Origin of the sequence: Streptosporangium sp. NPDC023615, assembly GCF_040640155.1 — a bacterium.
Classification (GTDB): domain Bacteria; phylum Actinomycetota; class Actinomycetes; order Streptosporangiales; family Streptosporangiaceae; genus Streptosporangium.
Genome location: NZ_JBFABE010000036.1, coordinates 20958 through 76811, shown reverse-complemented (window position 1 = coordinate 76811; position 55854 = coordinate 20958). Strand labels below are relative to the sequence as shown.

The following is a 55854-nucleotide window of genomic DNA, read 5'->3' as shown; positions in this document are numbered from 1 at the left end:
CAGCCCGCGGCACCTACCTCGTCGAGCCTTTTACACCGCTCCGAGGACGCGACCCCGCGTACCACCTTGGACGCCTTGCCCAAAGCGTCCGCGATGGCCTTTTCCCGGTCCTGGCCGGCGTGCCGGTAGATCACGCCGTCCGCGTGGAGGAGTTCCCCATGCGGGCGTCAGCTCTTTGAGACTAGCCCCGTTGGAAGCCGACATGAGATGTGCGTGGCATTCTCCATCCTTTTGTCGGCCTCACACTGATGGGATGCTCAGCCCATGACGGAACAAGAAGATCCCGCCGCACGTCAGGGAAAGGCGACTGACGGCACCCAACCAGTGGACGGGTGGGGGAACGCAGCTCTTGCCCTGAGCGCAGCGGTTCCCGTCTTCGGCTTCATCATCGAAGAAGAACTCACCACCAACGCCCTCCTTGGAGCACTCATCTTCGCGACCGTCGGAATTGGGCTGCGTATTGAGGCAGCGATCAAGAGCCGTAGGTGACGTGCCACTCGTGTGCCGGTACGGCCGGGGAATCACGAGGAATCGCGGGCAGGTGAAGACCACCTCTCACCTGTACCGCAGCAGTTCGGGAGGTCGTGTGCCGAGATCGTGGAGATTGTCTCCTCGATCTAGCCGTCGGAGTACAGGCAGAAGGGGTGCCCTGCCGGATCGAGGAGGACCCTGACGTTCTCCTGAGGCTGGTGGCCGGCCTCCTGCGCACCCATCTCCAGCGCGTGAGCGACCGCGGCGCGCAGATCGGTCACCTCGAAGTCAAGGTGCATCGTGATGCGTTGCGCTCCCTCGGTGGCGGGCCATACCGGGCGCACGTATCCCGCCGACGACTGGAAGGCTATGTACGCGACCCCTTCCGGCGGTGTGATGGTGGTCACACCGGGCTCGTGTCCGACCACATCCCATCCCAGGAGACTCGCGTAGAACTCCGCCAGCGAACGGGGGTCGGGAGCCTCAAGCACGACGCCCCACCAGTCGGACCTTGACCGACGTGGCGTGGACGGGGCATGGGTGGTTCGTCCGCGCACCGTCACAGTGTGCCAGAGACGGTACGACGCCGTTGCGCATCGGACCTCGCACCAGGCCCGTCGTCGGGGGAAAGCGCCTCCGGCGGGGGCTCGCGGGGAATCACGGATACCCGAAGAGCTCCCCCGAAGGCCGGCGTCACCCCAGCTCAGACACCAGGTGCGTCAGGGACTTCCCAAGCTGACAGCGCGGGTTCGATCCCCGTCTCCGCTCGATCGCAAGGCTCCAGGTGTGAGAGAAAACCCGATGGGCTTCGATCGTTTCCCATTCTCGCTCGCCTGCCGGAAGAACTGATCTCGCCGGTGCTCTCTTTGCGCTTCGAGGGCGGAGGAAAGCATCGTCCCGGTCGTCTGTGGCACCCTCTGACTCATGGCGATCAAGGCTTTGCTGTTCGACGTCGACGGTGTGTTGCTGGACTCCGGGGCGACGCATCGGCGCATCTGGAACGCCTGGTCCGACATGCGTGGACTGGACAGAGACCGGGTGTGGAGCCTCACCCACGGCCGCCGGCCCGAAGACACCGTCCGCGATGTCGCACCTGCCCTCGATCCCACCGCCGAGCGCAAGGTGTTGAACGATCTGATGGCCAAGGAAGGCGACGCCTTCCCGGCAGCGGAGGGGGCCGTGACCCTGCTGGGCAGGCTGGCTCGACGCCCTTGGGCATTGGTCACGTCAGGCAGCAGAAGCCCGGTCCACAGGCGCTTCAGGTCTGCCTCGCTCCCGTTACCCTCGGTGCAGATCTATGGCGAGGACGTCGAGTACTCAAAGCCTCATCCTGAGGGCTATATCAAGGCGGCCGAACTTCTCGCGGTTGATCCCGCCGACTGCATCGTGATCGAAGACGCACCTCATGGGATAACCGCGGGGAAGGCGGCGGGATGCACCGTGGTAGGTGTAACCACCACCCATATCTCCGATGATCTGGACAAGGCGGATATCTGCTTTTCCTCGCTTGACGGGGCGGCGCCCTATCTCCTCACGATGATCGGTGATCGCTGAGTACCGGCACGAGTGCAGCAAAGGCACGCGAGGGCTCGCATCAACACTCGTCCGGCATTGCTCGGAGCCGGACTTCGAACTCCCGATCATGGCTGAAACGGTCCTGCCGAAGAAGTGGTCTCACGCCCCTGATGAGAGGAGTGACGTGGCCGAAGCCCATGACGCCCTGCGAGGACACCTGGAGGGCTTCTTCCGGGGGCATCGGGTCGATTGCCTGCCTGGTGTCGTGGGCCCCGTCGGGGAGCGGCTCCCGGGGTTCCGGATCTTCCGTATCGGACCGGGGCCGCGGTTCGGCGGCTGGACCTACGTGAGTTCGGGCTGCGCCACCGTCGCCTCGGCCGAAGGGCACGGCCTGGAGTTCGTTCTCACCGCGCGCACCGATGACTGGCAGCACCTCGAGTCGATGACCATGAGCGCCTACTATCACGCGGGCCCGTCCGAGCAGCGGCTCGACCACGGTCATGTCGTCCCGATCGGCCGGCCGTGGTTCACCGGTTCGTCGTGCGACCGGTATCTGGTCAGCCTGCCTTACCCCTTCGGACCCGATTTCGAGGTCTGGGCGTGGGACGGCGGCCACGCCCGCATCCTCTGGCTCTTACCGATCACCCCGGCAGAACGCGACCTCGTCATGGACGTCGGCCTCGAAGCCCTCGAGTCGCTCTTCGAGGAGAGGCAGGTCGACTACATCGACCCTCATCGGCCGTCGGTCGCCTGACAACGGGGACCGGCATCCCCTCGTGGCCTCCGGTCACCGCGCCCGCCCAAGGGGCGGCTGCCGTACGGTCGCCTGCCTGAAGTGCCCCTCCACGGTGCACGTCCGTGCCCGCCCAGGCGGGTGCTCCCCTGTGCGGCACCTGGATACCGATGCCGGAGGAGAGGTGTCCGGTGGCGTGGAGTTCGGCACTCGCCGCTCCTTTCTCAGCCTCCGTCCAGGCGATGAAGGGGGTCGGAACGGTGGTCCGGCATAGGATTTCCGGCATGAACGGGGGCACTCCAGGGCGATTGATCTTGCTGTGCGGGCTGCCGGGGGCAGGCAAGACGACTCTGGCGAAGCGGCTGGCCGACCGGATTCCGGCCGTTCGCCTCTGTCCGGACGAATGGTTGGCCCACCTGGGCATCGACCTCCACGAGGCAGAGCCACGCGATCGGCTGGAAGGGCTGTTCCGGCGGCAGTCGGAAGACCTCGTCCGGCTCGGAGCGAGTGTGATCCTGGAGTTCGGTTTCTGGGTTCGTGCCGAACGCGATGAGATGCGGCTCCGTGCTCGCGCGCTCGGGGCCACTGTCGAGCTGCACTACCTGGCGGTTCCCGTCGACGAGTTGTGGCGTCGGCTGGAAACGCGCAACAGGTGGGAAGCGCCGGGCACGGCGGTTGTCAGCCGCGACATGATCGAGCAGTGGGCCGAGGCCTTCGAGGCTCCCGATCGTGGTGAGCTCGCCCTCTTCGATCGCCCCTGGGGGCGGCACGACGGGAGAGTCGGTTCCCGCGCCTCCGGCGGGGGGCTCGACTCGGGGTGATCAGCGCGGGCGGCGCGCGTGTACGTCACGCGCCTCATGGCGGGGACGGGGACCGGTGCGCTCCTCGGGGCCCGGTCGCCGATCACCGGAATCGGTAAGGGAGTCTTCGTGCGTGTCGTCATACCGCTGTTCGAACGGTTCACCGCCCTTGACGCGGTAGGTCCCTACGAGGTGCTCAAATTCCTGCCGGGTGCCGAGATCGTGTTCGCGGCCACCGAGTCCGGACCGGTGCGGGACGTCCCCAGGTCGCTGGCCATCACCGCCGACGCGGCGTTCGCCGACATCGACTCGTGTGACGTGTTGCTGGTTCCCGGGGGTCCGGGAGCGCGGGGGCTGTTGCAGGACGCCGGACTTCTCGACTGGATCCGGCGCATGCACCGGGGAAGCGTCTGGACGACCTCCGTGTGCACGGGGTCGTTGCTGCTGGGAGCCGCCGGACTGCTGACGGGACTCTCGGCGACGACCCATTGGGCGGCGGTCGACGTGCTGGAGTCGTTCGGGGCCGCCTATACGGCCGAGCGGGTGGTGTTCCAGGGAAAGATCGTGACCGCTGCCGGGGTTTCCTCCGGCATCGACATGGCGCTCGCACTGGCGGCACAGATCGCCGATCAGACCACCGCCGAGGCGATCCAGCTTGCGATCGAGTACGACCCGCGACCGCCGTTCGACGCCGGGTCCCCCGCGAAGGCGTCCCAGGCCGCCAAGGATCTTCTCGCCCGGGGGATCCGCTGACGGCACGAGCCCCTGGGTGACCCCGGTGGCACCGCGACGCGTGACGTTCGCGTGCCGGTACGGCCGGGAACAGGGGAGTTCACGGGACCTGCGACCGTCCCGGCCTGGGCCGCGGTGGTTCGAAGGGCCGCTCACCGGGATCACGTACCGGTGCGGGCGGACGGGGAGGGCGAACCGGCCGGCCCCGGTGGTCGCCGACGCGGTGAGCGGCTACTTCAGGGTGGCGAGCTGGATCAGGTTGCCGCACGTGTCGTCGAAGACGGCGGTGACCACCGGGCCGAGGTCGGTCGCGTCCTGGGTGAACTCGACGCCCAGGCCCTTGAGCCGTTCGACCTCGGCGTACACGTCGTCGACGGCGAACTGGGTGAACGGGATGCCGTCGGTGACCAGGGCCTTCTTGAACGGGCCCGCCGCCGGGTGGCCGTCCGGCTCCAGCAGCAGCTCCACACCGTCCGGGTTCGCGGGCGAGACCACGGTGAGCCATCGGGCCTCGCCGGCGGGCACGTCGGTCTTCTTGATGAATCCCAGCTTCTCGGTGTAGAAGGCCAGCGCCTTGGCCTGGTCGTCGACGAACACGCTGGTGATGTGGATACGGATCATGGGTTCGGTGCCTCTCGGTCGATGGGCCACCGCTCGATGATCGAGCGCAGCGGGCTCGTGTCGATGTGGTGGAACTTGTAGCGGCTCTGCCGCCGGGTGTGCACCAGGCCGGCCTGTTCGAGCACCGCGAGGTGCTGCGAGATGGCCTGGCGCGAGGAGGCCAGGCCGTGCTTCATGGTCAGTCGGTTGCAGATCTCGAACAGCGTCTGACCGTCCTTGTCGGTCAGCTCGTCCAGGATGATCCGTCGTGTCGCGTCGCCGATGGCCTTGAACAGGTCGGGATCTGCGTCCATGGGCACAGTTATAGGCAAGTAGTCGCTTGCCTGTCAAGGGAGGGAGGTCCGTTCGGGGCCGCGGCGCGGGTGCCGGCTCTCCGGACGGTGACGGCCCGGGTCGGGGCGCTGCCGAGCCGTCGCCTCCAGGTGGCCCGGTCGGGATGAAGGCCGGGCTCGTGGTGCGACAGGCACGCGTGGCGCAGGGCCCATTCGAACCCCTCGCGGGTGATCTCGACGGCCAGCACGGTCCGCTGTCCTCCTTGGTGCCCCAGCCGCAGCGGTACATCATCCACAGGAACGAGGGCTTGATCCACGTCATCCGTTCCCGTCTCCAGGTGTCGGGAAAGCGGCCGTGACGAGCGGCGGGGAGGCCGATCTCCGGGGCGTAGGCCTGGTAGACGGTGATCGTGTACGTGGTGCGGACCGCCCGGATCCTGTGTCTCGGTTCTTCCGTGGTAGACAGGATGAGGCGTGCGGCCGGGAAGGGCGATCGGTTTAGCGGCGGCCTTCTCCGCTGTGGAATGACGTCGCCGTGAATGAGCCGGAGGGCGACGTCCCGCGCGCGACGAACGACGATGTGAAGCGTGTGAGGGCCCGGGGAAATACGGCCCTAATGCTGGGGCGGTCCTGGTCTCCCGCTCTTCGTCGCGGGCGGCCTCGAGGCGCCGTCCCAGGTCCGGCCGGCGCGCCGGTTTTTTGCCGTGACGAATGCCGGTTTACGGATCGAGGCGCCGATTCGGGAGAACGGGTATTGGCCGCGACGGCGTCGTCCCCGGCCGGCCACCGCCGTTGATCGGCGAGAAATCCGCTGGTCGTCGATGTAGTGAGCGTGGCCGACGACCCGCGTCCGCTCCCCTCCCGAGTCGTTCTCCGACCGCCCGGCGGGGCGGCGATCGGCCGCCGCCTTTCCTTTTCATCGCGGCGTCATAGGGTGTCCGCGCAGGCGTCACGGCGTCTTTACTTCTGACGGAGTGCTCGTTCCTCCGGGGGCCTCGACGAGAGAAAGCGTACCGGTGAGTATTCTTGCGGCAGGCGCGCTTGCATTCTTTCATAGGTATAAGATGCCTTTCTCTATTTCATGGACGGAGGTACCCGTTGGAAGCGTTCCCGGAAGAGAGCCAGTGGAGGCTGCTGACCTCCGCGGGATTGCGGGAGGATTTTCAGGCCGCGTGGATCGAGGGCGGCGACATCGGCGAGATCGCCGCCGGGTTGGGGGTCGATCCCGCCACGACGCTCGAATGCGACCTGGCCACCGCGCTGCGGTGGAGCGGGGCGGACGCGTGCACCCCGGTCATCTGGATGGGCCGGCACTCGCCGGGCTGGACGTTCGCCCTGGTGGTCGCCGGTTCGGTGCTCGACCTGAGCCTGCCGGACCGGCGGGTCCTCGACCTCTGCTACCTGCGGGAGATCGACGAGTTCTACGGTGTCGGCGGCCTCCACGACCGGACGGGCCTCGGCGACCTCCGCCTGAAGGACCAGGGTGACGAGGACGACCTCGATCCCCACCTGGTCGCCGTCGGGCGGGTCACCGGCCGGTTCATCGACCGCGACTGGCTCGCCGAGCGACGGACCCTGTGCCGGGTCCCGGTGGGGGTGATGGCCTCATGAGATGCGACGGGGAACGGGGTGACGGCCTCATGACATACGACGGGGAACGGGGTGACGGCCTCGCGACGTACTACGGGGAACAGTGGGCGCCGCTCGGGGCGCGCGGGTTCCGCGACATGTTCGCCGGGACCTGGATCGAGGGCGACGACCCCGACGAGATCGCCCGCGACCTCGGTTCCGATCCGGCGACGGCGGTGCGCTGCGGGCTCGGGGAGGCGATGCGGGACTACGAGCCGTACGCGTTCAGGGAGCTCGTCTGGCTCGGCGGGCACGCCCCCGGCTGGAGCCACGCCATCACCGTCGCCGGGCCGCCCCTGCGCACCGACCTGCTGGCCGCCGCCGGGCGCAGGTTCGTCCAGGTGGTGTGGGACGCCGGTGACCTGGGCGTGCACGATCTGTACTACTCGGACGGGGTCACCGCCGGGCGGCGCAGCCCGGTCGACATCGCCGCACCCGGCTGGCCCTTCCACGAGTACGCCGAAGGCCTCGAACCGAGCCGCCCCGGCCTGGTGGACGTGTTCTCCGGAGGCCCGGCCAGGCCGGTGGGCAGCCTGGGGCTGTGGCTGGACAACTGGCTGATCCTGGCGGGCCGCCTCTCCGGGCGGTTCATCGACGAGCGGTACCTCGACTCCCCCCGGTCGCTGTACAGCATCCCGATCTGACCGGCCGTCCCCGGCCTCCGAGGGTTCGCGACGCCCCGGCCCTCCCGCCGGGCAGGCCCGTGGTCCCGGATCACGACCGCCCCGCCCGCCCGTCCGCGCCCCTCGCCGTCGTGCCCCCGGCCCGTGGTCGTTCACGGGCTCCCGGCGCCGGCCGATCCCGGGTCGAGGTCACGACGCCATGTGAGCAGGGTGACGCGGTCGCCCCTGCGGTCGAGGGTCTCCGGTTCGGCGTCGGTCAGGTGAAAGCCGGTGGCGCGCGCCACCGCGACGCTCGCCTCGTTCGCCGGATCGACGCGCAGGGCCAGGCCGCGCATCCCCAGCGAGGTGGCGGCGTACCGCGCCATCACCTCGACGGCGCGCGCCGCCAGCCGCCGCCCCCGGTGCCGGGCGCCGATCGCGTACGCGAGCTCGGCCACCTGGGCCTCACCGGGTCTGAGGAAGAGCAGCACCTCTCCCAGCGCCTCGCGGCCGTCCTCGGTGACGGCGAGCTGCACGCCGCGGCCGGCGGCACGCGCCGCGCGGGCCCGGGCCAGATACTCCCGGGCGGCGCCGGCGTCGAACGGTGAGCGCAGCGGGGTCCAGCGGGCGACCTGCGGCTCGTCGAAGAGGCCGACCATGGCGGGCAGGTCGTCATCGGTCCACTCGCGCAGGTGCAGCCCGAGCCCGGACAGCCGCAGGTGGGAGGGGAAGGGGTTCTCGGTCTCGTCCGGCGCCGTCATGGAACCGATTCTGCCCCCGGGCGCAAAACATGATCAAGGTCACGGCCGGCCTCCCGCGACGTCCGGGCCGGGCGTCGCGGGGGCGGAGCGCGCACGGGCCCGGCGGCCGCCGGTACGAGCCGGGACGACGCGGGGACGCGGGAGCCGGGAGGCGTGTCCCCGGACGGCGCGCCCGGCACGCGCGGTCCGGGTCGTGCGGTGATCGCGCGGTTACCATGCGTCAAAACGATGTTCGACGACGGTCGTGCCGAGGGCACCCCTGTTCGCGGGCGCGTCGGAGCCGTCGTCCCCGGCGCGCTCCCCGCCGTGACGCGGGCCCGCCGTCGCTCCTGCCGCCGCTCCTGCCGTCGGGAGGGCTCCGCGAACGGCACGGGCGGGCCGCCGCGGCGGCGTGGAACCGCCGGGGAGTCCTCGACCCGATCACGACGACGGGGGTGCGCGGTGACCGGGATGCTTCAGCGTGCGACCGTCGCGCTCCTGGTGGCGGGTGGCGCGACGTGGGCGACGGCGGCGAGTTCGGCACGTCCGGCTCCGGATCCCGATTTCTCGCTGACGGTGAGTCCGGCGCGCCTGGTCGTCGGCCCGGAGGAGATCGACGCCGGGCATTCGTTCCACGTGATCAACAGGGGCCGATCGCCGGTCGAGGTGAGGGTCGGCGGCACGGATCTCACGACGGACGAGTCCGGTGGGGCGGCCCTCCGGCGCGACGCCCCCCGTTCGGCCGCCGGTTGGCTCACGGTCAGGCCGTCGCGATTCCGCCTGGCCCCCGGCGCGGAGCGGAGCGTCACCGTGCTGATCGATCCTCCGGCGCGGGCGGAGAGCGGCGGGCACCAGGCGGCCCTGCTCTTCGTCGTCCCCACGCGTGACACCGAAGGCGATGTCCTGTTGAACCGGGCGATCGGAACCCCCCTGTACATCACGGTCCCGGGACCGGCCGACACGTCGGTGCGCATCGCCGGCCTCACCACTCCTCGCGCCTTCACGACGGGTGGTCCCGTCGACTTCACCGTCGCCCTCGACAACCTCGGGACCGCGCACCGCGACCTCTCCGGCCCCGACCGCCTGAGGCTGCGGGTGAACGGGGAGGACGTGCCGTTCCCCGACCTCGTCCTGCCGCGCGGGACGAGCGCGACCGCCACCGTCAGATGGGCCGACCCGCCGCCGGCGTGCGTCTGCCGCGCGACGGTGTCTATCGCCGGGACGCCCGGGACGTCCCGGGCGAGCGTCATGCTGCTCGTCCTCCCGCTCCGGCCGCTCGCGGCGCTGTCGGCGTCGGCGCCGATCCTGTACGTCGTCGTGCGGCGGCTACGCCGGCGCTACCGGACGCGGGCGGGCGCGCCCCCCGGCCGGGCCGGTGGCGGCGGTCAGGATCACGGCGCAAGTCGTACGAACCGGTGATTTTCTCGCGCCGCGACGTCCCGGTGCGGCAGATGGGGGAGGCGACCATCGGAATTCGTCCCGCAGACCGTGGCCGTCCGTCACATACTGAGACACCACATACGCGGAAAGTGACCGACGAGGGGCGCGGCGGTGACGGTAACGATCCTTCAGAGAGCCCGTACGGGGCGGGACGGCTCTGGAATCACGGACGGCTCTGGAACCACGGACGGGTCCGGGTTCACGGACGAGTCCGACATCACGAACGGCTGTGACATCACCAGGGAGGAGACGATCCGGTCCGACGTCGACGTCACCGTGATCGTCCCCCTGCACAACTGCCGTTCCTATCTGGACAGGTGCCTGACCTCGCTGCTGATCCAGCGGGTGGCCCTGGAGGTGGTGGTCGTCGACGACGGCTCCACCGACGGCGGCGGGGCGCTGGCCGACCTGTACGCCTCCTGCCACCGCGGCGTGGTCCGCGTCGTCCGGCAGGAGGCCTCCGGCGGCGCCGGGCGGCCGCGCAACGTCGGGCTCTCCCACGCGCGCGGCAGGTACGTCTTCTTCTGCGACGCAGACGACTACCTCGGCCCCCAGGCGCTGGAGCGGATGCTCGCCATGGCCGACCGCAACGGGTCGGACATCGTGCTCGGGAAGATCGTGGGGCACGACCGCAAGGTGCCGGTGTCGATGTTCAAGGAGAACGCCGAGCGGGTGCCGCTCGGCCACAGCGCGGTCTACAACAGCCTGAGCTGCTTCAAGCTGTTCCGCAGGGAGATGCTGGACCGGCACGCCATCCGCTTCGACGAGACGCTCCTGGTGGGCGAGGACGTGGTCTTCACCACCCACGCCTACTGCCACGCCGACGTGATCTCGGTGGTCGCCGACTACGACTGCTACCACCTGGTCGACCGGCCGGACGGGACCAGCATCATGCAGCGGCGGGGCAGCCGGGACCCGGTCTCCTGGCTGCGGATGATCAAGAAGCCGATCGGGCTCATGCTCGCCCACGTGCGTCCGGGCGAGCTGCGCGACCACCTGCTGCGCCGGCACTTCCGGATGGACGCCTTCGGCAACCTGGGCAGGCCCTTCCTGGAGGCCGGGGAGGTCCAGCGCAAGGAGATCGTCGCCGAGGTGGCCGACATGTGCGAGCGGTGGCTGACCGACGGCGTCCGTGACCGGCTTCCCGCGATCGACCGGAGCAGGATCGCCGCGCTGGAGGACATCGACCGGCTGGTGCGGCTGGCGCACATCGAGTCGGCCGCGGTCCGCCGGGAGCTGACCGCGCTGCGCTGGGAGGGGGAGGGGCGCCTGGCCGTCTCGGGGAAGGTGGCGCTGAGCACGCTGGAGCGGTACGACCGGCCGGAGATCGCCGGCGGGGACCCCGTCCTGGTGCTGCGCCGCCGCAACCCGGGCATCGGCCCGGTGGACGAGGTCACGATCCCGGTGACCGGCGGCTGTGCCGGGTTCACCGGGATCGTGGACGTCACCACCCTGGCGACGGGCGTCTGGGACGTGCACGTCAGCGTCACCTTCGAGGGGGTGCCCAGGACCGCCCGGCTCGGCGCCGACCGGGACGGGGTCGTCGCCCCGCCCGCGCCACGGGTGGCGGGCGACGTGGTCGCCCTGCCGTACTTCACCCGTCCCTACGGCAACCTCAGCCTGGACATCGGCGGGTACGTGGTCCCGGTGCCGGGGGGCGCGCGGCTGGTGCGCGCCCGGTGGACGGCCGGGCACCGGCTGGTGCTCGACGGGGAGGCCGTCGTGGGCGCCGCCTCGCCGGCACCGAGGGCGGTGCGCCACCTCGTCTGGCGGGAGCGCGAGTCGGGGCGGGAGCGGCGCGAGCCGGTCGCGGTCGGCGGGGACGGCACGTTCACGGCCTGCCAGGCGATGGGCAGGCTCGGCCCGGGCACCTGGGACGCCTACCTGGAGCTGGACCTGGGCGGGCCGCCCGCCCGGTTCAGGATCGAGGCGGTGCCCGAGGTGATCGAGCATCCGCGTACCTGGTGGCGGGGCACGACCCGGTGGAGCGTCCGGCCCTACGCCACCGCGGGCAAGGGCCGGCTCAGCACGGTGGTGCGCACCCTCGGCCCGCGCACCTTCATCAAGCGCATCGTTCGTTAATGCCACTATGTTGCACCTACAAGCCATGGCCTAAAGTGGGGTCACATCCGCATCCCGGAGGCTTGTCGTGCACGTACCCGATGGCTTTTTCAACGCGGCCGTGTCGCTGTCGGCGGGAGTCGTGGCCGCCGCGGGCGTCACCGTCTGCCTGCGCGGCGCCCGCCGCGAGCTCGACGACCGCACCGCTCCGATGGCGGGCCTGGTCGCCGCCTTCATCTTCGCGGTCCAGATGCTCAACTTCCCGGTCGCGGCCGGGACCAGCGGTCACCTCCTCGGAGGGGCGCTCGCGGCGATACTCGTCGGTCCCTACACGGCGGTGCTCTGCGTGGCCGTCGTCCTGCTCGTCCAGGCGTTCTTCTTCGCCGACGGCGGGCTGACCGCGCTGGGCGTCAACATCACGCTGATGGGCGTCGTGGCGGTGCTGGTCGCGTGGGGCGTCTTCCGCCTGATCACCCGGAGCGTGCGGGGCAGGGGGGCCGTGGTGGCCGCCTCGTTCGTCGCGGCGCTGCTCTCGGTGCCCGCCACGGCGCTGGTGTTCACGCTGCTGTTCTGGATCGGCGGCACCGCGCCGATCGAGATCGGCACGGTGGCCGCGGCCATGGGGGGCGTCCACCTGCTGATCGGCGTCGGGGAGGGCCTGATCACCGCCGTCACGGTCAGCACGGTCCTGGCCGTCCGGCCCGACCTGGTGTACGGCGCCAGGGAGATCGTCGCGCCGCTGGTGCTGCGCGGCACGGACGGGGACGTGACCGTCGTCCCCGGTGCCCCCGGCGCCCCGGTCCCGGCCGCGACCTCCCGCCGCCGGAACTGGTTCCTGCCGGCCGGGGTGGCGGCGACCGCGCTGCTCGCGGGCGCGGTCAGCTTCTACGCCTCCTCCTCGCCGGACGGCCTGGAGCGGGTCGCCGAGGACAAGGGCTTCATCGGCCAGGCGGCCGACCACCCGCTGGGCGAGCAGCCACTGGCCGACTACGGGGACGTGGGCGGCATCCCGGTGGGGGTGGCCGGTCTGGTCGGCGCCGGGGCGACCCTCGTCGCCGGCGGCGGGCTCTTCCTCGCCGTGCGCCGGCGCGGCGGGGACTCCGGACCGGCCGACGACCGCCGCGAGGAGGCCTCCGTCTAGTGGGAGCCGGCCACGCGAGCCGCCTGTTCCGGCCGGGGGACACGCTCGTTCACCGGCTTCCGCCCCAGTGCAAGCTGGTGGCGGTGGCCGGTTTCGCGCTGGTCGTGGTCGCCACCCCCCGCGAGTGGTTCTGGGCCTTCGGGCTGTACGCGGTCCTGCTGGCCGTCGTGGCGGCCCTGGCTCGCGTGCCGGCCGGGTTCGTGCTGCGGAGGATGGTGGTGGAGGTCCCGTTCGTGGCCTTCGCCCTGGCCGTCCCGTTCATCGGGTCCGGCGAGCGGACGACCTTCATGGGGCTCTCGCTCAGCGTCGCGGGCCTGTGGGCCGCGTGGAACATCCTGGCCAAGGCGACCCTGGGCGTCGCCGCGAGCGTGCTGCTCGCGGCCACCACCGAACCCCGGCTGATGCTGCTGGGCGCCCAGCGCCTGCGGCTGCCGCCGCTGCTGGTGCAGATCGCCATGTTCATGCTCCGCTACCTGGACGTCATCCTGGACGAGATGCGCCGGATGCGGGTGGCCAGGGAGTCACGCGGGTTCACGGCCAGGGACGTGCGGCACATCCCGGTGATCGCCAGGTCGGCGGGCGCGCTGTTCATCCGCTCCTACGAGCGGGGCGAGCGGGTGCACCTGGCGATGCTGAGCCGCGGGTACACGGGCACGATGCCGGTGATCCAGGACGTGTCCGCGGCGTCGCGGCAGTGGCTGGCCGCCGGTATGTTGCCGGGTGCGGCGCTCGCCGTGCTGCTCGGAAGCTGGGGGTTCACATGAGCTCGCCCTCGTCCTCGCCGTCCTCGCCGCCCGGGACGGCACCCCGGCGGGGGTCCGTGCCGCCGTCGCTGGAGGTGAGCCGCCTGGCGTACGCCTATCCGGACGGCACTCAGGCGCTGTTCGGCGTGGACCTGCGGGTGGAGCGGGGCGAGCGGGTCGCGCTGCTCGGCCCGAACGGCGCGGGCAAGACCACGCTGGTGATGCACCTGAACGGCATCCTCGCCGCCGGGCACGGCACGGTCTCGGTGGCCGGGCTGCCGGTCGGGAAGGCGACGCTCGCGGAGGTCCGCAGACGGGTCGGGCTGGTCTTCCAGGATCCCGACGACCAGCTCTTCATGCCGACCGTCCGCGACGACGTGGCCTTCGGCCCGGTCAACGCCGGGGTGACGGGACAGGAGCTGGAGCGCCGGGTCAGGGGCGCGCTGGAGCGCGTGGGCATGCTGGAGACGATCGACCGGCCGCCGCACCACCTGTCGTTCGGCCAGCGCCGCCGGGTCGCGGTGGCGACGGTGCTGGCCATGGAGCCGGAGATCCTGGTGCTGGACGAGCCGTCCTCCAACCTGGACCCGGCCTCCCGGCGCGAGCTCGCCGAGATCCTCCGCGGGCTCGACGTGACCGTGTTCATGGTCACCCACGACCTGCCGTACGCGCTGGAGCTCTGCGAGCGCTCGCTGATCCTCTCGGGGGGCGTCATCGCCGCGGACGGGCCGACCCGCGAGATCCTCTCCGACGCCGGACTCCTGGCGGCGCACCGGCTGGAGCTGCCCTACGGGTTCGCGCCGCCCTGAGCGGTCGCGCCGCCCGTTCCCGGGGCGTGTCCCCACGTCCCCGGTGGCGCCGTCGCCGGGACGCGGGCGGGGTGCCGGCGGGACACGGGAGGGATCATGACGGGATGCCGCCGGATCACACGGTCGCGGACAGTGAGGGGACGCGCGGGCACCGAAGGGGCCTTCGACGCCCCGGAGGGGACGAACGGGCGTGTGGGAGCGGGGCGGGGGGTGAACTTTCCCCCGAAGAGTCGCACGGGACCTCGCGCGGAGTGACGGCGAAGTAAAGTGGGTCTGCCCTTCGGGCCGAGGAGGACTGATGAAGCTACGGCTGGCGCGCCGTGCCGTCGGTGACGCCGTGGTGGTGGCGGTCGAGGGTGAACTCGACCTCTTCACCGCACCCTTCCTGCGGGACGAGGTCCGCGAGGCGATCAAGCTGGACGGCGCGCGGCTGGTCCTCGACCTCACCGCGCTGTCCTTCATGGACTCCAGCGGCCTGTCGGTGCTGATCGAGGCGTGGCGGCTGGCCACCGGCCAGGGCGGCGGCGTCTGCCTGGCGGCCCCGCAGGCGCCGGTCGCCCGCATCCTCCGCACCACCGGGATGGACCGGCGGATCAAGGTGTATCCGGACGTGGGCAGTGCCGTCGGGGAGATCTGACGCCACGGAGATTTACCCCACCCCCAGTAGAACTTCATTCGGTCCGCGCGTTAAAGTCCGCTCATGGACCTGAACGGAGCAGCAGCAATCATCTCGGGCGGTGCCAGCGGCCTCGGCGAGGCCACGGCCCGCGACCTCGCCGCGCACGGTGCCACCGTCGTCATCGCCGACCTCAACGAGGAGCGCGGCAAGTCCCTGGCGGACGAGCTCGGCGGCGTCTTCGTCAAGACCGACGTGTCGGACGAGGGACAGGTGCAGGCGGCCGTGGACGCGGCGGTGGCGGTCGGCAGCCCGTTGCGCGTGGTGGTGAACAGCGCGGGCATCGGCTGGGCCAGCCGGACCGTGGGCCGCGACGGCTCGCCGCACGACCTGGCCTCGTACCGCAAGGTCATCGAGGTCAACCTGATCGGCACCTTCAACCTCATGCGCATCGGCGCCGCGGCGATCGCCAGGAACGAGCCGGTCGACGCGGACGGCCAGCGCGGCGTGGTGATCAACACCGCCTCGATCGCGGCGCTGGAGGGGCAGACCGGGCAGGTGGCCTACTCCGCGTCCAAGGGCGGCATCGTCGGCATGACCCTCCCGGCCGCGCGTGACCTCGCCGCCATCGGCGTGCGCGTCAACACCATCTGCCCGGGCATCATCGACACCCCGATCTACGGCACGTCGCCGGAGTCGGAGGGGTTCAAGGCCAAGCTCATCGCCCCGGTGGCCTTCCCCAAGCGCCTCGGCCTGGCGTCGGAGTTCGCGCACCTGGTCCGCGCGCTGATCGAGAACGACTACATGAACGCCGAGACGATCCGTTTCGACGGCGGTATCCGCTTCCAGCCCAAGTAGGAGTCATCCGGTGTCTGACGAGGTTCTGGTCGACGTGGACGGCGGCGTCGCCGTCATCACGATCAACCGCCCCAAGGCCAGGAACGCCATCAACGGCGCCGTCGCCCGGGGGGTCGCCGCGGCCCTGGACGAGCTGGAGGAGCGCAAGGACGTCTCCGCCTACGTCCTGACCGGCGCGGGGGGCACGTTCTCCTCCGGCATGGACCTCAAGGGGTTCCTGACCGGGGACTTCCCGGTCATGGAGGGGAGGGGCTTCGGCGGTTTCGTCGAGGCGCCGCCGAAGAAGCCGCTCATCGCCGCCGTCGAGGGCTACGCCCTGGCCGGAGGGTGTGAGCTGGCGCTGGCCTGCGACATCATCATCGCCTCCGAGGAGGCCAAGTTCGGGCTGCCCGAGCCCAAGCGCGGCCTGGTCGCGGGGGCGGGCGGCGTGATGCGCCTGCCGCGGCGCATCCCGTACCACGTGGCCATGGAGATCGCCCTGACCGGCGACCACTTCAGTGCCGCCCGGCTGTACGAGCTCGGCCTGGTCAACCACGTCACGCCCGCGGGCGAGGCGCTGGCCGGGGCCGTCGAGCTGGCCAAGAGGATCGCCGCCAACGCCCCGCTGGCGCTCGCCGCCACCAAGCGCGTGATCGTCGAGTCCGCGGACTGGAGCCGGGAGGAGATGTTCGCCAAGCAGAGCGAGATCATCAACCCGGTGTTCGGTTCCAAGGACGCCATGGAGGGCGCGGCGGCCTTCGCCGAGAAGCGCGCCCCCCAATGGAGGGGCGAGTAACACCATCAGGATGATTTTCCGCCGGGCGCGATCCAAAAGGGTCGCGCCCGGCGCGTTCACGGCCAAGAGTGCGTACGGTAAAGGTGTGGACGAGTGCGGCGCGGGCACTTGACGTCCACCCACCGCTCCAAGGCCGGGAGAGTGCATGAACGACCACGCCCACGGAACGACCCCCACCGGACGATCCACCGGCGCCGTCCTGAAGCGCAGGGCGGGAGATCTGGCGGCGGGCGCCCTGGGCGCGGCGATCGTCAGTGTCCTCATGGTCGGCTCCATGTGGGCGGCCGAGATCGCCGACTACGTCCTCCCGGCGGAGTTCGACGTCTACGGCATCTGGGCCTGGGATCCCGACGCCCTCGGGGGCATCTTCCTCGCGCCCTTCCTGCACGCCGGATTCGGCCACCTGATGGCCAACTCGCTCCCCCTGCTGGTCCTGGGCTTCTTCGCCGCGCTGCGCGGGATCGGCCGCTTCCTGGCCGCCAGCCTGATCATCGTGCTGGTCAGCGGTCTGGGCGTCTGGTTCACCAGTCCGCCGCAGAGCCTCACGGTCGGCGCCAGCGGGCTGGTCTTCGGGTACTTCGGCTTCGTCGTCGCCCGCGGGCTGTTCGACCGCCGCGCCCTGGACATCATGGTCGGCGTGGGCGTGGCGATCGCCTACTACTCGATCATCTGGGGCGTCCTGCCCAGCCAGCCGGGCATCTCCTGGCAGGGACACCTGTTCGGGCTGCTGGGCGGTGTCCTCGCGGCCTGGGTGGTGCGCCGCAGGCGCCGCGCGCTCTCCACCGCCCACTGAGGTCCGAGGTTCGCCGGCATCCGCGCCGGGGTCCCGCCGAGGGCACCCGGACCCGCCGAGCCCGTCGCGCCGCAGGGCCCGTCCTCCGGGGCCGTCCGGATCGATGGGATACGCGGCATGTGACTCGTCCGTCCTTGACGGGTGCTGTGCGGGCCTGTGAAGGCCGTGGAGGGCTCCCCGGGTGCGGGGTGTCGCCGTAAGGGCGGCCTGCGGTCCGCGGTCGTCAGGATCGAATAGGGTCGGTCGGGAACATCGCGTGCAGGAGGGCCGACCCGTGGGGGACGAGATCGCGACCGGCGCGCCGGTCGCAGGAGGGCAGGGGGGACGGGCGGCGCCGCGGGCCCGCGCCGTGCCCCGGGTGCTGGTCCGGCGCGCGATCCCCACCGAGCCCGCCGTACGGGGCTCCGAGTCGCTGTTCGTGACCGAGGCCGCCCGCCAGGGCGTGCGGCCCACCCGCCGGATGCTCCACGTCGGCCCGGAACCGGCCGGTGACGACGTCGCCGCCGCGCTGCGGGTCGAGCCCGGCGAGGAGGTCCTCGCCCGCAGAAAGATGATGTTCGCCGACGGCGTGCCCGTACGCGTCGCCACCAGCTACCTCCGCCTGGACCTCTTCGGCGGGACCCCGCTGGCGGATCCGGGCTTCCTGCGGCCCAGCCTGCAGGCCGCGATCGAGGCGCTGGGCCACCGGTTCGGTCACGCCGAGGAGGAGCTCGTGGCCCGGCCGCCGGCCGCCTCGGAGGCCGCGACGCTCCGGCTCGATCCCGGCGAGTGGGTCGTGCGGATCCTGCGTGCCGCGTACTCCGCGGACGGCACCCCGGTGCACGTGCTGGAGACGGTCTGTGCCGCCTCACGTCACGTGTTCCCCGTCGCGCAGGTCACCGGCGCCGACCAGTTCTGACCTGCGGTCCCTCCTCGGCGCCGGCCGGTCCGGCGGCCGTTTCCCGCCTGCCGGGCGTCCGCCGCCGGCGGGCGGCGCGGCCCGCCGCCCACCGGTCGCCGATCCGGGGGTGTGGGCCGGGAACGTCATGCCGAGGGCGATCGGCTATGGCCGCATCCGAGGATTTAAGTGACAATATGACAAAATTTCATGTGTGGACTTGCTCGGCCGCGTGCCCGTACATGCTCCCCAGGGCCGTCGCCGCCGGGCGCGATCCTCGAGAGGTGGCCGCGGGTGAACCTGGGATCCCTGGAGCGAGCGATCATGGACGTGTTGTGGGGCTGCAAGCAACCACTGCTGGTCCGCCAGGTACAGGACATCTTGAACCGGGACGCGGAACGCGACCTGGCCTACACCACCGTGCAGACGGTCGCCGAGCGCCTCGTCAGGAAGGGGCTGCTGGAGAGGGCGCCCGCGCGCAACGCCTTCCGCTACACGGCCAGACGATCCCGGGACGAACACGTGGCCGGGCTGATGCTCGCCGCCCTGGAGGGCAGCCCCGACCGGGCCCCGGTGCTCTCCCGGTTCGCCGAGGGGGTGGCCCCGGACGACGCCGTGCGCCTGCTGCACGAGCTCGCCCGGCGCGCGGGGGAGCGGGCGCACCCGCCCAGGGCGAGCGGTCTCCCGAGCGTCCTGCCGTAGCGGCGTCCGCGCGGGGACGGACTCTCCGGGGCCCCGCCGTGGCGGCGTCCGCCCGGGGACCGGGCACCCCGTCCGCCCGAGGGACGGCCCCCGGGTGCGCGGCCCCGCGGCCGTCTGCCGGGGGACCGGCCCCGTCGCGGGCGGACGGACCGCGGCCCACGGGCCGGTCCACCCGCTCCCCGGGGCCGGTACGGCGGCTAGAGCCGCTCGACGACGTGGTCGATGCAGGCGGTCAGGGCCTCGACGTCGTCGGGGTCGACGGCCGGGAACATGGCGACGCGCAACTGGTTGCGGCCGAGCTTGCGGTAGGGCTCGGTGTCGACGATGCCGTTGGCGCGCAGGACCTTCGCGATCGCCGAGGCGTCGACCTCGTCGGCGAAGTCGATCGTGCCGACCACGTTGGAGCGGAACTCCGGACCCGCGAACGGGGTGGTGTAGGAGGTCTTCTCCGCCCACGTGTACAGGCGCCGGGCCGAGTCGGCCGTGCGGGCCGTCGTCCAGGCCAGGCCGCCGTTGCCGTTCATCCACTCGATCTGGTCGGCGAGCAGGAAGAGCGTGGCGACCGAGGGGGTGTTGTAGGTCTGGTCCTTGGAGGAGTTGTCGATGGCCACCGGCAGGCTGAAGAACTCGGGGACGTAGCGCCCGCTGGAGGCGATCTCGTTCACCCGGGCCAGCGCGGCCGGGGACATCAGGGCGATCCAGAGGCCGCCGTCGGAGGCGAAGCTCTTCTGCGGGGCGAAGTAGTAGACGTCGAACTCGCTCGCCTCGACCGGCAGGCCGCCGGCGCCGGAGGTGGCGTCGACGAGCACGAGCGAGCCCTCCTCGCCCACCCGCCGGATCGGCATCGCCACGCCGGTGGAGGTCTCGTTGTGGGTGAGCGCGTAGACGTCGACGCCCTCCTCGGTGCGGGCCTCGGGGTGGCTGCCGACCTCGGACTTGATCACGGTCGGGTCGCCGAGCCACGGCGCCTTGGCGGCGACGGAGGCGAACTTGGAGGAGAACTCGCCGAAGTGCAGGTGCTGGGACCTCTCGCGGATCAGCCCGAAGGCGGCGATGTCCCAGAACGCGGTCGTGCCGCCGTTGCCCAGGACCACCTCGTACCCCTCGGGGAGGGAGAACAGCTCCGACAGCCCCGCGCGGACGCGCCCGACGAGCGACTTGACCGGCTTCTGGCGGTGGGAGGTGCCCAGGACGCCGGCACCGGAGGCCGCGAGAGCCGAGAGCTGCTCGGGGCGCACCTTCGAGGGCCCGCAGCCGAAACGGCCGTCGGCGGGCTTGAGGTCAGAGGGAATCACGATGTCAGCCACCTGACCAGCCTACTGAGCCCGCGGGGTGTTCCAGGACGGGGTCCGGATCCTGAGACGGGTCGTGTCAGGGGATGGGCTCACACCCGGCGGACCACGCGGGGGGCGTGCCGGGCGGGACGCCGCGCCTGACGGGACGCGGTGGCACAAGGGGCACGGTGGCACAAGGGACGCGGTGGCACAAGGGGCACGGTGCCCGGGAGGACGCCGCGCCCGGAGGAGAGCGGTCGCCGGAGAACGCCGACGGCTGCCGCGCGGGACGTCCGCGCGGCAGCCGCGGGGTGGGACCTCTCCGGGGACGGCCCCTAGACGGAGCCGACGACCTCGGAGGCCCCGGGAACGTCCTGGGCCGCGCGCTGGGAGGGACCCACGTAGTCGGCGCTGGGGCGGACGAGCCTGCCCGTGCGCTTCTGCTCCAGGATGTGGGCGGCCCAGCCCGCGGTACGGGCGCAGGTGAACATCGAGGTGAACATGGACGAGGGGATCTGGGCGAAGTCCAGGATGACCGCGGCCCAGTACTCGACGTTGGTGGCCAGCACCCGGTCGGGCTTGCGGGCGTGCAGCTCCTCCAGGGCCGCCTTCTCCAGCGCCGCGGCGACCTCGTACCGCGGTGCGTCGAGCTCCTTGGCGGTGCGGCGGAGCACGCGCGCCCGGGGGTCCTCGGCACGGTAGACGCGGTGGCCGAAGCCCATGAGCCGCTGGCCCTTGTCGAGTTCGGACTGCACGTACTTCTTGGCGTCGCCGACCTGCTCGACGCCCTCGATCATGTGCAGCACGCGCGCGGGCGCGCCACCGTGCAGCGGCCCGGACATGGCGCCGACCGCACCGCTCAGCGCCGCGGCGACGTCGGCCCCGGTGGAGGCGATGACCCGGGCGGTGAAGGTGGAGGCGTTCATGCCGTGCTCGGCGGCGGACGTCCAGTAGGCGTCGATGGCCTTGACGTGGCGGGGGTCGGGCTCTCCCTGCCAGCGGATCATGAAGCGCTCGACGATGCTCTCGCCCTTGTCGATCTCGCTCTGGGGGACCTCGGGCTTGTCCTGGCCGCGCGAGGACTGGGCGACGAAGCTGAGGGCGGTCACGCTGGCGCGCGCGAGGTCGGCGCGGGCCTGCGCGTCGTCGATGTCGAGCAGCGGCTTGAAGCCGTACGAGGTGGCCAGCATGGCCAGCCCGCTCTGCACGTCGACGCGGACGTCACCGGAATGGACAGGAACGGGGCAAGGCTCGGCCGGGGCCAGGCCCGGCTGGAACTCGTTATCGACGAGCAGGCCCCACACGTTCCCGAAGGGGACGCGGCCGACCAGCTCTTCGATGTCGACGCCCCGATAACGGAGGGCGCCCCCTTCTTTGTCCGGTTCCGCGATCTCCGTCTCGAAAGCTACTACGCCTTCGAGCCCGGGTTTGAAGTCGGACATTCTCGGCCGCCTCCCTTTCTTGAAGTCAAAGCCTTGATGTCGAGATACCGGCGGGTCATATTCAACCCCCTGGGTCGAGGCGGTGTGCCGCCGGACCCGCCTGAACGCGATCGCCGCAGGTGGGGGGCGCCGTACGGGCATCCGGCTCGGCACGCGAGAATACCTTCCCGTGGATGCCGCATCGCGACCGCCTTCGGTGGCGGGACTTCGCCGTACGTATCAGGGAGAGCCTCTGCGGGAGGCGGATCTCGCACCCGACCCCGTGTCGCAGTTCGCCGCGTGGTTCGGCGAGGCCGTGGACGCCGGGCTTCCCGAGCCCAACGCGACCGTCCTGGCGACGGCCTCGGCGGGGGGCCGGCCGACCGCCAGGACCGTACTCCTCAAGGGGTACGACGAGAACGGGTTCGTCTTCTACACCAACTACGAGTCGCGCAAGGGCCGCGACCTGACGGAGAACCCGCGGGCCGCCCTGCTGTTCCCCTGGCACTCGATCCGCCGCCAGGTGAGGGTCGAGGGGGCGGTGGTGAGGCTGCCCCGGGAGGAGTCGGCCGCGTACTTCATGACCCGCCCCTACGGGTCGCGGATCGGGGCCTGGGCGTCGCGGCAGTCGGCGGTGGTGCACTCCAGGCAGGAGCTGGACGACCGCTACGAGGAGCTGGCCGGGCGCTGGCCGGAGGATCCGCCGGTCCCCGACTTCTGGGGAGGGTTCCGCGTGGTGCCCTCGGAGGTGGAGTTCTGGCAGGGCCGCACCGACCGCATGCACGACCGCCTTCGCTACCGGCGCTCCGGCGCCTCCTGGCTGGTGGAACGCCTGGCGCCCTGAGCCGGGGGGCGGGCGGTCGTCCGGGGCCCCCGGCCCGCCGGGCCGGACCGCGAAGTGATCGGACACCTGGCCTCCCGGACCGGGTCGCGCGGGTCCGGCGCGCGCCCGCCGGGTCTCGTTCCGGCAGTTCGGGAAGGATTTCGTGACCACCGGTGTTGCTGTCCCTTGTCACAGCGACCCGTTCTCCCAATAGGGTCGTGTTCTCGAACTTCCGAGGTCCCGCGCCGCTCTCCCGAGAACGCCGCGCGGTGGACGTAGCATCGAGAGAGGACGGGAGGAACCTTGACCGCACACGGCCTGATCGACACGACGGAGATGTACCTTCGTACGATCTTCGAGCTGGAGGAGGAGGGCATCGTCCCCCTGCGCGCCCGCATCGCCGAGCGGCTCCAGCAGAGCGGTCCCACGGTCAGCCAGACCGTCGCCCGGATGGAGCGCGACGGGCTGGTACGCGTCGAGGGCGACCGCCACCTGACCATGACCGATCTGGGCCGCACGCTCGCCACACGCGTGATGCGCAAGCACCGTCTCGCCGAGTGCCTGCTCACCCAGGTCATCGGCCTGCCGTGGGAGGAGGTGCACATCGAGGCCTGCCGCTGGGAGCACGTCATGTCCGAGTCGGTGGAGGCCAGGCTGGTCGGCCTGCTGAACAATCCCACCGAGGACCCGCACGGCAATCCCATCCCCGGCCTGGAGGAACTCGGCGTTCCCGGCCTCCCCGACGGCCGCCTGGAGACGCTGCCGTCGATGGTCGCGATGGCCGGACCCAGAGATATACCCGTTGTGGTCCGGCGAATTAGCGAACAAGTGCAAAGCGATCCGGCTGTGATGCTTAAACTCAAGCAAGTTGGGATACAACCCGGACGCGAGGTGACGCTCGCGGCGAGCGACGACGGTGTGCGGGTGACAGGTGATAGCGAGGCGGACAATCTTCTTGCGGTTCTCCCGCGAGAGATCGCCGCGCACGTTTTCGTCTCCACTCGCTGACCGAGGCCCCTTAGCTCGGTTGGATCCCGTTCGGGAGTCCCTCCGCTCCCAGGCCGAGACTGCAGGAGCAACCGTGGTTCGCTTTGCACACACCCGCCCACGAGGGGCGGTCACCGGATGAAGCGGTGGGGGGATGTCTCCCAGGACGCCGCCGAGCACCTTACGGCCGGTTCCGTCCTGGACCATGCTGAGATGGCGGTGGTCGTCACCGACAGGTTCAGCAACCTGCTCTACTGGAACCCTTTCGCCGAAAGGCTTTTCGGACGCCCCGGCACGTCGGGGCCCCGCGACCCGTCCCTCTCCCTGGGCATCATGGAGAAGGACCACCCGCTGGCCGTCGAGCTCTCCAAGCACGTCCTCAAGGGCGGCGTCTGGGAGGGCACGTTCGACGTCAGGCGCGGTGACGGGACGATCATCTACGTCCGTGCCCAGGCCGTGCCGCTGCGGCACCCCTCCGGAGCGGTGACGGGCATCGTCATCACCGCCCGCGAGGCGATGCGCAGCAACGAACGCGAGAAGGACCGCTTCGGGCTGCTGGAACGCATCGGCGAGCGCCTCGCCGGATCGCTGTACGTCGAGGAGACGCTCAAGCGCGTCGCCGAGATGCTCGTCCCGCAGTTCGCCGACCACTGCTTCATCGAACTGATGGAGGAGGGCCGGATGGTCCGCAGGGTCTCCACCCACGTCCAGGGGTGGAGCCCGCCGGCCGACACCTGGGCGCCGGTCGGCGCGGAGATCCGCTACCCGGCGGGCCACTACGCCGACACCGCGCTGCGCCGCCAGGAGACGATCCTCGTCGAGGACTTCTCCCAGACCAGCTACCCCAGCACCGGCGAGGCCAACACCCGCCTGGCCGCCGAGATCGGCATGACCTCGGCCATCGTGGCGCCGCTGTGCGTGCGCGGCGAGACCCTGGGGCTGATGTACCTGGGGCTGTCCAACCTGACCGACCGGCGCAGCCCGCACTACGACGCCTTCGACCGCGACTTCGTGGGGGCCATCGCCACCCGGGTCGCCCTGGCCGTCGACAACGCCCTGCTGTTCGAGGAGGAGCGGCACACCGCCGAGTCCTTCCAGAAGCACCTGCTGCCCCGCGAGCTGCCGCAGCTCGACGGGCTGGAGATCGCCGTCCGCTACTACCCGGCCGCACCCCTGGCCAGTCACGGGCAGGGCATCCAGACCCAGGTAGGCGGCGACTGGTACGACGTCATCCCGCTCTCGGCGGGCCGGGTCGGCATCGTCATCGGCGACGTCGAGGGCAGGGGCGCCAAGGCGGCGGCGGTGATGGGGCAGCTCCGGGCGGCGCTGCGCGCCTTCGCCCAGGACGACAAGCCGCCCGCGGAGATCCTGGCCAGGCTCGACGAGTGGACGCGCATCATCGCCACCCCCGAGCAGGACGAGAGCGGCACCGACATCAGCATCCCGCCCATCGTCACCTGCCAGTACCTGGTCTACGACGCCTGGTCGCGGCAGCTGTCGTTCGCCAACGCCGGCCACGCCCCGCCGCTGCTGCTCATCGGGGACACCTGCACCGAGCTGGACATCCGCGAGGTCGGCCAGCCGCTGGGGGTACGGGCCAAGGGGCTGCACGCGGACCTGGTCTACAAGGAGGAGACGCGGACGCTGCCGCGCGGTGCCGCCCTGCTCCTCTACACCGACGGGCTCGTCGACCGCCGCCCCCTCCGCGACGCCGACGGCCACCCTCCCGATGTCGAGGAGACGCTGTCGCAGCTCTGCGGCAAGCTCATCGAGATCACCGACGCCTCCGTCGAGCGGATCGCCGACGCCGCCACGGTCGCGGTGCCCGGTGAGATCGACGACGACATGGCCATCCTCGTGATCAGGTCCGCCGCCGAGGACCTGGACGTCGAGGAGCGCACCTTCCCGGCCCAGCCGATCATGGTGGGGGAGGCGCGCAGGATGGCCCTGGAGGCGTTCGTCGGCTGGAACGTCCCCGAGGAGCGGGCCGAGCTCGCCTGCCTGCTGGTCTCCGAGGTCGTCACCAACGTCGTGCTGCACGCCGCCACCGCCAGCATCCCGCGCAGGGAGCTGACGATGGACGGCCCTCCGCTGCCGTTCGACGAGTCCTGGGACGTCCCCGGCTTCGAGGACGAGATCGTCAACGAGAAGGAGTTCACGCTCCGGCTCCGCCGGGGCCGGGAGTCCGTCTGGGTCGAGGTCTTCGACCAGGACCTGCGGTTGCCGCGCATCCGCAGCGCCGGGGAGAACGACGAGGGCGGCCGGGGCCTCTACCTGGTCGACCAGCTCGCCAGGCGCTGGGGCTCGCGCCCCACCAAGGAAGGCAAGGCCGTCTGGTTCGAGATCCCCACCAGGTCGCGCTGAGCCGCCGTCGGCAAGGCTGGAACGTGCTCCGGATCGGTGGTTGACTCGGGGCATGGAGCTGGCGTTCGAACGACGGGGTACGGGTCCCTCCCTGGTCCTGCTGCACGGGATCGGGCATCACTGGCAGGCATGGCTGCCAGTGCTGGACCGGCTCGCCGCCGAGCGCGACGTCATCGCCGTCGACCTTCCCGGCTTCGGGGTCTCACCGCCGCTGCCGCCCGGTACGCCGTACACGGCCGAGAGCCTGGCGGACGCGATCGAGTCCTTCTTCGCGGTCATGGGCCTGCGCGACCCTCACGTGGCGGGCAACTCCCTGGGCGGTTACCTCGCCCTGGAACTGGCCTCGCGCGCCGTGGTCCGCTCGGCCGCCGCCCTCTCCCCCGCGGGATTCTGGAACCGCACCGAGCTCGCGTACGCGCGAGCCGCCCTGCGCCTCAGCAGGGCCTCGGCCGTGAGGCTCCCCCCGGACCGCGCGCTCGCCCTCGCCGGGACCCCGCCGGGCCGTACGCTGGCCGCGGGTCTCATGGTGGCCCACCCCGGCAGGCTCCCGCCCGAGGCGCTGCTGGCCGCCCTCCAGGCACTCGGGCAGGCTCCCGGGTTCGACGAGACCCTGGCCTCTTTCGCCGGGCTGATGCCCCCCGCGCCGCCCAAGGTGCCGGTCACGATCGCCTGGGGTGAACGCGACAGGCTGCTCGTGCGCCGCCAGGCCGTCCGGGCCGCCCGGTGGTCCGGGCAGCGGGTGAAGCTGCTGCGGGGCTGCGGGCACCTGCCGATGACGGACGATCCCGAGCTGGTCGCGCGCGTGCTGCTGGAGGCGTCCGGGTAGCGTCCGGGAGAGGGCCCCGGCGGCGGGCCGGCAGGGAGGCGGGCCGGCAGGTGGGCGGGCCGGTCCCGGGCGGCCGCGGGGTCAGCGGAAGGTCTGCCCCCAGACGGCGAGCATCACGACGACGAACACGATCATGACGCCCGCGTACGCGACGGGGCCGAGCCGGAAGGCACGTCGCACCCGGTTCAGGCCCCAGGCGAACAGGAACGCCAGGAAGATCAGCAGAATCAGGCCGCTGTCCATTCGTCACCATCCCGTGGAGGTCTCCGCTGACCAGTATGCGTCGGCGGAGCCGTCGCCGCGGCCGGTCAACGCGATCCCCGGCCCGTGAGATCGTTGCGTCTCGTGAACAGAACATCGAAGATGACGCGTGTCCTGCCGGTGGCGATGCTGGCCGCGGGCCTGTGCGCGTGTTCGGGCGGGGCGGGCGTGTCCGCCGCGGCGCCGACCGCGACCGTCACCGTGACCGCCTCCACGACCCCCTCCGCCCTCCCCTCGCCGTCCCCGTCGGTCTCGCCGTCGGCCCTCCTCTCGCCCACCGCCTCTCCCTCCGCCTCCACGGAGCCGACGCCCTCCACGGAGCCGACGCCCTCCACGGAGCCGACGCCTTCCGCGGAACCGGCGCCCTCCGTGTCGGTGAGCGTCCCCGGCGGGCGGGGCGTCGACGCGAAGGTGCGCGGGCAGCTCGCCCTGCGCGGGGTGGACGGGATCACGGTGACCCCCGAGAGCGACCAGGAGGTGAAGGCGCTCCTGCTGCCGTTCACGGTGGTGAACGACGAGCGGGGGGTGGTCTGCGACGACGGCAAGGCCCCGCGTAGCTGCTCGATGGAGCAGCTGCGGAAGGCGTTGCGGAAGGACGTCGTCATCTTCGCCGAGGTGACGATCAAGGACGGGGTGGCGGTGCAGATCGCGAAGATCACCAAGGAGTGACGGGGCCGGCACGGTGGCCGCCGGCCGGTCGGGACCCCGGGCGGGGAACCGGTTCAGAAGCCGAAGGAGCGGCCGATGATCTCCTTCATGATCTCGGTGGTGCCGCCGTAGATGGTCTGGACGCGGCTGTCGACCCAGGCCTTGGCGACGGGGTACTCCATCATGTAGCCGTACCCCCCGTGCAGCTGGAGACAGCGGTCGATGACCTTGGTCTGCAGCTCGGTGGTCCACCACTTGGCCTTGGCGGCGTCCACCGGGGTGAGCTCGCCGGCGTTCAGGGCGAGGACGCACCGGTCCACGTAGTGACGGGCGATGTCCACCTCGGTGTCCAGCTCGGCCAGGACGAACCGGGTGTTCTGGAAGCTGCCGATGTTCCGGCCGAAGGCGGTGCGGCTCTTGCAGTACTCGATGGTCGTCCGGAGCACGGTCTCCGCCGCCGCCACGGCCATCACCGCGATGGACAGGCGCTCCTGCGGCAGGTTGGCCATGAGCTGGAAGAAGCCCTGCCCCTCCTGCGGGCCGAGCAGGTTGGCCGCCGGCACCCGGACGTTGTCGAAGAACAGCTCCGCCGTGTCCTGGGCGTGCATGCCGATCTTCTCCAGGTTGCGGCCCCGGGTGAAGCCCTCCATGTCCCGTTCGACGACGAGCAGGGAGATGCCCCGGGCCTTGGCCTCGGGGTCGGTCTTGGCGACCACGACGACCAGGTCGGAGTTGATGCCGTTGGTGATGAAGGTCTTCTGGCCGTTGAGCAGGTAGTGGTCGCCCTGGCGCACGGCCGTCGTCCGGATGCCCTGCAGGTCGCTGCCGGCGCCGGGCTCGCTCATGCCGACCGCCGTGATCAGCTCGCCGCTGGCGAACCCGGGCAGCCAGCGGGCCTTCTGCCCGTCGTCGGTGAGGTCCACGAAGTACGGGGCCATCACGTCGTTGTGCAGCGAGTAGCCCAGGCCGGTCGCGCCGATCGCCATGACCTCCTCGACGATCACGGTGTTGTAGCGGAAGTCCTTGATCCCCGCCCCGCCGAACTCCTCGGGCACGCCGAAGCCGAACATCCCGATCGCGCCGGCCTTCCTCCACACGTCGCGCGGGACGATGCCCTCCTTCTCCCAGCGGTCGTGGTGGGGCGCGACCTCGCGTGCCAGGAACTCACGTACGGTCTCCCGGAAGAGCTGGTGCTCCTCCTCGAAAAGGTCTCGCTGCACGATGTGCCTCCTAGGGTCCGTGGTACAGAATACGATTCTGTTACTTTCAGGTACACCCGGTTCCGGGCCGCCCGCGACCTTCGCGGAGGTACGCATGGGTCCGTTCAGATCACAAGTGCGCCACGGTGTGCGCCCCGTTCATCATCTCGCTGCGCCGAAGACGGGCGAAACCGTACGATCTACCCTTGGTGTGCCATGGGTATGCCCGTGAGGGCGGCCTTCGTGATCGGAGTGTGTGGTGGTTCGGTGGCGAGCTCGGCTTCCCAGGTCCGTCGTGGTCTCGGCCCTGTTCCTTCTCGGCGGCGCGCTGGTCGTGCTGCCCTCGGGCGCGGCCGGTGCCAGCAACGCCGAACTCGTGGTCGACTACACCTGTAAGGGCGGGATCGCCCTGAACGGCGGCGCGGTGAGCCTTCGCACCAAGGTGTCGATCCCCACGACGCTCAAGGTCGGCGAGCCGCTCAGCATCGGCTGGGACCTCAACTACAAGAACGGCGCCCCGACCCGGTTCGGCTCGCCGGACTACTTCGAGGCCGGAGCCAAGACCCTGGTCACCGGGAACGTGCAGATCTCCGGGAGCTGGGTCGGCGTCCTCCAGCCGAAGGGCTCCGCCGACCAGCCCGGCAAGCTCCAGCCCGGAAAGATCCTGAAGCTCCCCGAGGGGATCTCCGACTCCGCCCACACCGCCGAGGCCGGAAAGATCAAGGTCAGCCCCCGGAAGCTGTTCGTGGACTTCATCCCCCCGGCCGGCGAGGTCATGGTCAACGACGACGACCCCCGGGTGAGCTACCACGCGGCCGGCGACTGGGAGGACGTGAACGACCAGGCGCCGAGCATCGGCGACCACGGCCGTGACCTGCACCGCACGAACAAGGTGAACTCCTGGACCTCCTTCACCTTCACCGGCACCGGGATCGAGTACGTCGCCCGGCGCAGCACCGAGGCCGGGAAGGTCGGGTTCAGGATCAACGGCCAGGACGCCACGCCGTCCTTCGTCGACGCCTCGAAGAACGGCGACGGCACGCCGACGAACGCCGCGCACCAGGGCGGGGTCACGCTGTGGAAGTTCAACGGCCTCAAGTACGGCAAGCACACCGTCGACGTCAGGAACCTCGACGGCAAGTGGGCACAGCTCGACGCGTTCCGGGTGATCACCCGGGAGCTGCAGAACCCGCCGGAGGACTACCGGGCCACCTGCACGCTCGACAGCGCGCCCGTCTCGGTGGACGTCACCATCTCCGAGACGGGGACGAGCCCCTCGACGAGCGTCTCCCCGTCGAACGGTGTCTCCCCCTCGGGCAGTGTCTCCCCGTCGAACGGTGTCTCGCCCTCGGGCAGTGTCTCGCCCTCGGCCAGCGCGTCCGCCTCGGCCAGCGCCTCGGCCAGCGCGTCCGCGTCCGCGAGCGGCAACCCGTCGGCCGGGGCGAACGGCGGCACCTCGACGCCCAGGCCGACCCTGACCGTGACCGCCGTCGTCACCCCCACCAGGGCCACGCCGACCACGCCGCAGGTGATCATCACGCCGAGCGGCGGGGCGCAGACCGGGCAGGCGCCGGGCGAGGGCTCGGGCCTGGGCATGCTGGGCGCGGGAACGGCCATGGTGACCGGGAGCGCGCTCGGAGGCCTGGCCCTGATGAGGCGGCGGGCGGCACACGCCCGAGGTCAGAGGGACAGCTGAGGAGACCCGGATGTACCAAGGACCCACCGGCCCCGATCCGTACCACGGCGGACCCGCTCCCTACGACGGCGGCGGTCCCGCGCCCAAGCCCAAGGGGAACCTGCTGATGGGCGGGCTGCTGGTGGCCGGCTCCCTCGGCGGCGTCGCCGCGATCATGGCCGGCCTGCTCACCTACCTGACGCCGGTGGAGGAGGACGCGCCGTACGGGCCGCCCGTGCCGCAGGCGGCCGCCAGCCCCCTGGGGCCCCAGGATCCGGGAGCCGGGCAGCAGGTCGCCGACCAGCAGCCCCCGGGCCAGACGCTGCCGGCCTCGGTCGGCCCCGGCGGGCTCGACGTCCCGCTGACGCCCGCCGCCCCCACGGCGCCGCCGCCGCTGCCCGTGGTCCAGCCTCCGGAGCCGTTGAAGAGCGACGGTGTGAGGCCCCGGCGCCTGGCCATCCCGAAGATCGGTGTGATGGCCCCGCTGATGGCGCTCGGCGTCGACTCCAAGCGGGAGATCCAGACGCCCCCGCTGAACAGGCCCACCCTGGCCGGCTGGTACAAGCACGGCCCGATCCCCGGGCAGCAGGGCCCCTCGGTCGTGCTGGGGCACGTGAACAACAAGCGCGGGGCCGCGGTCTTCAGCCGCCTGAAGGAGGTCAGCCGCGGGGACAAGATCAAGGTCTCCCGGTCGGACGGGACCATCGCGGAGTTCACGGTCGACGGCGTGGAGCAGGTCAGCAAGAAGGCGTTCCCGTCGAAGCGGGTCTACGGCAACACCGGTGAGGCGACGCTGAGGCTCGTCACCTGCGGTGGCGTCTACAACGCCAGGACCGGCCACTACACCGACAACATCATCGTCTACGCGACCCTGTCGAAGACCCGCCGCGCCTGAGCGCGGTCCCTGGTCCGCGTGCCGGGGACCCGCCGCGTCCGCGAGCGCGGTCCCCGCGTCCGCGCGCCGGGGACCGCGCGCGCGGATGCTCGTTAGCCGCCCTGGCGATCCGGGTAGAAGCCGTTTGTACCAGGTGGGTCCCCCCGAACGATGAAGACGGGGGTATGCCCAGGTGAGCACCATGCGGGCCGGTGTCGTAGCCGTACTCATAGGTGTGGCCGCCGTCGGCGGCGTCCAGCACACGAAGCAGCCGCATGAGCGGTCCGCCGGCTGGGTCGCCAAGCGACCCGCGAAGCCGGACGTGAAGCGCGCCGCGGGATGGACGGCCGGACGACCACGCTCGGACGCCGGGCGGTACGACGGGCGGACGTTCGCGCGGGCCTTCAAGCGCGCCTTCGGACGGACGGAGCCGGGCGCCGCACGCGGCGAGGGCCGGGAAGCCTGGCGGCCGGGGCGAGGGGGGTCACGGTACGGGGGCCGGGAGGCCGGTGACTGGAGAGGGACGGGCCGGTACGAGGACGGCGCGTTCGGGCGCTCACGGGATCGCGTGCCCGGCCGGTACGAGGAGCGCGGTATCGGGCGTTCGGAGGGCCCGGCGTACGGGCGGTACGGCGAGCGCGGGTTCGGGCGGTACGGCGAGAGAGAATTCGGACGACACGGCGAGCGCGGGTTCGGGCGGCGCGGATCGGAGATCCGGCGCGGCGGAGAGCGGTGGTCCGGTCGCCCGTCGAGGGCCAGGCACGACGTACGGCACCAACGTCAGCGGCACGGGAAGGCCGGGGCGGGCCGGTCGCGCCAGGGGCGGGGGCGCTGAGCCCGCCGTGCTCCGAGGGGCCGGGACGCCGAGCCGGCGGTCCTTGGGGCGGCGAGGACACTGAACCGGCGGTCCCGCGAGAGGGTGCGGGTGCCGAGCCGACGGTTCCGCCGATGCGCCCGAGGTAGATTACGTCCCATTTCATACGCTGATCGCTTCTAATAGGCATTCGCGTATCCGGTCCGGGTATAGACGTTTATACCAATGTGTCCCCCCGCTGGACCGGAGCGAGGGGTGTACACGGGTGAGCAGGACGCGGGCCGGTTTTCTGGCCGTAATCATAGGAATGGCCGCGATCGGCGCTCTCCACCACGCCGAGACGACGGGGGCGCGCACCGGAGGTCAGAAGGCCGAACGGCCCGCTCACCAGGTGGAACGGTCCGCCCGTCAGGCGGGACGGCCCGCCCGTCAGCAGGGACGCTCCGCGAGGTCCGCGGCCGGGCGCTCCGTGGTCGCCAGGAGCGGCCGGCGCGGGAGCCCGGTGGCGCGCGGGAGCGGAGACCACGAGGTCACCCCGATCGTCATCGCGCATCGCGGCGCCAGCGCCTTCCGGCCCGAGCACACGCTGCTGTCCTACCGGGTCGCCATCTCGATGGGCGCCGACTTCATCGAGCCCGACCTCGTCTCCACCAAGGACCACGTGCTGGTCGCCCGGCACGAGAACGAACTGTCGGCGACCACGGACGTGGAGAAACACCCCGAGTTCGCCGCCCGCAGGACGACCAAACTCGTCAACGGCGCGCGGCGCGCGGGCTGGTTCACCGAGGACTTCACCCTGGCCGAGCTGCGCACCCTGCGCGCCAGGGAACGCTTCGCCCGGCAACGGCGGGACAACACCGCCTACGACGGCAGGGCCCGCATCCCGACGCTCGACGAGATCGTCCGGCTCGCGCGGAAGCACGGCGTGGGCGTGTACGCCGAGACCAAGTTCCCCACCTACTTCGCCTCGATCGGCCTGCCGCTGGAGGGGCCGCTGCTGGAGACGTTCAAGCGGCACGGCTGGGACGGCGAGGACGACCCGGTGTTCATCCAGTCCTTCGAGACCGGGAACCTCCGGCGGCTGCGTCCCCTCACCGGGATACGGCTCGTCCAGTTCGTCGCCGCCACCGGGGCGCCGTACGACCTCGTGCGCGCCGGTGACCGGCGCACCTACGACGACATGGTGACGCCGAAGGGCCTGGCGGAGATCGCCCGGTACGCCGACGGCATCGGCGTGGTCACCAAGCGGATCGGCCCCGGCGAGTCCGGCGGCATCGACGGGAGGCCGATCTCGCCCGCCGCGCTCGTCGGGAACGCCCACCGCGAGGGCCTGCTGGTGCACGCCACCACGGTCCGCAGGCTCGACGCGCGGCTGCGGGCCGAACACCGCGGCCGCGACACCGACCGGGTCACCGAGCAGGTGAGGACGTGGCTGAGGCACCTGTACCGGCTGAAGGTGGACGGTGTCATCGCCGACGACCCCGGACTCGCGCGCGCGGTGCGGGAGAGCATGCGCCCCGGGGACTGACGCGCGGTGCCGAAGGGCCCGCGCGCCGAGGGCGGGAGAGCCCGCGCGCCGGGGCCGGCGGGCGTCGCCCTGTGCCGGGTCAGGCGGGGTAGCGCAGGATCCGGTCGTCACCGTCGCGTACGTCACCGCGTCCGTCGGTGTTGGACGTGGTCAGCCAGAGCGCGCCGTCCGGTGCCACGGCGACCGTGCGCAGCCGGCCGTACCGCCCGGTCAGCTCGGCGCGGGGCTCGCCGGTCCGGCCGTCGCGCAGCGGCACCGTCCAGAGCCGTTCCCCGCGCAGCGCCGCCACGTACAGGGTGTTCCCGGCGATGGCGGCGCCGGACGGGGACGCCTCACCGGTGGGCCACGTCACCAGCGGGTCGGTGAACCGGCCGCCGTCCGTGTCGCCCTTCCCCTCGACCTCGGGCCAGCCGTAGTTGCGGCCCGGCTCGATCAGGTTGACCTCGTCCAGGGCGTTCTGGCCGAACTCGATCGCGAACAGCCGCCCCCGCGCGTCCCAGGCCAGCCCCTGGACGTTGCGATGCCCGAGGCTGTAGACGGCCGAGCCCGCGCGCGGGTTGCCCGGGGCGGGCTCGCCCTCCGGGGTCAGCCGCAGGATCTTCCCGTTGGGGCTGTCCGGGTCCTGCGAGGCGCCGCGCTCTCCCGCGTCGCCGGTCCCGGCGTAGAGCATGCCGTCGGGGCCGAACGCGATGCGGCCGCCGTTGTGGATGCCCGCCTTGGCGATGCCCTCGAACACCGGCTCGGGCGTGGCGTCGTCGAGACGGAAGCGCACGATCCGGTTGTCGGACGCGGCGGTGAGGTACGCGTACACGTACCGGTCCTCGTCGTAGGCGGGTGAGACGGCGAGCCCGAGCAGGCCGCCCTCCCCGCCCGCGGCCACGCCGGGCACCCGGTAGACCTCGCGCGGCTGCCCGCCGCCCGCCGGGACCCGCAGGACGCGACCGCTGTCACGCTCGGCGACCAGCGCGTCGCCGCCCGGCAGGAAGGCCAGCCCCCAGGGAGCCTGGATCCCGCGGGCCACCTCCCGGCCCGCGCCCAGGTCCGGTGTCCCGGTCCCGCTCGGCGCCGGGGCCGAGGTCCCCTCCGGGCTCCGCCCGGCGCCGGGTGTCCCGGTGGGGGACGCGCTCGCGCCGCCGGTCGTCGCCACCGGCGGGGTGGCGGCTCCGGGCGCGGGTCCCGAAACGGCCGGGTCGCCGGCACAGGCGGCCAGCAGGACCGTCAGCCCGGCGGCGGCCGCGATCCGGCTCGCGTTCTTCCTCATGCCCCACCCTTTCTGCGGCCGAGCGTCTCGGCCGGTCACGCGGACCGGTCGTCCGGATCGGTCGTCCGGATGGTCGTTCGGATCGGCCGGCCCTTCGTACCCTATGCTCGCGCCCCGTGCCGGCCACCGTGCACGGCCGCCCGTACCCGATCGGGGGTGATCGGCAGGTCGCGCAGGCGGGAACCGGTGGCGTGGAAGACGGCGTTGGCGATCGCCGCGGCGGCGCCGACGATCCCCACCTCGCCGATGCCCTTGGTGCCGACCGGGTTGAGCTCGCCGTCGTCCTCGTCGATCCAGTACGCCTCCACGCCGCGCACGTCGGCGTTCGTCGCGATGTGGTAGGAGGCGAGGTCGTGGTTGACGAAGTCCCCGAACTCGGGGTCCACCTCCAGGGACTCGTGCAGGGCCATGGAGACCCCCATCGTCATCCCGCCGAGGAACTGCGAGCGCGCCGTCCTGACGTTGACGATCCGGCCGCACGCGAAGACCCCCAGCAATCGCTCGACGCGGACCTGCCCGCTGTCGGCGTCCACCGTGACCTCGGCGAACTGCGCCCCGAACGCGTGGCGCGAGAGCGGCTTGGAGGCCCGGACGTCCTCGGTGGTGTCCGCCCGCGCCTCCAGCCCGTCCGCGGGGACCGCCCCCGACCGGCCGTCGAGCTCCGCGAGTTCCGCCGTCAGCGCGCGGCACGCCTTGCTCACCGCCCACCCCCACGAGGAGGTGCCCATGGACCCGCCGGCGGGCGGCGCGGCGCCGAAGGCGCTGCGGCCCACCCGTACCGTGACCCGTTCCATCGGCACGCCGAGCTCGTCGGCGGCGATCTGGGTCAGCGCGGTGCGGGCCCCGGTGCCGATGTCGGCCGCGGCGACCTCGACGACGAACCCGCCCGCCGGCTCGGCGCGGGCGGTCGCGGTGGACGGGCTGATGAAGACGGGGTAGGTCGACGCGGCCACACCGGTCCCGGTCAGCCGCCGGCCGTCGCGGCGGATCCCGGGGGCCGGGTCGCGGCCGTCCCAGCCGAAGCGCGCGGCCCCCTCCCGCAGGCAGGCCACCAGGTTGCGGCTGCTGAAGGCGAGCCCCGACTCGGGGTCCGTCTCCGGCTCGTTGACGATCCGCAGCTCGATCGGATCCATCCCCAGGGCGTACGCCAGCTCGTCCATCGCCGACTCCAGGGCGAACATCCCCGGCGCCTCACCGGGCGCCCGCATCCACGAGGGGGTCGGCACGTCCAGCCGGAGCAGCCGATGGGCGGTACGGCTCGCGGGCGCGGCGTACATGATGCGGCTGGCCGCGACCGTCTGCTCGGTGTACTCGGTGAGCTTCGAGCTCTGCTGGAGCGCGTCGTGCCAGAGCGCGGTGAGCCGCCCGTCCGGTCGCGCCCCCAGCCGTACCCGCTGCGTCGTGGGGGTCCGGTAGGTGACCAGCGGGAACATCTGCTGCCTGGTCATCGCCACCTTGACCGGGCGGCCCACGGCGCGGGCGGCCAGCGCCGCCAGCACGGCCGGGGCGCGCGGGCCGGCCTTCGATCCGAAACCGCCGCCCACGTGGTCGGCGACGACGCTCACCGCGCTCACGGGAAGGCCGAACAGCTCCGAGACCGTCGTCGCCGACATCCAGGGCGCCTGGTCGGAGTTGTACAGGGTCAGCGTCTCGCCCTCCCAGACCGCGATCGTGGCGTGCGGTTCCATCGGGGCGGTGTGCTCGGCCGGGGTGGTGTAGACGGCGTCGACGCCGACCGGCGCCCGCGCCAGGGCCTGCTCGACCTCGCCGCGATCGAGGGTACCGGGCAGGCCGGCGTTCACCTTCTCGGGAGAGTAGACCGCCGGGTTCTCCGGGTCGAGGACGACGTCGTGGTCCTCCTCGTCGTACTCCACCCTCACCGCCGACGCCGCCTCGCGGGCCCCCTCCAGGGTGTCGGCGACCACGGCCGCGACGATCTGCCCCCGGTACGCCACGTCGGCCGACTGCAGGATGCGCAGATCCTCGCTCCGCCCCGGGCGGAGCCGGGGAGCGTTGCCGCTGTCCAGTACGGCGACGACCCCCGGCAGCGCCCGCGCCGCGCCGGCGTCGACCGAGCGGACCCGGCCCCGGGCGACGGTGGACTGCACCGGCCAGACGTAGGCGGCGTCCGGGACGGGGTACTCGTAGGCGTAGCGGACCGCGCCGGTGACCTTGTCGTGTCCCTCGATCCTGGCCGGCGCCCCGCCGACCACCCTTTCGAGCGTCGTCATCCCCGTCCTCCTCCGCCGGGGCCCGCAACCGGCCCGTTCGAACCGTTCGAACCGTTCGAACCCGCCGCCCGGTCCCCGCCCATGAGATCGAGGACGACCGCCGCGATCAGGTCGCGGGCGAGCCCGATCTTGAACTCGTTCCCGGGCAGGGGGCGCGCCGTCGCGAACTCCGCCTCCGCCGCCGCGGTCAGCCGCTCCCGGGTCGGCACGCGGCCGGTCAGCGCCCGCTCGGCCTCCCGGGCCCGCCACGGCCGAGGGGCCACCCCGCCGAGGGCCAGCCGGATCTCCCGCAGCGATCCGTCGCTCCCGGCCACGGCCACCGCGGCGACCGAGACCAGCGCGAACGCGTAGGACCAGCGGTCGCGGACCTTGCGGTACCGCATGACCGCTCCGGGCGGGGGCGGCGGCAGCTCGACACCGGTGATCAGCTCACCCGGTTCCAGCACGGTCTCGCGCTCCGGGGTGTCACCGGGCAGCAGGTGGAAGTCGTCGAGCGGTACCTTCCGCCCGCCCCCGGCGGCGGGCCGCAGGTGCACCACGGCGTCGAGGGCGGCCATCGCCACCGCCATGTCGGAGGGCTGGGTGGCCACGCAGGCGTCGGAGGTGCCGATCACCGCCAGATCCCGGTGGGCGCCGTGGATCGCCGGGCAGCCCGTGCCGGGATCGCGCTTGTTGCACGGCTTGGTGACGTCCTGGAAGTACAGGCAGCGCGTGCGCTGCAGCAGGTTGCCGCCGGTGGTGGCCATCGACCTGAGCTGTCCCGACGCCCCGGACAGCAGCGCCTGGGCCAGCGCGGGGAAGCGCTCGCGGACACCCCGGTCCCCGGCGAGGTCGCTGTTGCGTACCAGCGCGCCGATCAGCACGCTCCCGTCGGGCCGGTGCTCGATCCGGTCGTAGGGCAGCCCGGTGACGTCCACCAGCGCCGCCGGCCGGGCCACGCCGAGCTTCATCAGGTCCACCAGGTTGGTGCCGCCGGCCAGGAAGACCGCGCCGCCGCGGGCGGTGGCGGCCGCGGCGGCGGGGTCGGTGGCGCGCTCGTAGGCGAAGGGCCTCACGACGCATCCCCGGGGTTCCCGCCGCCGGGCAGCGGCCCCGGATCCCGCCGGCCGGCCGCCTCCAGCACGGCTTCGACGATCCCGGCGTAGGCTCCGCACCGGCACAGGTTCCCGCTCATCCGCTCGCGCACCTCCTCGGCGTCCAGGGCGTGACGGGAGGCGACACCGGCCGCGACGTCCTCGGTGACGTGACTCGGCCAGCCCCGCTCTGCCTCGGCGAGGGCGCCGAGCGCCGAGCAGACCTGGCCCGGCGTGCAGTAGCCGCACTGCAGGCCCTCGTGGTCGAGGAACGCCTGCTGCACCGGGTGCAGGCCGCCGTCGCCGGACAGGGCGGCGACCCCCTCGATGGTGACGATCCGGCGTCCGGTGACCGCCACCGCGAGCGTCAGGCAGCTGTTCACCCGCCGGTCGTCCAGCAGGACCGTGCACGCCCCGCACTGCCCGTGGTCGCACCCCTTCTTCGTCCCGGTCAGGCCCAGGTGCTCGCGCAGGGCGTCGAGGAGGGTCACCCGGTTGTCCAGGGAGAGCGAACGGTCAACGCCGTTGACGTGCAGCGTGACATCGCTGACGAACGCTTCGTCTGCCATGACGTTCATCTGCCCGGCTCGCGGTGGGGGCCGTCCCCGTCACGGGTGAAAGATTCCCAAAGGCGGCGGATCGTACGGCATGAAGATCGTGACGGGCGGGCGGCGGTACGGCGCGCGGGGTCACGGCGGGGCGGGAGGGCGGCGGTACGGCGCGCGGGGTCACGACGCGCGGATCCGCCCCTCGCGCACCCCCGGGGGCGAGAGGGCAGGGGGCGAGGCGGTCAGGCGGGGTCGGCGAGCAGGCGCTCGGTCACGTCCACGTCCGTGATCAGCACGTTGATCCACCCGCCCCGGAGGGCCGCCTTGATCGCGGAGTACTTCCGCTCGCCCCCGGCGACGGCGACCCGGCGCTCCACGGCGCGGAACGTTTCGACGTCTATCCCGACGACCCGCCGGTCGAAGGCCGAGTCGACCACGTCGCCCCGGGCGTCGAAGAAGTGCAGGCACACGTCGCCGACGGCGCCCAGCGAGCGCAGCTCCTCCTGGTCGGCGTGACCCACGGCGTTGCCGCTCCGCAGCAGGAGCGGGGACGGCTCCAGGCTGCCGATGCCGACCAGGACGACGGTCAGCTCCCGCCACTGCGCCATCACCTCGACGACCGCCGCGTCCTGCAGCAGCGCGTCGCGGACCACCGGCGTCCCGACGACCCCCGCGGACGGGACGAAGACAGGCCGGGCCCGGGTGACGCCGGCCAGGCGGCTGATCAGCCGGGTGGCGTGGACCTGCGCCTCGGGACTGCCGACCCCCCCGACGACCTGCATGACGCGGTCGGCGACCTGGGTGCCCTTGGGGTGCATGCGCTCGACGGCGGCCAGCAGCGTCTCGCTCCAGGAGGAGATGCCGATGACGTCGCCGCTCCTGAAGGTGGTGTCGAAGTAGGCCGCGGCGGCCGAGCCCAGCGCCGGGATCACGTCGCCCCGGGCGCCGCCGGTGTCGACCACCACCGCGTCCCGCAGCCCGTAGCGGCTCTGGAGCTCCTCCTCCAGCTCGGTGTGCACCCCCTCGGGGAGCACCACGACGGTACGGACGATGCCGCGGGTGATGGCCTCCTTGAGGAGGCGGGAGACGCGCGGCTGCGAGATGCTCAGCGCCGCGGCGATCTCGGGCTGCCGCATGCCCTGCTCGTGGTACATCCGCGCGACCCGCGCCAGCAGGCGCAGGTGGTCGACGGCCACGGCACGGCCGGAACGGTGGACCCGCCCCAGCTCGGGGACGACCATGCACCGCCTCCTCGTCAGATCGTGGCACCGGCTCCGCGCCGGCCCGCGCGGTGGCGGTGACGGCACGTACCGGTGGCGTGGCCGGTGGAGGGGGGCCGGGATGCGGCCGGACGTTCTCCCCCGGCGACCGGCCACTCAGCGTACCGGCTCGGGTCCGCCCATGCCCGGTGGGCCCGGAACGGGAGCCGTGACCGGAACATCCTTGCGTGCGCCCGGCCCGGTTCTCCCGCCCAGGCGCCCGGGACGGACGGACGGGCCGGGTTCCCCGGCCGGGACCCGCGTACGGCCGGGACCCGCGTCCGCGTCGGCGGCCGCGGGGCCCGGCGGGCGGTCACTTCCTGCCGAAGACCCCGAACTCGTCGGCGTTCTCCTTGGTGACCAGCTCGCAGTCGATGGACTGCTTCTCCTCCGCCCCGGTGGAGCCGGTCCTGATCAGCTTGTCGGCCTGCTCCACGGCGCTCTCCGCGGCCAGCGCGGCCGGCTGGAGGGCGGTCGCGTGCATCTGGCCCGCCTTGATGGCGGCGATGGCGTCCGGGCTGCCGTCGAAGCCGACGACCACCACCTTGTCGAGGATCCCGGCGGCCTTGAGCGCCGCCACCGCGCCGAGGGCCATCGTGTCGTTGCCCGCGATGACGCCCTGGATGTCACGGTTCTTCTGGATGATGGTCTCCATCTTGGAGAAGGCCTCCTGCTGGTCCCAGTTGGCGCTCTCCTTGGCCACCGACTTCAGGTCCGGGTACTGGGAGATCACGTCGGCGTACCCCTTGGAGCGCACGCTGGCGTTGGTGTCGGACTCCTTGCCGACCAGCTCGACGTAGTTGCCCTTCTCCTTCATGGCCTCCACGAACGACTGGGCGGCCAGCTGGGCGCCCTGGGAGTTGTTGGAGACGATCTGGGCCTTGGCCACGCCGGTCGCGTTGATCTCCCGGTCGATCAGGAAGACCGGGATGCCGCTCTGCGCGGCCTTCCTGACCGGGCCGATCGAGGCGTCGGCGCCGGCGTTGTCCAGGACGATGGCCTTGGCCTTCCTGGAGATGGCCGCGTCGACCAGCTCGCTCTGCTTGTTGGGGTCGTCGTCGTGCGAGGCGACCGACGTCTCGTAACCGAGCTCCTCCGCCTTGACCCTGGCCGCGTCGGCCTCGGCCTTGAAGAAGGGGTTGTCCGGCGACGGGGTGATGATGGCGATCAGCCCGCCCGCCTCGCCGCCGCCGGACGGGCTCGCCGCCTGGCTGGTCTGCGCGGTGGGCGCGCTCTGCGCCGAGGTCTCGGCGCCGCCCCCGCACGCCGCCAGCAGCGAGGTGCCGGCGAGGAGCGAGAGCGCGAGGCCGAGGCCCCGCCTGCGGATGGAACCAACGATGGGAACGGACATCTCCGACCTCCGGGAAGTGGTGAACGGTGTGTGGGCGAGGGTGAGAGGTGACCGCCGCGGGGGCGGTCGCCCGGTCGTGTTCCGCGAGGTCCGGTGGGTCCGGGTCAGGGCCCGGTCGTTCGGCGGAGGGGAAGTCCGTCGCCCGGTGCGGGCCGTGCGGGCCGCGCGGGCCGTGCGGGCCCCGTGGGGCGCGGTGTGGCGATCAGTCGGGTTGTTTGCTGGCCACCACCGCCGAGACCGCGGCGCCGCGCCGCTGGAACCGCTGCTGGCCCTGGTCCAGCATCACCGCGAGGATGATCACGGCTCCCTTGATGAGGATCTGCCAGAACGTCGACACGCCCAGGATCACCAGGCCGTCGGCGAGGAAGCCGATCACGAAGGCGCCGACGAGCGTGCCCCGCACGGTGCCGCGCCCCCCGCTCAGCGCGGCGCCGCCGATGACGACCGCGGCGATCGCGTTGAGCTCGTAGGTCTCACCGGCCTGCGGCGCGGCCGAGGTGAGCTCCGAGGCGATGATCAGGCCCGCGATCGCGGCGCAGGCGCCGGAGATCACGTAGACGGCCGTCTTGACCCGGTTGATCGGGACGCCGGAGAGCTCGGCGGCCCGCTCGTTGCCGCCCGTGGCGTACAGCCACCGCCCGAACGGGGTCTTGACGAGCACCAGCGTCACGACGACGGCGAGGACGATCATGATCCAGATCGACGTGGGCAGGCCGAGCGGACGCCCGCTGCCCAGCAGGTCGAAGCCGGTGTTGCCGAGCTGGGGGGAACCGGCGAGGTTGGGGTAGGTCGTGCCGCCGGAGATCAGCAGGGCGAGCCCCCGCGCCACGTAGAGCATGCCGAGCGTGGCGATGAACGGGGCCACCTTGAAGCGGGTGACGAGAACGCCGTTCACCAGGCCGACGAGCATGCCGACCGCGACACAGAGGATGATCACTCCCCACACCGGCGGGTAGGCCAGCATGTCGACGAACCCGAGGTGCAGGCCTCCGAGCAGTTCGCCGGCGACGACGCCGGACAACCCGACGATCGAGCCGACCGAAAGGTCGATGCCGCCCTTGAGGATGACCAGCAGCATGCCGAGCGCGATCACCGCGTTGATGGCGACGTGCTTGGTCATCGTGATGAGGTTCGGCACGGTGAGGAACGAGTCCGACAGCAGTCCGAAGACCACGATCAGGACCGCGAGCGCGATGAACGCCCGCAGCTCGAACACGGCGTTCAGCAGCGACAGGCGGCGGGCCTCGGCCGCCACCTTCGCCGGCGTGGGCTCGTCCGGGGCCGGCAGGGCGGGGCTGGTTCTCTGCGAGCTCACGTGGCGTCCTCCTCGGCCGCGTCGACGGCGGCACCGTCCGACACACTCATGAGTTCCTCCCGGGTTGTCTCGCCGCGCCGGAACTCGCCGGCGACGACCCCGCGGGCGAGCACCAGCAGCCGGTCGGGGATGTGCAGCGCCTCCTCGGCGTCCGAGGTGGTGAACAGGACGGCCAGTCCGCGCCGGGCCTGGGCCGCCATGAGCTCGAAGATGTCCGCCTTGGCGCCGACGTCGACGCCGCGCGAGGGCTCGTCCAGCAGCAGCACCCGCGGGCCGGTCAGCAGCGCCTTGCCGATGACCACCTTCTGCTGGTTGCCGCCGCTCAGCGAGCCGATGGACGCCCCGGCGCCGTCCGTCTTGACGGTGACGTCGGAGATCATGCGGTTCACCGCGTCCCGCTCGCGGTCCGCGGAGACGAACAACCGCCGGACGAACCGGCTCAGCCCCGCCAGGGAGAGGTTCTGCCCGACCGACATCGTCTGGACCAGGCCGTCGCGCTGACGGTCCTCGGGGACCAGCACCACGCCCCGGTCGATGCGGTCGCGGATGCCCGAGCTCTCCAGCGCGGCGCCGGAGAGCAGGACCTCCCCCGACTGCGCCGGGATCCGGCCCGCGAGCGCCTCCAGCAGCTCGGTGCGGCCCGAGCCCATCAGGCCGTAGACGCCCACGATCTCGCCCTCGCGGACGCTCAGCGACAGCGAGTCGACCGCCAGGCGGTCGGGGTTGGCGGGGTCGGCCACGGTGAGCCCGCGCAGCGTCAGCAGTTCCTCGCCGATGACCGGGACGCGGTGCGGGAACAGGGCGTCCTGGTCGCGGCCGACCATCTGCTCCACGATCCACCGGATGTCGACGGCCCCGGCGTCGGCGGTGGCGACCCGCCGCCCGTCGCGCAGCACCACCACGTCGTCGGCGATCTCCAGTGCCTCGTCCAGGTGGTGGGAGATGTAGACGACCGCGACCCCGTTCGCGGTCAGCTCCCGGATGACCCGGAACAGGACCTCGACCTCGGGGGCGGTGAGCGCCGAGGTGGGCTCGTCCATGATCAGTACCCGGGCCTCCTGGAGGAGCGCCCGCGCGATCTCCACGACCTGCTGCTGGCCCAGCCTCAGGTCCCCGACCGGCCGGTCGGGGTCCAGGTCCTCCTCCAGGCTGCGCAGGATCGCCACGGTGGTGGCCCGCTGGGAGGCGCGGTCGATCGCGCCGAAGCCGGCGCGGATCTCGCGGGCCAGGAAGAGGTTGTCCTGGATGCTCAGGTTGGGGCAGAGGTTGAGCTCCTGGTGGATGATCGATATGCCCTGGTCGGCGGCGCTGCGGGGGGAGAGGAGCTCGACGGGCCGCCCGTCCAGCTCGACGTGTCCCGTGGTGGGGTACTCGATCCCGGAGAGGATCTTCATCAGCGTGGACTTGCCGGCCCCGTTCTCACCGAACAGCGCGGTCACCCGGCCGGCGGCGACCTCGAAGTCGACGCCCTTGAGCGCGTGTGTGCCTCCGTACACCTTGGTGACGTCGCGGGCGCGCAGGATCGGGCCGGCCGAGGTCGTCACGACGCCTCCTCGATCGCGACCGGGGTGATGGTCACCACGGAAGGGCTGAGCAGGCTGAAGGCGCCGGTGAAGGTGATCCTCTTGCCGGCCAGGCTCGGCGCGTCCAGGGTCGCGAGCAGCTTCTGCCGCATCTCGTTGTTCAGCGCGGTGGCGGCGTCGGCGTACTCCACCTGGTTGAGGAACTGCCCGAAGGTGATGTATCCGGCCGCGTCCCGCAGTGCCGTGCCGTTGATGGCGGGGCCGGTCTGCAGCGACACCCGGGTGCCCTCCGGCAGGCCCGGTACGGTCACCGGCAGCAGCCCGGACTTCACCGTCCCGGCCTCGCCGGTGCCCTTGACCGCGAAGCTGTAGGGGCCGGTGCCCTGGCGGGTGCCGAACTCCGCGCCGGCCGCGTCCTTGTCGTCGGCCAGAGCCTTCACCAGGACGGGAAGCTCGACGGCCTTCTTCTCGATGGCGGGAACGACCTTGCTCTCGTAGTTCTGCGCGCCGAACGCGGCGGGGTCGAACCGCTTGGGGCCCGAGGCCGCGGCCGACTCCGTCGAGCGGTACTGCGTGCTGAACCCGATGGCGGCGAGCAGGAGCACGGCCAGGGCGGCGGCGATCCAGCTCGCCGGGATCCGCCGGCGGGGTGCCCGCCCGTCGTTCGCCTGCGTTGTGGCCGGCGTGCTCATGCGCCGCTCCTCTCGGCCAGGCCGTCGCTCGCCTGGTGATCCGTGTCGTGGTCCGTACGGCTCCTCGGCGGTGGCGTGCGGTCCGGGGGTGCCGTTCGGTCGGGGGGTGGCGTGCGGTCGGGGGGTGGCGTGCGGTCCTGGGGTGCGGGGACGGCCGCGCCGGCGCGGGGCCGGGATCGTCCGACCGCCTCGTGCCAGGCGGCGCGCCGGGCGGTCCGGTCCGGCGGGTCGGCGGCCGGGTGGAAGTCGTCCGCCCGCCGGGGGCGGGCCTCCAGGTCGGCCGGGCTCCACAGACCGGCCACCAGTCCCGCCGCGTCGGCCACGCCGAGCGCGGACAGGTCGTGCTCGCCGGAGCGCGAGACCGTACGGCCGCCGATGTCGGCCTGGAGCCGCATCATCCGGTCGCTGCGGGTCAGGCCGCCGTCGGCCAGCAGCACCCGCACCGGGCCGGTGGCCCGCTCGACCGCGGCGATGACGTCCTCGACCTGGAAGGCCACCGCCTCCAGGGCGGCGGTCACCAGGTGGCCGCGACCGGCGCCCAGGGTCAGGCCGGTCAGCACCGCGACCGCGTCGGGCTCCCACCAGGGGGCGCCCAGCCCGCCGAAGGCGGGCACCAGGTGGACGCCCAGCGACGTCTCGGCGGCCTCGCCGAGAAGGGCCTCGGTGGTCGTGCCGAAGAGGTCGGCGAGCCAGCCGAGGGTACGGCCGGTCGCGCGGACGTTGCCCTCCACCGCGAGCACCGGCCCGGTCACGTCCCAGGCGACGCTGCGGCACAGGCCGGGGGCGTCGTCGCACTCGCCGACGGCCATCACCGACGAGCCGGTCCCGTAGGTGGCCTTCACCACGCCGGGCCGCCACCCGCCGTGCGCGAACATCGCGGCGTGCGAGTCGCCCATCACGGCCAGCACGGGCACCCCGTCAGGGAGCGGCGCCAGGCCGCGGACCGCGGGGAAGGGACCGTGGGAGGGGACGATCCGCGGCAGCACCTCGCGGGGCACGCCGAACAGGTCGAGCAGGAAGGGGTCCCACCGCCGGGTCGCCAGGTTCATGAGCTGGGTACGGGAGGCGTTGCCGACCTCCACGAGGTGCGCGCCCTCCGCCGTGCCGTCCGCCGTGTCGTTCCCGAGGTCTCCGGGACCTCCGGGACCTCCGGGACCTCCGGGACCTCCGGGACCTCGGCCCGCGAGGCCGCCGCGCCGCGGGGCGGGGCCGCCGCCCAGGCGGTTCAGCAACCAGGAGTCGACCGTGCCCAGGCAGAGCTCGCCCGCCAGGCAGCGACGGCGGTCCGGGTCGTGGGTGTCGAGGAGCCAGCGGGCCTTGAGCGCGGAGAACATCGGATCCAGCGGCATCCCGCTGGCCGCGCGCACCGCCGGGCCCGCGCCGGTGGCGGCCAGCGCGCGGCCCCGCGCGGCCGTGCGCTGGTCCTGCCAGCTGATCAGGGGGCCGACCGGGCGCCCGGTGCGGCGCTCCCAGAGCACCAGGGACTCGCGCTGGTTGCTGAGGCCGACCCCGACCACCCCGGAGGCGAGCGAGGGGTCGACGCAGTCCGCGACGGCCCGGCGCACGCTCTCCCAGATCTCCTCGGCCGACTGTTCCACCCATCCCGGGCGGGGCTGGCTCTCGGAGACCGGAGCCGACCCGCGGGAGACGACACGGCCGTCGCGGTCGACGAGCAGCGCCTTGGTGGAGCCCGTCCCCTGGTCGACGGCCAGGACGAGCGGGCCGGTGCTAGCCATGTCCCAGCAGTTCGCGCACGGCGGTGGCGACACCGTCGGCGGAGAGCCCGAAGTGGTCGAGCAGGAACGAGGTGTCCCCGGTGGGGGCGAAGACCCCGGGCACGCCGAGGATCCTCATCGGACAGGGGTGGCGGGTCACCACGACCGAGGCGACGGCCGCGCCGAGGCCCCCGCTGACGGTGGCCTCCTCGGCGGTGACGATGCCCCGGGTCTCCCGGGCGGCGGCCACCACGGCCTCCTCGTCCAGCGGGGACAGGAAGGGCATGTTGATCACACGTACCGACAGGCCCTCGCCCTGGAGCCGCTCGGCGGCCTCCAGCGCCCGCGAGACGAGCGAGCCGACGGCGATCACCGTGACGTCGTCGCCGTCGCGCAGCGGGACCGACCGGCCGCGTTCGAAGGGGGCGTCGTCGGGGGTCACCCCGGGCACCTTGAAACGGGGGATGCGCAGGTAGGAGGGCCTGCCGGAGGCGGCGGCCCAGCGCACGGCGGCGCGGGTCTGCGCGGGATCGGCCGGTACGACCACGTCCAGGCCGGCCACCGCCCGCGTCCAGGACAGGTCCTCGATGGAGTGGTGGGTGGGGCCGAGCTCGCCGTAGGCCATGCCGGGGCTCTGGCCGCAGAGCACGACGTGCGTCTCGCTGTAGGCGACGTCCGCCTTGATCTGCTCCAGGGCGCGGCCGGTCAGGAACGGGGCCGCCGCGCAGACGAAGGGGATCTTGCCCGCGTTGGCCAGCCCCGCCGCGACGCCGACCAGGTCCTGCTCGGCGATGCCGACGTTCACCAGCCGGCGGGGGAACTCCCGGCGGAAGCCCACCAGGTTGCTCGACCCGACGGAGTCGTTGCACACCGCGACGATCCGCTCGTCGGTGCGGGCGAGCGCGATCAGCTCCTCGGCGAACGCCTGGCGCGAGTCGAAGACGGGCCGCCGGTCGGTGACGGTCATCGGACCGGCTCCAGCTCGGCGAGGGCGGCCTCGACCTGCTCGGCATCGGGCACCTTGTGATGCCACTCCACCCGGTCCTCCATGAACGACACGCCCTTCCCCTTGATGGTGTTCGCGATCACCACGACCGGCTTGCCGCTCGTGGAACGTTCCAGGGCACCCAGCAGCGCGAGGTGGTCGTGGCCGTCCACCTCGCGGACCTCCCAGCCGAAGCTGCGCCATTTGTCGGCGAGCGGCTCCAGCGTCTTGGTCTCCTCGGTACCCGCGCCCTGCTGGAGCCGGTTGCGGTCGATCACGGCCGTCAGCGACGACAGCCCGTAGTGGGACGCGGTCATCGCCGCCTCCCAGTTGCTGCCCTCCTGGAGCTCGCCGTCGCCCAGCACCACCACGGTCCGCCAGGGGGCCCCGTCCAGCTCGGCGCCGAGCGCGCAGCCGGTGGCGACCGGGAACCCGTGCCCGAGCGCCCCGGTGTTCGTCTCCACGCCGGGCACCTTGATCTTGTTGGGGTGTCCGTTGAGGGCCGACAGCGGGGCCATGAAGGTCTCCAGCTCGGCCGTCGGGAAGAAGCCGCAGTGCGCCAGGGTCGAGTACAGGGCCGCCGCGCAGTGCCCCTTGCTGAGGACGAACCGATCGCGCCCCTCCCAGCGGGGGCGCTCGGGGTCCACCGACAGCACCCCGTAGAAGCAGGCCACCAGGATGTCGGTGACCGACAGGTCGCCGCCGATGTGGCCCAGCCCGGCGCGGGAGATCATCCGGACGATGCTGCGGCGCACGTCGGCGGAGACGCGTTCCAGCTCGGCGACGGCGTCCTCGGGACGGCCCGCGCGGATCCGCCCGGAGACCTCCCGGTACTCGGTGAGACGCGGCGGGTCAGCCGGCAACATGGCGCTTCCTTCCCTCGACGTGGTTCTCGGCGTTCTTGCTGTTCTCGGCGTTCTTGCTGTTGTCGGTGCTGTCCCCGTGACGGCGGCCCGTCGCCCGTCCGCCGGGGGAGAGCCCGGGGCGGGGCTCGCGGACGGACCGGAGGAGGGCCGGGGGAAGGGCTCGGGGGAGGGCCCGGGACTTCCGCGGGAGCCCGGGGGAGGTGGGTTCCCGCGGAGGCCGGGGGTGGAGGCCCCGGCCGGGGGCGAGGGGGAGGACCCCGGCCGGGACCCCGGGAACGGCGCCGGGGGGACGGTGGGACGGGGGCGTCACCGTTCGGTGAGGGAGCTCAGCAGCGCCCGCTGGACGATGCGCTGCGCGGCCAGGGCGTCCTGCGCCCTCTGCGCGGCGGCGAGGGCCTCGCGGTCCACCAGGTCGAGGGCACGATGGATGTTCTTCATGACTCGTATACCCGCTCGGGCGGCTTCCACCGAGTCCTCCCTGAACGGGAACTGGTCGAGCTGCCAGACGCCGTCCCAGCCCGCGTCGCGCAGCGCGTAGAAGAACTCGAAGGTCTCGGTCAGGTGGACCGAGCCGACGATCATGTCGTCGTCCCAGCCCCGGTGGTTGTCGTTGACGTCGATGGCGAACAGGCGCCCGCGTGAGATCGCCAGCCGCGCCGCGTCCGCGGGGGACTCGCCGCCGTAGAGGGAGTGGCCGAAGTCCAGCAGGACGCCGACGTTGGGGAGGCCGATCTCCTCGATGCCCAGCAGCGTCTTGGCCGCCGAGGAGAAGACCATGCTGTTGCGCGGCTCGCGCGGCTTGTACTCGATCGCGAAACGCAGGTCGGGGAAGGCCGTGGCCAGCTCGCGCACGGCGTCCAGGGAGAAGCGCCACAGCTCGGAGTGGTCGGCCTGGAAGGGGTAGTCCCACCCGTCCTGGCCGGGCCAGAGCTTCACGTAGTCACACCCCAGCTCCCGGGCCGCCTCGGCGCCCCGGGAGACCAGCTCGACCGCCTGGCGGCGCACCTCGGCGTCGGGGTTGGTGAACGCGCCGCGGACGAAACGCCTGGTGTAGATCTCCGGCGTGACCGCGATCGCCCGCAGGCCGTTGCGCTCCAGGGCCGCCTTCACCTCCTCCAGGGGGAGGTCGGGCGGGTCGAAGGGGAACGTCAGGTCCACCACCGACAGGTCACCCACCTGCCCGGCCAGGTCGATCGCCTCCAGCGTGCTGACCGGCGGGCCGTAGCCGTCGGTGGCGTACCGGTCCACGTACCGCCCGAAGTGCCAGATACCTGCGCCGAACGTCGGCTCGTGAATATCTATGCGTGAGTGACTAGACATAACCATGACGTTAGGATCGGCGTCCCGTCCCTGTCAATGAAATCTTTCGGCAATGTTCATGGGAGGCCGCAGACCGTGCCCCGGCGACCGGGCGCGTTCCGCCGTGCCCGCAGGGCGTCCGGGGTGGGGGCCTCCCACCTGCGGCGTTGCCGCCCTTGACCGGGTTTTTCCCTGAGCGTCCCGGGTGCGGGCGCCCCCCGGCCGCCCTGGGGCCGACGTCCGTGCCGCCGGTCGGGGAGCCCTGCGCCGACCACCGGCGAAACACCGCCGTCACATGTATCGGTTGCCGGTGAAGACTGCTTTTGTGCCGTCTTTCGATGCTTCGTCCATGTACCTTGTGGTTTGGTATGAGACGAGCGTTAATTTGTGTCCGTTTAGACGGTGTGCTCGCATGGCAGGGTCTGTGTTCGTAGGATCTATGCCGAACCTTGACCGAGAGTCGTAAGTCCCCCGCCGGTGCGAGCCGGTGACCATCCGGAACGAGGAGAGACCGTGCTGAAGTCCAGGACGCGGCGGCGCATCGCGGTCAAGACGGCCGTGGTCGCAACGGTCGGCGCAGGCATCTTCGGTGCGTTCCCCGCGCTCGCCTCGATCTACGCGGTTCCCAAACCCGTCACCTACACCTGCGACCCCATGGGAACCGCGGGTGGCGCCGCCATCTCGGTCGTCTTCCAGATGGACCTCACCGGCCCGACCGAGGCGGTGACCGGATCGCCGCTCGCGGCGACCTGGAAGATCGGCCCGCCCGCCGGCGCCACCTTCGTGGCCCCCGTGCCCGTCCCGGCGACCGACCGGCTCGTGATCGAGGCGGACCTGCAGATCAACAGCGTTCCCACCGCGGTCCCGGCGGTTCCCTCCGCGGTCACCGCGGTCACCGCCACCGCGCCCGCCGCGGTGATCACGGTGGGCCAGGTCGTGACCCCGCCCCCGCTGGCCGTCACGGTGACGCCCAGCGCCACCGGCGTCGTCGCCTTCCAGCCCGCGGGCTTCGACCTGATCCTGAGGCCCGCGACCGGGGCCGGCACCACACCCGACCCCGAGCTGTTCAGCTGTGAGGTCACGGACCTGGCGCAGGCGACCGCGGCGGCGCTGAAGGTCACGGTCAAGACGACGCTCGGCACCACCGCCTCCCCGAGCGCCAGCACCAGCCCGTCCCCCAGCGCCAGCGTCAGTCCCTCCCCCAGCGCCAGCGTCAGTCCCTCGCCGAGCGCCAGTCCCTCCCGGTCCGCCCGCGTCACGCCGACGGTCACCGTCAAGGTGACCAGGACCGCCGAGGAGCAGATCGAGGAGACCCCCGAGGGCGCCGCCTCGACCGGCGGCGGCGGGGACGCCGGGCCGGACGCCCGCATGATCATGTTCACCGGCGCCCTGATGGTGGCGCTCGCCGGAGCCGGGGGGCTGGTGCTCCGGCGCCGCACCACCGGCCGCGGCTGATCGGGACGGCCGGATGAGCACGCCTCCGCCGGAAGGATGGCCGCCCGGACACCCCTCGCCGCACGTGCCCCGGTACGGGCCGGTGGCGCAGCCCTACCCGCCGCACCCGCCGGGCGCACAGCACTACGGCCCGCCGTACGGGGAGTGGCCGCACCCGGAGCCGCCCGTCGACGACGGTGGCCGGGTGATGCGGTCGGTGCTCATCCTGGCGGGGATCGCCGGGGTGGTCACGGTCCTGGTGGGCCTGCTCTACATGCTGGCCTCGCCCGGGGAGTACGGCCTGGCCGACCAGCGCACCACGCTGCCGCCCCGCAACGCGGCGGCCGGGGCGCCGGCCAACCCGTACTTCAGCGCGCCCCCGACCGTGCCGCCCCCCGCCCCGTCCCTGCCGGCGGCACCGCCCATGCAGCCCTCGTCACCGGTACGCCTGGTCATCCCCAAGCTCGGCGTCGACGCGCCCGTCAGATCCGTCGGGCTGGACCGCAAGGGCGCGATCGAGGTGCCACCGGTCGGCAACCCGAACCTGGTCGGCTGGTACCGCTCGGGACCCACGCCCGGTGAGGCCGGTCCCGCGATCATGCTCGGGCACAAGGACACCCGCTCGGGGAGCGCGGTGTTCAGCCGCCTCGACGAGATCCGCAACGGCGACGTCATCGAGGTGCACCGCAAGGACGGCATCATCGCCGTCTACACGGTCGGCGGGCTGGAGCAGGCGGAGAAGTCGGTCTTCCCCACCGAGCGGGTGTACGGGAAGACGCCCAACCCGCAGTTGCACCTGATCACCTGCGGCGGCGTCTACGACCGCGCGACCGGTCACTACACCGACAACGTCATCGCCTACGCGACCATGACGAGCACCCGGACGGCCTGAGGGCCGGAAGTCCCGGGGCCGGCGGGCGCCGACGGCCGGGAGGCGCGGGAGGCGCCGGAAGCGCCGGGAGGCGACGGCGGCCCGGGGGCGGCGGGGCCGGTCACGCCGGTCGCCCCCCGATCGTCTCGGCGAGAAGCGCGAAACTGCTCGAACCCCGGCCCGCGTCGACCGCCCGCCGGGCGACGGCGTGGGCGGCGGTCAGCACGCCGGTGTCGAGGCCGTGCCCGCGCGCGGTGTGGATGATGTGCTCCATCGCGGTCGCGGCCGAGAGGAGGTCGGAGCCGTCCGGCGAGTGGTCACCCCTGTCGATCTTGTCGGCGAATTCGTCGATGATGTCGGGGAGCAGGGAGACGATCCCCTTGGAGTACGGGGCGAGATCCGAGGCGGAGATGTCCTCCGCGGAGGCCAGGGCGAAGGCGTGCACGATGCCGCTCATCGTGCTCCAGAAGAGGTCCAGCAGCGCCACGTCGTGAGCGGCGGCCCGGCCCGGGTCGGCGCCGAGATGGACGGCCGTGCCGCCCAGGCACGCCAGCGCCGGCCGATGCCTCTCGTACACGGACCCGGGGCCGCTGTACAGCACGAGGGACGAGGGGCCGCCGATCAGTGTCGTGGGAACCATGATCGCACCGTCCAGGTAGTCGGCGCCGAGATCGGCGGCCCAGGCCGCGGTGGCGCGGGCGCGGTCGGGCGCGACGGCGGTGAGGTTCACCAGGGTGCGGCCCGCCAGCTCGCCCGCCGCGGGACCGAGGATTGCGTGGACGGCGTCGTGGTCCAGCACGCAGACCACGACGAGGGGGCTCGCGGCGACCGCCTCGGCCGCCGTGCCGGCGAGGACGGCGCCCCGGACGACCAGGTCCGCGGCCTTGCCCGCCGTACGGTTCCAGACGGTGGTGGGGTGCCCGGCCCCCAGGAAGGCCGCGGCCAGGGCCTGACCCATCGGGCCGAGGCCGAGGACGGTCACCGGGGGAGGGACGGGGGAATGGCTCATCGGATGCTCCGGTTCGAGAGATGGGGAGACGGTCGGTGAATCGGTCGGAAGGTGGGTGGACATGGCCGACGGGTCGCACGTCTGCGGGGTCGGCGCCGCGGTCGACGTCGTCCAGGGCAAGTGGAAGACGTTCATCCTGTGGACGCTCGCCGAAGGGCCCCGCCGATTCGGCGAGACCAGACGGCTGATGCCGGGCATCAGCGAGAAGGTGCTCACGGAGCAACTGCGCGAGCTCGAGGGGGACGGGATCGTCCACCGCGAGGTCTACGACGAGTCGCCGCCGAGAGTCGAGTACTCGCTGACCGCCAAGGGCCTCGCGCTTCTGGAGGCCCTTGAACTCCTGGACGTCTGGGGCAGGCGGCACCTGGAGGAGGAACGGATACGGGTCGGGGTGCGTGGCGCGCCTGAACCAGGCTCGCCGCTGTCGCCGATCTGATCAAGTACGCACCTGAAGGTGGGTGCCCACCTCAGGGTGCGTGACCCCGGGCGGCTCCGTCGTCGGAACCGGCCCTGGGAAGGCGTGGACGAAAGTTCTGTTGTAATCTCCTACTGACCGAACATTGCTCGGTTTCGCAGGCAGCTCGGTTCCACACGCAGGAGGCACTGTGGCAGAGGCGTACATCGTCGGGGCGGTCCGCACCCCGGTCGGCAAGAAGAAGGGCGGTCTGTCCACCGTCCACCCCACCGATCTGGCCGCGCACACGCTCGGTGCGCTCGTCGAGCGCACGGGTGTCGACCCGGCCGCGGTCGAGGACGTGATCATGGGCTGTGTCATGCAGTTCGGCCCGCAGAGCATGGACATCGCGCGTAACGCCTGGCTGTCGGCGGGCCTGCCGGAGAGCGTCGCCGGCGTCACCATCGACCGCCAGTGCGGCTCCTCCCAGCAGTCGATCCACTTCGCGGCCCAGGGAGTGCTCTCGGGCACCCAGGACCTGGTCGTGGCGGCCGGGGTGGAGTCGATGAGCATCGTCCCCATGGGGTCGAGCATCACCGCCGCCCTGGAGAAGGGCATGCCCTTCCCCTTCGGCGAGAAGTGGGTGGAGCGCTACGGCAAGCAGGAGATCTCCCAGTTCCGCGGCGCCGAGCTCATGTGCGAGAAGTGGAACCTCAAGCGCGACGAGCTGGAGAGGTTCGCCTACGAGAGCCACCAGCGGGCGGCCAAGGCCATCGCGAACGGCTACTTCAAGGACCAGATCGCCCCGATCAACGGCGTCGAGGACGACGAGGGCCCCCGCCCGGACAGCACGCTGGAGAAGATGGCGACGCTGAAGACCCTGAAGGAGGGCGGCCAGATCACGGCCGCCACCTCCTCGCAGATCTCCGACGGTTCGGGAGCGCTCCTGATCGCCTCCGAGCAGGCGGTCCGCGACCACAACCTGACCCCCAGGGCGCGCATCGTCACCCTCGCCCTCCTCGGTGACGACCCGGTCTACATGCTGACCGCGCCGATCCCGGCGACACAGAAGGCCCTCAAGAGGGCGAACCTCTCCATCGACGACATCGACGTCGTCGAGATCAACGAGGCGTTCGCCCCGGTCCCGCTGGCGTGGATCAACGACCTGGGCGCCGACCCGGCCAAGGTCAACCCCAACGGCGGCGCGATCGCCCTGGGCCACCCGCTGGGCGGCACCGGCGCGATCCTGATGACCAAGCTCCTGCACGAGCTGGAGCGGACCGGCGGCCGGTACGGGCTGCAGACGATGTGCGAGGGCGGCGGCCAGGCCAACGTCACGATCATCGAGCGTCTGTAGACCGGTTGCCCGCGGGCGCGCGGCGGTCGCGAGGAACGGCCGAGGCGTCATGAGGCGCTGTGAGGCATCGTGAGGCGCTGTGAGCATCGTGAGGCGCTGTCAGGCATCGTGAGGCATCGTGAGGCATCGTGAGGCATCGTGAGGCATCGTGAGGCCTGTGAGGCGTCGTGCCTCGTGAGATCGCACGAGGTCCGGCGGGGCTCGGCGCCTCGCGGGCCTCGCGGGCCTCGTACCGCGGGGCCTGCCGAGGTCTCGGGAGAACCCCGTGAGGCGTGGGAGGAAGACCCGGTGAGGCCGAAGGCCCCGGTCCCGGAAGTCCGGGGCCGGGGCCTTCGTCAGGAGGAACCCTCCCGCTCCGCGGGCGGTCACGCGGCTCGGGTACACACCCCGGGCCGGGGCTCGGGCCGCACCTTCCGTGAGCTCCCGGGCGGGAACTCACCCAAGGAGCCGGACCTCACCGATCAGCGACCGCCCTTGCCCGGGATGCGGCGCGGCTGCCGGGTGGGCCTGGTCGGCATGGGAGGCATCGGCATCTGCCGGGGTGACGCGGGCAGGGCGCGCTCGGGCAGCGGTGTCCGCGGCGCGAAGGGCCCCTCGGGCTTGACGGTCTTGGTGGTTCTGGCGGTCCTGGATCCGCCGTTTCGCTTCTGGGCGGCATGGATTCGCATATGGACTCCTTGAGGCATGTGGCGACGCGGTGAGATCCCGGTCGGAGACTCAGCTGCCGCGTCGGAACGGACGGGCCTGATGGCTGAGTGCGGGCGGATCAGCGAAGGCTGATCGACGCCGGCTCTTAGGAGTTGATCCACATGTGAACGAGGTTACGCCGCCCCCGTGGAGGCGTGCAAGCCGTTTTCCGGCGGGGCGCGACCGGGGTGCGACCAGGGCGCGTCCGGGGTGCGTCCGGGGTGCGACCAGGGCGCGTCCGGGGCGCGTCCGGGGCGCGTCCGGGGCGTGGACGGAGGCCCCTCCACCACCGGCACCCTCACCGTCGGCACCCTCACCGTCGGCACCCTCACCGTCGGCACCCTCACCGTCGGCACCCTC

Annotated in this window: 53 protein-coding genes and 1 pseudogene; 30 read left to right on the top strand and 24 right to left on the bottom strand. The window is 72.2% G+C overall.

Annotated elements, in window-relative coordinates; all coding sequences use genetic code 11:
- Positions 1-264: 264 nt before the first annotated feature.
- The gene (locus AB0G16_RS23825) at positions 265-489 is read left to right on the top strand and encodes a hypothetical protein (protein ID WP_362808794.1); all 225 of its coding nucleotides are present in this window, start codon (positions 265-267) and stop codon (positions 487-489) included.
- A gap of 128 nt (positions 490-617) precedes the next feature.
- On the opposite strand, the gene AB0G16_RS23820 is transcribed toward AB0G16_RS23825, so the two are convergent.
- Entirely contained in the window at positions 618-962 is a 345-nt protein-coding gene (locus tag AB0G16_RS23820; protein ID WP_362808791.1) for a VOC family protein, read from the bottom strand.
- 433 nt (positions 963-1395) lie between these two features.
- Between AB0G16_RS23820 and AB0G16_RS23815 the strand changes: the two genes are divergently transcribed.
- From AB0G16_RS23815 to AB0G16_RS23800, 4 genes are all read left to right on the top strand, one after another.
- Entirely contained in the window at positions 1396-2025 is a 630-nt protein-coding gene (locus AB0G16_RS23815; RefSeq protein ID WP_362808789.1) for an HAD-IA family hydrolase, read from the top strand.
- Complete coding sequence (locus AB0G16_RS23810) at positions 2015-2740, top strand: suppressor of fused domain protein (protein WP_362808786.1); 726 nt, start codon at positions 2015-2017, stop codon at positions 2738-2740. Before AB0G16_RS23815 ends, AB0G16_RS23810 begins: the two co-directional genes overlap by 11 nt.
- 263 nt (positions 2741-3003) lie before the next feature.
- Positions 3004-3540: an AAA family ATPase gene (locus AB0G16_RS23805; RefSeq protein ID WP_362808783.1), complete on the top strand. Its 537-nt coding sequence runs from the start codon at positions 3004-3006 to the stop codon at positions 3538-3540.
- 108 nt (positions 3541-3648) lie between these two features.
- Positions 3649-4272 carry a DJ-1/PfpI family protein gene (locus tag AB0G16_RS23800; protein WP_362808780.1) on the top strand — a complete coding sequence of 208 codons (624 nt, stop codon included), beginning with the start codon at positions 3649-3651 and terminating at the stop codon, positions 4270-4272.
- Between the two features lie 210 nt (positions 4273-4482).
- On the opposite strand, the gene AB0G16_RS23795 is transcribed toward AB0G16_RS23800, so the two are convergent.
- The 3 genes and pseudogenes from AB0G16_RS23795 to AB0G16_RS23785 form a co-directional block, all read right to left on the bottom strand.
- Positions 4483-4869 (bottom strand): VOC family protein, encoded by a 387-nt coding sequence (locus AB0G16_RS23795; RefSeq protein WP_362808799.1) that lies wholly within the window; start codon positions 4867-4869, stop codon positions 4483-4485.
- Positions 4869-5165: a metalloregulator ArsR/SmtB family transcription factor gene (locus tag AB0G16_RS23790; protein ID WP_362808777.1), complete on the bottom strand. Its 297-nt coding sequence runs from the start codon at positions 5163-5165 to the stop codon at positions 4869-4871. The genes AB0G16_RS23795 and AB0G16_RS23790 overlap by 1 nt, the downstream gene beginning before the upstream one ends.
- A gap of 8 nt (positions 5166-5173) precedes the next feature.
- A pseudogene (locus AB0G16_RS23785) lies at positions 5174-5580 on the bottom strand (DUF4291 family protein).
- Positions 5581-6242: 662 nt separating this feature from the next.
- Here AB0G16_RS23785 and AB0G16_RS23780 point away from each other — a divergent pair.
- Positions 6243-6755 (top strand): hypothetical protein, encoded by a 513-nt coding sequence (locus AB0G16_RS23780; protein ID WP_362808774.1) that lies wholly within the window; start codon positions 6243-6245, stop codon positions 6753-6755.
- A gap of 29 nt (positions 6756-6784) precedes the next feature.
- Positions 6785-7417 (top strand): hypothetical protein, encoded by a 633-nt coding sequence (locus tag AB0G16_RS23775; RefSeq protein WP_362808771.1) that lies wholly within the window; start codon positions 6785-6787, stop codon positions 7415-7417.
- Positions 7418-7548: 131 nt separating this feature from the next.
- On the opposite strand, the gene AB0G16_RS23770 is transcribed toward AB0G16_RS23775, so the two are convergent.
- Positions 7549-8136, bottom strand: a complete 588-nt coding sequence (locus AB0G16_RS23770; protein WP_362808769.1) for a GNAT family N-acetyltransferase — start codon at positions 8134-8136, stop codon at positions 7549-7551.
- A 450-nt stretch (positions 8137-8586) separates the two neighbouring features.
- On the opposite strand from AB0G16_RS23770, the gene AB0G16_RS23765 reads away from it, so the two are divergent.
- The 11 genes from AB0G16_RS23765 (at position 8587) to AB0G16_RS23715 (ending at position 18930) form a co-directional block, all read left to right on the top strand.
- Entirely contained in the window at positions 8587-9534 is a 948-nt protein-coding gene (locus AB0G16_RS23765; RefSeq protein WP_362808766.1) for a hypothetical protein, read from the top strand.
- Between the two features lie 132 nt (positions 9535-9666).
- A complete protein-coding gene (locus tag AB0G16_RS23760) occupies positions 9667-11637 on the top strand; it encodes a glycosyltransferase family 2 protein (protein ID WP_362808763.1) in 1971 nt (656 codons plus the stop codon).
- 67 nt (positions 11638-11704) lie between these two features.
- Entirely contained in the window at positions 11705-12757 is a 1053-nt protein-coding gene (locus tag AB0G16_RS23755; RefSeq protein WP_362808760.1) for an energy-coupling factor ABC transporter permease, read from the top strand.
- Positions 12757-13521, top strand: a complete 765-nt coding sequence (gene cbiQ, locus AB0G16_RS23750) for a cobalt ECF transporter T component CbiQ (protein WP_362808757.1) — start codon at positions 12757-12759, stop codon at positions 13519-13521. Before AB0G16_RS23755 ends, cbiQ begins: the two co-directional genes overlap by 1 nt.
- Positions 13522-13577: 56 nt before the next feature.
- Positions 13578-14309, top strand: a complete 732-nt coding sequence (locus AB0G16_RS23745; RefSeq protein WP_362808796.1) for an ABC transporter ATP-binding protein — start codon at positions 13578-13580, stop codon at positions 14307-14309.
- A gap of 298 nt (positions 14310-14607) precedes the next feature.
- Complete coding sequence (locus tag AB0G16_RS23740) at positions 14608-14946, top strand: STAS domain-containing protein (protein WP_362808754.1); 339 nt, start codon at positions 14608-14610, stop codon at positions 14944-14946.
- 63 nt (positions 14947-15009) lie between these two features.
- On the top strand, positions 15010-15783 hold the full coding sequence (locus AB0G16_RS23735; protein ID WP_362808751.1) for an SDR family NAD(P)-dependent oxidoreductase: 774 nt from the start codon (positions 15010-15012) through the stop codon (positions 15781-15783).
- Positions 15784-15793: 10 nt separating this feature from the next.
- Positions 15794-16558, top strand: a complete 765-nt coding sequence (locus AB0G16_RS23730; protein ID WP_362808748.1) for a crotonase/enoyl-CoA hydratase family protein — start codon at positions 15794-15796, stop codon at positions 16556-16558.
- A 145-nt stretch (positions 16559-16703) separates the two neighbouring features.
- Positions 16704-17351, top strand: a complete 648-nt coding sequence (locus AB0G16_RS23725) for a rhomboid family intramembrane serine protease (protein ID WP_362808745.1) — start codon at positions 16704-16706, stop codon at positions 17349-17351.
- Positions 17352-17625: 274 nt separating this feature from the next.
- Positions 17626-18249: a UTRA domain-containing protein gene (locus AB0G16_RS23720; protein WP_362808742.1), complete on the top strand. Its 624-nt coding sequence runs from the start codon at positions 17626-17628 to the stop codon at positions 18247-18249.
- Positions 18250-18522: 273 nt separating this feature from the next.
- The gene (locus tag AB0G16_RS23715; RefSeq protein ID WP_362808739.1) at positions 18523-18930 is read left to right on the top strand and encodes a BlaI/MecI/CopY family transcriptional regulator; all 408 of its coding nucleotides are present in this window, start codon (positions 18523-18525) and stop codon (positions 18928-18930) included.
- Positions 18931-19127: 197 nt separating this feature from the next.
- Here AB0G16_RS23715 and serC read toward each other — a convergent pair whose 3' ends face one another.
- Positions 19128-20237: a phosphoserine transaminase gene (gene serC, locus AB0G16_RS23710; RefSeq protein WP_362808737.1), complete on the bottom strand. Its 1110-nt coding sequence runs from the start codon at positions 20235-20237 to the stop codon at positions 19128-19130.
- 302 nt (positions 20238-20539) lie between these two features.
- Positions 20540-21646 (bottom strand): citrate synthase 2, encoded by a 1107-nt coding sequence (locus AB0G16_RS23705; RefSeq protein ID WP_362808734.1) that lies wholly within the window; start codon positions 21644-21646, stop codon positions 20540-20542.
- Between the two features lie 169 nt (positions 21647-21815).
- On the opposite strand from AB0G16_RS23705, the gene pdxH reads away from it, so the two are divergent.
- The 4 genes from pdxH (at position 21816) to AB0G16_RS23685 (ending at position 26625) form a co-directional block, all read left to right on the top strand.
- Positions 21816-22469 carry a pyridoxamine 5'-phosphate oxidase gene (gene pdxH, locus AB0G16_RS23700; protein WP_362808730.1) on the top strand — a complete coding sequence of 218 codons (654 nt, stop codon included), beginning with the start codon at positions 21816-21818 and terminating at the stop codon, positions 22467-22469.
- Positions 22470-22751: 282 nt separating this feature from the next.
- Positions 22752-23456 (top strand): metal-dependent transcriptional regulator, encoded by a 705-nt coding sequence (locus AB0G16_RS23695; RefSeq protein ID WP_362808727.1) that lies wholly within the window; start codon positions 22752-22754, stop codon positions 23454-23456.
- A gap of 117 nt (positions 23457-23573) precedes the next feature.
- Entirely contained in the window at positions 23574-25799 is a 2226-nt protein-coding gene (locus AB0G16_RS23690) for a SpoIIE family protein phosphatase (protein WP_362808724.1), read from the top strand.
- A 52-nt stretch (positions 25800-25851) separates the two neighbouring features.
- Positions 25852-26625, top strand: coding sequence for an alpha/beta hydrolase (locus tag AB0G16_RS23685; RefSeq protein WP_362808721.1), 774 nt, complete (start codon positions 25852-25854; stop codon positions 26623-26625).
- A gap of 81 nt (positions 26626-26706) precedes the next feature.
- Here AB0G16_RS23685 and AB0G16_RS23680 read toward each other — a convergent pair whose 3' ends face one another.
- Positions 26707-26868 (bottom strand): hypothetical protein, encoded by a 162-nt coding sequence (locus tag AB0G16_RS23680; protein WP_362808719.1) that lies wholly within the window; start codon positions 26866-26868, stop codon positions 26707-26709.
- A gap of 102 nt (positions 26869-26970) precedes the next feature.
- Between AB0G16_RS23680 and AB0G16_RS23675 the strand changes: the two genes are divergently transcribed.
- Positions 26971-27555: a hypothetical protein gene (locus AB0G16_RS23675; RefSeq protein WP_362808717.1), complete on the top strand. Its 585-nt coding sequence runs from the start codon at positions 26971-26973 to the stop codon at positions 27553-27555.
- Between the two features lie 53 nt (positions 27556-27608).
- Here AB0G16_RS23675 and AB0G16_RS23670 read toward each other — a convergent pair whose 3' ends face one another.
- Positions 27609-28754, bottom strand: a complete 1146-nt coding sequence (locus AB0G16_RS23670) for an acyl-CoA dehydrogenase family protein (protein ID WP_362808715.1) — start codon at positions 28752-28754, stop codon at positions 27609-27611.
- A gap of 274 nt (positions 28755-29028) precedes the next feature.
- On the opposite strand from AB0G16_RS23670, the gene AB0G16_RS23665 reads away from it, so the two are divergent.
- The 3 genes from AB0G16_RS23665 to AB0G16_RS23655 all read left to right on the top strand — a co-directional run bounded on the left by AB0G16_RS23665 (position 29029) and on the right by AB0G16_RS23655 (position 33624).
- Positions 29029-30429 (top strand): hypothetical protein, encoded by a 1401-nt coding sequence (locus AB0G16_RS23665; RefSeq protein WP_362808712.1) that lies wholly within the window; start codon positions 29029-29031, stop codon positions 30427-30429.
- Between the two features lie 10 nt (positions 30430-30439).
- A complete protein-coding gene (locus AB0G16_RS23660; RefSeq protein ID WP_362808709.1) occupies positions 30440-31303 on the top strand; it encodes a class F sortase in 864 nt (287 codons plus the stop codon).
- A 1100-nt stretch (positions 31304-32403) separates the two neighbouring features.
- Complete coding sequence (locus AB0G16_RS23655) at positions 32404-33624, top strand: glycerophosphodiester phosphodiesterase family protein (protein ID WP_362808706.1); 1221 nt, start codon at positions 32404-32406, stop codon at positions 33622-33624.
- Between the two features lie 79 nt (positions 33625-33703).
- Here AB0G16_RS23655 and AB0G16_RS23650 read toward each other — a convergent pair whose 3' ends face one another.
- From AB0G16_RS23650 to AB0G16_RS23590, 13 genes are all read right to left on the bottom strand, one after another.
- On the bottom strand, positions 33704-34885 hold the full coding sequence (locus AB0G16_RS23650; protein WP_362808703.1) for a PQQ-dependent sugar dehydrogenase: 1182 nt from the start codon (positions 34883-34885) through the stop codon (positions 33704-33706).
- A 101-nt stretch (positions 34886-34986) separates the two neighbouring features.
- Positions 34987-37116, bottom strand: coding sequence for a xanthine dehydrogenase family protein molybdopterin-binding subunit (locus AB0G16_RS23645; protein WP_362808700.1), 2130 nt, complete (start codon positions 37114-37116; stop codon positions 34987-34989).
- Positions 37113-38171 (bottom strand): xanthine dehydrogenase family protein subunit M, encoded by a 1059-nt coding sequence (locus tag AB0G16_RS23640; protein ID WP_362808697.1) that lies wholly within the window; start codon positions 38169-38171, stop codon positions 37113-37115. The genes AB0G16_RS23645 and AB0G16_RS23640 overlap by 4 nt, the downstream gene beginning before the upstream one ends.
- Positions 38168-38758, bottom strand: coding sequence for a 2Fe-2S iron-sulfur cluster-binding protein (locus AB0G16_RS23635; protein WP_362808694.1), 591 nt, complete (start codon positions 38756-38758; stop codon positions 38168-38170). The genes AB0G16_RS23640 and AB0G16_RS23635 overlap by 4 nt, the downstream gene beginning before the upstream one ends.
- A 221-nt stretch (positions 38759-38979) precedes the next feature.
- Entirely contained in the window at positions 38980-39978 is a 999-nt protein-coding gene (locus AB0G16_RS23630; protein ID WP_362808691.1) for a sugar-binding transcriptional regulator, read from the bottom strand.
- A 331-nt stretch (positions 39979-40309) separates the two neighbouring features.
- Positions 40310-41347, bottom strand: a complete 1038-nt coding sequence (locus AB0G16_RS23625; protein ID WP_362808688.1) for a D-ribose ABC transporter substrate-binding protein — start codon at positions 41345-41347, stop codon at positions 40310-40312.
- 202 nt (positions 41348-41549) lie between these two features.
- Positions 41550-42662, bottom strand: a complete 1113-nt coding sequence (locus tag AB0G16_RS23620) for an ABC transporter permease (RefSeq protein WP_362808685.1) — start codon at positions 42660-42662, stop codon at positions 41550-41552.
- A complete protein-coding gene (locus AB0G16_RS23615) occupies positions 42659-44206 on the bottom strand; it encodes a sugar ABC transporter ATP-binding protein (RefSeq protein ID WP_362808682.1) in 1548 nt (515 codons plus the stop codon). Before AB0G16_RS23615 ends, AB0G16_RS23620 begins: the two co-directional genes overlap by 4 nt.
- Positions 44203-44877, bottom strand: coding sequence for a DUF2291 domain-containing protein (locus tag AB0G16_RS23610; RefSeq protein ID WP_362808679.1), 675 nt, complete (start codon positions 44875-44877; stop codon positions 44203-44205). The genes AB0G16_RS23615 and AB0G16_RS23610 overlap by 4 nt, the downstream gene beginning before the upstream one ends.
- A complete protein-coding gene (locus AB0G16_RS23605) occupies positions 44874-46613 on the bottom strand; it encodes an FGGY family carbohydrate kinase (RefSeq protein WP_362808676.1) in 1740 nt (579 codons plus the stop codon). The genes AB0G16_RS23610 and AB0G16_RS23605 overlap by 4 nt, the downstream gene beginning before the upstream one ends.
- Entirely contained in the window at positions 46606-47559 is a 954-nt protein-coding gene (locus AB0G16_RS23600) for a transketolase C-terminal domain-containing protein (RefSeq protein WP_362808673.1), read from the bottom strand. The genes AB0G16_RS23605 and AB0G16_RS23600 overlap by 8 nt, the downstream gene beginning before the upstream one ends.
- On the bottom strand, positions 47556-48443 hold the full coding sequence (locus tag AB0G16_RS23595; protein WP_362808671.1) for a transketolase: 888 nt from the start codon (positions 48441-48443) through the stop codon (positions 47556-47558). The genes AB0G16_RS23600 and AB0G16_RS23595 overlap by 4 nt, the downstream gene beginning before the upstream one ends.
- Positions 48444-48749: 306 nt before the next feature.
- Complete coding sequence (locus AB0G16_RS23590; protein ID WP_362808667.1) at positions 48750-49763, bottom strand: sugar phosphate isomerase/epimerase family protein; 1014 nt, start codon at positions 49761-49763, stop codon at positions 48750-48752.
- Between the two features lie 492 nt (positions 49764-50255).
- On the opposite strand from AB0G16_RS23590, the gene AB0G16_RS23585 reads away from it, so the two are divergent.
- Positions 50256-51197 carry a hypothetical protein gene (locus AB0G16_RS23585; RefSeq protein ID WP_362808664.1) on the top strand — a complete coding sequence of 314 codons (942 nt, stop codon included), beginning with the start codon at positions 50256-50258 and terminating at the stop codon, positions 51195-51197.
- Positions 51198-51210: 13 nt separating this feature from the next.
- A complete protein-coding gene (locus AB0G16_RS23580; RefSeq protein ID WP_362808661.1) occupies positions 51211-52068 on the top strand; it encodes a class F sortase in 858 nt (285 codons plus the stop codon).
- A 100-nt stretch (positions 52069-52168) separates the two neighbouring features.
- Here the strand turns inward: AB0G16_RS23580 and AB0G16_RS23575 are convergent, their stop codons facing one another.
- A complete protein-coding gene (locus AB0G16_RS23575; RefSeq protein WP_362808658.1) occupies positions 52169-53056 on the bottom strand; it encodes an NAD(P)-binding domain-containing protein in 888 nt (295 codons plus the stop codon).
- A 61-nt stretch (positions 53057-53117) separates the two neighbouring features.
- Here AB0G16_RS23575 and AB0G16_RS23570 point away from each other — a divergent pair, with 61 nt between their 5' ends.
- Together AB0G16_RS23570 and AB0G16_RS23565 are read left to right on the top strand one after the other, a co-directional pair.
- Positions 53118-53492, top strand: coding sequence for a helix-turn-helix domain-containing protein (locus tag AB0G16_RS23570; protein ID WP_362808654.1), 375 nt, complete (start codon positions 53118-53120; stop codon positions 53490-53492).
- Positions 53493-53661: 169 nt separating this feature from the next.
- On the top strand, positions 53662-54807 hold the full coding sequence (locus AB0G16_RS23565) for an acetyl-CoA C-acetyltransferase (RefSeq protein ID WP_362808651.1): 1146 nt from the start codon (positions 53662-53664) through the stop codon (positions 54805-54807).
- Positions 54808-55268: 461 nt separating this feature from the next.
- On the opposite strand, the gene AB0G16_RS23560 is transcribed toward AB0G16_RS23565, so the two are convergent.
- Positions 55269-55475, bottom strand: coding sequence for a hypothetical protein (locus AB0G16_RS23560; protein WP_362808648.1), 207 nt, complete (start codon positions 55473-55475; stop codon positions 55269-55271).
- Between the last annotated feature and the right edge of the window lie 379 nt (positions 55476-55854).

Coding starts and splice junctions, on each gene's coding strand:
- AB0G16_RS23825 (WP_362808794.1), top strand. CDS start 265: ATGACGGAACAAGAAGATCCCGCCGCACGTCAGGGAAAGGCGACTGAC.
- AB0G16_RS23815 (WP_362808789.1), top strand. CDS start 1,396: ATGGCGATCAAGGCTTTGCTGTTCGACGTCGACGGTGTGTTGCTGGAC.
- AB0G16_RS23805 (WP_362808783.1), top strand. CDS start 3,004: ATGAACGGGGGCACTCCAGGGCGATTGATCTTGCTGTGCGGGCTGCCG.
- AB0G16_RS23790 (WP_362808777.1), bottom strand. CDS start 5,165: ATGGACGCAGATCCCGACCTGTTCAAGGCCATCGGCGACGCGACACGA.
- AB0G16_RS23775 (WP_362808771.1), top strand. CDS start 6,785: ATGACATACGACGGGGAACGGGGTGACGGCCTCGCGACGTACTACGGG.
- AB0G16_RS23770 (WP_362808769.1), bottom strand. CDS start 8,136: ATGACGGCGCCGGACGAGACCGAGAACCCCTTCCCCTCCCACCTGCGG.
- AB0G16_RS23765 (WP_362808766.1), top strand. CDS start 8,587: ATGCTTCAGCGTGCGACCGTCGCGCTCCTGGTGGCGGGTGGCGCGACG.
- AB0G16_RS23740 (WP_362808754.1), top strand. CDS start 14,608: ATGAAGCTACGGCTGGCGCGCCGTGCCGTCGGTGACGCCGTGGTGGTG.
- AB0G16_RS23735 (WP_362808751.1), top strand. CDS start 15,010: ATGGACCTGAACGGAGCAGCAGCAATCATCTCGGGCGGTGCCAGCGGC.
- AB0G16_RS23725 (WP_362808745.1), top strand. CDS start 16,704: ATGAACGACCACGCCCACGGAACGACCCCCACCGGACGATCCACCGGC.
- AB0G16_RS23705 (WP_362808734.1), bottom strand. CDS start 21,646: ATGTCCGACTTCAAACCCGGGCTCGAAGGCGTAGTAGCTTTCGAGACG.
- AB0G16_RS23690 (WP_362808724.1), top strand. CDS start 23,574: ATGAAGCGGTGGGGGGATGTCTCCCAGGACGCCGCCGAGCACCTTACG.
- AB0G16_RS23685 (WP_362808721.1), top strand. CDS start 25,852: ATGGAGCTGGCGTTCGAACGACGGGGTACGGGTCCCTCCCTGGTCCTG.
- AB0G16_RS23680 (WP_362808719.1), bottom strand. CDS start 26,868: ATGGACAGCGGCCTGATTCTGCTGATCTTCCTGGCGTTCCTGTTCGCC.
- AB0G16_RS23660 (WP_362808709.1), top strand. CDS start 30,440: ATGTACCAAGGACCCACCGGCCCCGATCCGTACCACGGCGGACCCGCT.
- AB0G16_RS23655 (WP_362808706.1), top strand. CDS start 32,404: ATGGCCGCGATCGGCGCTCTCCACCACGCCGAGACGACGGGGGCGCGC.
- AB0G16_RS23650 (WP_362808703.1), bottom strand. CDS start 34,885: ATGAGGAAGAACGCGAGCCGGATCGCGGCCGCCGCCGGGCTGACGGTC.
- AB0G16_RS23645 (WP_362808700.1), bottom strand. CDS start 37,116: ATGACGACGCTCGAAAGGGTGGTCGGCGGGGCGCCGGCCAGGATCGAG.
- AB0G16_RS23635 (WP_362808694.1), bottom strand. CDS start 38,758: ATGGCAGACGAAGCGTTCGTCAGCGATGTCACGCTGCACGTCAACGGC.
- AB0G16_RS23630 (WP_362808691.1), bottom strand. CDS start 39,978: ATGGTCGTCCCCGAGCTGGGGCGGGTCCACCGTTCCGGCCGTGCCGTG.
- AB0G16_RS23625 (WP_362808688.1), bottom strand. CDS start 41,347: ATGTCCGTTCCCATCGTTGGTTCCATCCGCAGGCGGGGCCTCGGCCTC.
- AB0G16_RS23610 (WP_362808679.1), bottom strand. CDS start 44,877: ATGAGCACGCCGGCCACAACGCAGGCGAACGACGGGCGGGCACCCCGC.
- AB0G16_RS23605 (WP_362808676.1), bottom strand. CDS start 46,613: ATGGCTAGCACCGGCCCGCTCGTCCTGGCCGTCGACCAGGGGACGGGC.
- AB0G16_RS23600 (WP_362808673.1), bottom strand. CDS start 47,559: ATGACCGTCACCGACCGGCGGCCCGTCTTCGACTCGCGCCAGGCGTTC.
- AB0G16_RS23595 (WP_362808671.1), bottom strand. CDS start 48,443: ATGTTGCCGGCTGACCCGCCGCGTCTCACCGAGTACCGGGAGGTCTCC.
- AB0G16_RS23590 (WP_362808667.1), bottom strand. CDS start 49,763: ATGTCTAGTCACTCACGCATAGATATTCACGAGCCGACGTTCGGCGCA.
- AB0G16_RS23580 (WP_362808661.1), top strand. CDS start 51,211: ATGAGCACGCCTCCGCCGGAAGGATGGCCGCCCGGACACCCCTCGCCG.
- AB0G16_RS23575 (WP_362808658.1), bottom strand. CDS start 53,056: ATGAGCCATTCCCCCGTCCCTCCCCCGGTGACCGTCCTCGGCCTCGGC.
- AB0G16_RS23570 (WP_362808654.1), top strand. CDS start 53,118: ATGGCCGACGGGTCGCACGTCTGCGGGGTCGGCGCCGCGGTCGACGTC.
- AB0G16_RS23560 (WP_362808648.1), bottom strand. CDS start 55,475: ATGCGAATCCATGCCGCCCAGAAGCGAAACGGCGGATCCAGGACCGCC.